This is a genomic window from Streptomyces sp. NPDC002577, from assembly GCF_053594815.1.
Genome location: NZ_JBSFWK010000031.1, coordinates 56549 through 108557, shown reverse-complemented (window position 1 = coordinate 108557; position 52009 = coordinate 56549). Strand labels below are relative to the sequence as shown.

General features: G+C 68.4%; 49 protein-coding genes and 1 pseudogene (1 of these 50 only partly in view). 21 read left to right on the top strand and 29 right to left on the bottom strand.

Going from position 1 to position 52009, the window contains the following annotated elements:
* Positions 1–212 precede the first annotated feature (212 nt).
* Positions 213–1799: an acyl-CoA mutase large subunit family protein gene (locus tag ACWD4J_RS30355; RefSeq protein WP_451398641.1), complete on the bottom strand. Its 1587-nt coding sequence runs from the start codon at positions 1797–1799 to the stop codon at positions 213–215.
* A gap of 105 nt (positions 1800–1904) precedes the next feature.
* Here ACWD4J_RS30355 and ACWD4J_RS30350 point away from each other — a divergent pair, with 105 nt between their 5' ends.
* Both ACWD4J_RS30350 and ACWD4J_RS30345 read left to right on the top strand, forming a co-directional pair.
* The gene (locus ACWD4J_RS30350; RefSeq protein WP_451398640.1) at positions 1905–2591 is read left to right on the top strand and encodes a TetR/AcrR family transcriptional regulator; all 687 of its coding nucleotides are present in this window, start codon (positions 1905–1907) and stop codon (positions 2589–2591) included.
* Positions 2592–2982: 391 nt separating this feature from the next.
* Positions 2983–4059: an alkene reductase gene (locus ACWD4J_RS30345; protein ID WP_451398639.1), complete on the top strand. Its 1077-nt coding sequence runs from the start codon at positions 2983–2985 to the stop codon at positions 4057–4059.
* A 217-nt stretch (positions 4060–4276) separates the two neighbouring features.
* On the opposite strand, the gene ACWD4J_RS30340 is transcribed toward ACWD4J_RS30345, so the two are convergent.
* The 8 genes from ACWD4J_RS30340 to ACWD4J_RS30305 all read right to left on the bottom strand — a co-directional run bounded on the left by ACWD4J_RS30340 (position 4277) and on the right by ACWD4J_RS30305 (position 12546).
* Positions 4277–4642, bottom strand: a complete 366-nt coding sequence (locus tag ACWD4J_RS30340) for a winged helix-turn-helix transcriptional regulator (protein WP_451398638.1) — start codon at positions 4640–4642, stop codon at positions 4277–4279.
* A gap of 485 nt (positions 4643–5127) precedes the next feature.
* Positions 5128–5454: an antibiotic biosynthesis monooxygenase family protein gene (locus ACWD4J_RS30335; protein ID WP_451398637.1), complete on the bottom strand. Its 327-nt coding sequence runs from the start codon at positions 5452–5454 to the stop codon at positions 5128–5130.
* Positions 5455–5477: 23 nt separating this feature from the next.
* On the bottom strand, positions 5478–7289 hold the full coding sequence (locus ACWD4J_RS30330; RefSeq protein ID WP_451398636.1) for a flavin-containing monooxygenase: 1812 nt from the start codon (positions 7287–7289) through the stop codon (positions 5478–5480).
* A gap of 56 nt (positions 7290–7345) precedes the next feature.
* On the bottom strand, positions 7346–7840 hold the full coding sequence (locus ACWD4J_RS30325) for an ester cyclase (protein WP_451398635.1): 495 nt from the start codon (positions 7838–7840) through the stop codon (positions 7346–7348).
* A gap of 158 nt (positions 7841–7998) precedes the next feature.
* On the bottom strand, positions 7999–8934 hold the full coding sequence (locus tag ACWD4J_RS30320) for an oxygenase MpaB family protein (protein WP_451398634.1): 936 nt from the start codon (positions 8932–8934) through the stop codon (positions 7999–8001).
* 23 nt (positions 8935–8957) lie between these two features.
* Complete coding sequence (locus tag ACWD4J_RS30315; RefSeq protein ID WP_451398633.1) at positions 8958–10043, bottom strand: FAD-dependent oxidoreductase; 1086 nt, start codon at positions 10041–10043, stop codon at positions 8958–8960.
* Between the two features lie 75 nt (positions 10044–10118).
* Positions 10119–10970, bottom strand: coding sequence for a pirin family protein (locus tag ACWD4J_RS30310; RefSeq protein WP_451398632.1), 852 nt, complete (start codon positions 10968–10970; stop codon positions 10119–10121).
* Between the two features lie 46 nt (positions 10971–11016).
* Entirely contained in the window at positions 11017–12546 is a 1530-nt protein-coding gene (locus ACWD4J_RS30305) for an MFS transporter (RefSeq protein ID WP_451398631.1), read from the bottom strand.
* A gap of 81 nt (positions 12547–12627) precedes the next feature.
* On the opposite strand from ACWD4J_RS30305, the pseudogene ACWD4J_RS30300 reads away from it, so the two are divergent.
* Positions 12628–13161, top strand: a pseudogene (locus tag ACWD4J_RS30300) (SDR family NAD(P)-dependent oxidoreductase); the annotation flags it as partial.
* Between the two features lie 64 nt (positions 13162–13225).
* Positions 13226–13654 carry a hypothetical protein gene (locus tag ACWD4J_RS30295; RefSeq protein ID WP_451398643.1) on the top strand — a complete coding sequence of 143 codons (429 nt, stop codon included), beginning with the start codon at positions 13226–13228 and terminating at the stop codon, positions 13652–13654.
* Between the two features lie 64 nt (positions 13655–13718).
* Here ACWD4J_RS30295 and ACWD4J_RS30290 read toward each other — a convergent pair whose 3' ends face one another.
* Complete coding sequence (locus tag ACWD4J_RS30290; RefSeq protein ID WP_451398630.1) at positions 13719–14357, bottom strand: nucleotidyltransferase domain-containing protein; 639 nt, start codon at positions 14355–14357, stop codon at positions 13719–13721.
* A gap of 77 nt (positions 14358–14434) precedes the next feature.
* Between ACWD4J_RS30290 and ACWD4J_RS30285 the strand changes: the two genes are divergently transcribed.
* The 5 genes from ACWD4J_RS30285 to ACWD4J_RS30265 all read left to right on the top strand — a co-directional run bounded on the left by ACWD4J_RS30285 (position 14435) and on the right by ACWD4J_RS30265 (position 18929).
* The gene (locus ACWD4J_RS30285) at positions 14435–14737 is read left to right on the top strand and encodes a hypothetical protein (RefSeq protein WP_451398629.1); all 303 of its coding nucleotides are present in this window, start codon (positions 14435–14437) and stop codon (positions 14735–14737) included.
* A gap of 246 nt (positions 14738–14983) precedes the next feature.
* On the top strand, positions 14984–15193 hold the full coding sequence (locus tag ACWD4J_RS30280; protein ID WP_451398628.1) for a hypothetical protein: 210 nt from the start codon (positions 14984–14986) through the stop codon (positions 15191–15193).
* Positions 15194–15304: 111 nt separating this feature from the next.
* Positions 15305–15589 carry a hypothetical protein gene (locus ACWD4J_RS30275; protein ID WP_451398627.1) on the top strand — a complete coding sequence of 95 codons (285 nt, stop codon included), beginning with the start codon at positions 15305–15307 and terminating at the stop codon, positions 15587–15589.
* A gap of 707 nt (positions 15590–16296) precedes the next feature.
* Complete coding sequence (locus ACWD4J_RS30270) at positions 16297–17133, top strand: hypothetical protein (protein WP_451398626.1); 837 nt, start codon at positions 16297–16299, stop codon at positions 17131–17133.
* A gap of 107 nt (positions 17134–17240) precedes the next feature.
* A complete protein-coding gene (locus tag ACWD4J_RS30265; protein WP_451398625.1) occupies positions 17241–18929 on the top strand; it encodes a hypothetical protein in 1689 nt (562 codons plus the stop codon).
* A gap of 775 nt (positions 18930–19704) precedes the next feature.
* On the opposite strand, the gene ACWD4J_RS30260 is transcribed toward ACWD4J_RS30265, so the two are convergent.
* The 8 genes from ACWD4J_RS30260 to ACWD4J_RS30225 form a co-directional block, all read right to left on the bottom strand.
* A complete protein-coding gene (locus ACWD4J_RS30260; protein ID WP_451398624.1) occupies positions 19705–20556 on the bottom strand; it encodes an aldo/keto reductase in 852 nt (283 codons plus the stop codon).
* A 24-nt stretch (positions 20557–20580) separates the two neighbouring features.
* Positions 20581–21558 (bottom strand): aldo/keto reductase, encoded by a 978-nt coding sequence (locus ACWD4J_RS30255; RefSeq protein WP_451398623.1) that lies wholly within the window; start codon positions 21556–21558, stop codon positions 20581–20583.
* 474 nt (positions 21559–22032) lie between these two features.
* Positions 22033–22368: a helix-turn-helix domain-containing protein gene (locus tag ACWD4J_RS30250; RefSeq protein WP_451398622.1), complete on the bottom strand. Its 336-nt coding sequence runs from the start codon at positions 22366–22368 to the stop codon at positions 22033–22035.
* A 714-nt stretch (positions 22369–23082) separates the two neighbouring features.
* Entirely contained in the window at positions 23083–23577 is a 495-nt protein-coding gene (locus ACWD4J_RS30245; protein ID WP_451398621.1) for a MarR family winged helix-turn-helix transcriptional regulator, read from the bottom strand.
* 274 nt (positions 23578–23851) lie between these two features.
* On the bottom strand, positions 23852–24361 hold the full coding sequence (locus ACWD4J_RS30240; protein ID WP_451398620.1) for a (2Fe-2S)-binding protein: 510 nt from the start codon (positions 24359–24361) through the stop codon (positions 23852–23854).
* Positions 24348–25235 carry an FAD binding domain-containing protein gene (locus ACWD4J_RS30235; RefSeq protein ID WP_451398619.1) on the bottom strand — a complete coding sequence of 296 codons (888 nt, stop codon included), beginning with the start codon at positions 25233–25235 and terminating at the stop codon, positions 24348–24350. The genes ACWD4J_RS30240 and ACWD4J_RS30235 overlap by 14 nt, the downstream gene beginning before the upstream one ends.
* A 108-nt stretch (positions 25236–25343) precedes the next feature.
* Positions 25344–26669: an MFS transporter gene (locus ACWD4J_RS30230; RefSeq protein ID WP_451398618.1), complete on the bottom strand. Its 1326-nt coding sequence runs from the start codon at positions 26667–26669 to the stop codon at positions 25344–25346.
* A 192-nt stretch (positions 26670–26861) separates the two neighbouring features.
* Positions 26862–28130 (bottom strand): FAD-dependent monooxygenase, encoded by a 1269-nt coding sequence (locus ACWD4J_RS30225; RefSeq protein ID WP_451398617.1) that lies wholly within the window; start codon positions 28128–28130, stop codon positions 26862–26864.
* 434 nt (positions 28131–28564) lie between these two features.
* Between ACWD4J_RS30225 and ACWD4J_RS30220 the strand changes: the two genes are divergently transcribed.
* From ACWD4J_RS30220 to ACWD4J_RS30195, 6 genes are all read left to right on the top strand, one after another.
* The gene (locus ACWD4J_RS30220) at positions 28565–29641 is read left to right on the top strand and encodes a leucyl aminopeptidase (protein WP_451398616.1); all 1077 of its coding nucleotides are present in this window, start codon (positions 28565–28567) and stop codon (positions 29639–29641) included.
* Between the two features lie 164 nt (positions 29642–29805).
* Positions 29806–30639: an alpha/beta fold hydrolase gene (locus ACWD4J_RS30215; RefSeq protein WP_451398615.1), complete on the top strand. Its 834-nt coding sequence runs from the start codon at positions 29806–29808 to the stop codon at positions 30637–30639.
* A 52-nt stretch (positions 30640–30691) separates the two neighbouring features.
* Positions 30692–31375 carry an isochorismatase family protein gene (locus ACWD4J_RS30210; RefSeq protein ID WP_451398614.1) on the top strand — a complete coding sequence of 228 codons (684 nt, stop codon included), beginning with the start codon at positions 30692–30694 and terminating at the stop codon, positions 31373–31375.
* Entirely contained in the window at positions 31372–32166 is a 795-nt protein-coding gene (locus tag ACWD4J_RS30205; protein WP_451398613.1) for an SDR family NAD(P)-dependent oxidoreductase, read from the top strand. Before ACWD4J_RS30210 ends, ACWD4J_RS30205 begins: the two co-directional genes overlap by 4 nt.
* 140 nt (positions 32167–32306) lie before the next feature.
* Complete coding sequence (locus tag ACWD4J_RS30200; protein WP_451398612.1) at positions 32307–33404, top strand: zinc-binding dehydrogenase; 1098 nt, start codon at positions 32307–32309, stop codon at positions 33402–33404.
* A gap of 69 nt (positions 33405–33473) precedes the next feature.
* Positions 33474–35774, top strand: a complete 2301-nt coding sequence (locus tag ACWD4J_RS30195; protein ID WP_451398611.1) for a xanthine dehydrogenase family protein molybdopterin-binding subunit — start codon at positions 33474–33476, stop codon at positions 35772–35774.
* 126 nt (positions 35775–35900) lie between these two features.
* Here ACWD4J_RS30195 and ACWD4J_RS30190 read toward each other — a convergent pair whose 3' ends face one another.
* The 3 genes from ACWD4J_RS30190 to ACWD4J_RS30180 form a co-directional block, all read right to left on the bottom strand.
* On the bottom strand, positions 35901–36044 hold the full coding sequence (locus tag ACWD4J_RS30190) for a hypothetical protein (RefSeq protein WP_451398610.1): 144 nt from the start codon (positions 36042–36044) through the stop codon (positions 35901–35903).
* Between the two features lie 32 nt (positions 36045–36076).
* Entirely contained in the window at positions 36077–37243 is a 1167-nt protein-coding gene (locus tag ACWD4J_RS30185) for an XdhC family protein (protein ID WP_451398609.1), read from the bottom strand.
* A 97-nt stretch (positions 37244–37340) separates the two neighbouring features.
* Positions 37341–38228, bottom strand: a complete 888-nt coding sequence (locus ACWD4J_RS30180; protein ID WP_451398608.1) for an isocitrate lyase/PEP mutase family protein — start codon at positions 38226–38228, stop codon at positions 37341–37343.
* Positions 38229–39235: 1007 nt separating this feature from the next.
* On the opposite strand from ACWD4J_RS30180, the gene ACWD4J_RS30175 reads away from it, so the two are divergent.
* The 5 genes from ACWD4J_RS30175 to ACWD4J_RS30155 all read left to right on the top strand — a co-directional run bounded on the left by ACWD4J_RS30175 (position 39236) and on the right by ACWD4J_RS30155 (position 43506).
* Positions 39236–40615, top strand: a complete 1380-nt coding sequence (locus tag ACWD4J_RS30175; protein WP_451398607.1) for an MFS transporter — start codon at positions 39236–39238, stop codon at positions 40613–40615.
* A 100-nt stretch (positions 40616–40715) separates the two neighbouring features.
* On the top strand, positions 40716–41492 hold the full coding sequence (locus tag ACWD4J_RS30170; protein ID WP_351308791.1) for a maleate cis-trans isomerase family protein: 777 nt from the start codon (positions 40716–40718) through the stop codon (positions 41490–41492).
* Between the two features lie 115 nt (positions 41493–41607).
* Positions 41608–42003 carry a superoxide dismutase, Ni gene (gene sodN, locus ACWD4J_RS30165; RefSeq protein ID WP_451398606.1) on the top strand — a complete coding sequence of 132 codons (396 nt, stop codon included), beginning with the start codon at positions 41608–41610 and terminating at the stop codon, positions 42001–42003.
* 139 nt (positions 42004–42142) lie between these two features.
* Positions 42143–42853 carry a CoA transferase subunit A gene (locus tag ACWD4J_RS30160; protein ID WP_451398605.1) on the top strand — a complete coding sequence of 237 codons (711 nt, stop codon included), beginning with the start codon at positions 42143–42145 and terminating at the stop codon, positions 42851–42853.
* Positions 42854–42861: 8 nt separating this feature from the next.
* Entirely contained in the window at positions 42862–43506 is a 645-nt protein-coding gene (locus ACWD4J_RS30155) for a CoA transferase subunit B (protein ID WP_451398604.1), read from the top strand.
* A 528-nt stretch (positions 43507–44034) separates the two neighbouring features.
* On the opposite strand, the gene ACWD4J_RS30150 is transcribed toward ACWD4J_RS30155, so the two are convergent.
* From ACWD4J_RS30150 to ACWD4J_RS30115, 8 genes are all read right to left on the bottom strand, one after another.
* On the bottom strand, positions 44035–44403 hold the full coding sequence (locus ACWD4J_RS30150) for an energy-coupling factor transporter transmembrane component T (protein ID WP_451398603.1): 369 nt from the start codon (positions 44401–44403) through the stop codon (positions 44035–44037).
* Positions 44404–44595: 192 nt separating this feature from the next.
* The gene (locus tag ACWD4J_RS30145; RefSeq protein ID WP_451398602.1) at positions 44596–44931 is read right to left on the bottom strand and encodes a nitrate- and nitrite sensing domain-containing protein; all 336 of its coding nucleotides are present in this window, start codon (positions 44929–44931) and stop codon (positions 44596–44598) included.
* A gap of 515 nt (positions 44932–45446) precedes the next feature.
* Complete coding sequence (locus ACWD4J_RS30140; RefSeq protein ID WP_451398601.1) at positions 45447–46418, bottom strand: PDR/VanB family oxidoreductase; 972 nt, start codon at positions 46416–46418, stop codon at positions 45447–45449.
* Between the two features lie 27 nt (positions 46419–46445).
* The gene (locus ACWD4J_RS30135; RefSeq protein ID WP_351141089.1) at positions 46446–46658 is read right to left on the bottom strand and encodes a hypothetical protein; all 213 of its coding nucleotides are present in this window, start codon (positions 46656–46658) and stop codon (positions 46446–46448) included.
* 17 nt (positions 46659–46675) lie between these two features.
* Entirely contained in the window at positions 46676–47737 is a 1062-nt protein-coding gene (locus ACWD4J_RS30130) for a Rieske 2Fe-2S domain-containing protein (RefSeq protein ID WP_451398600.1), read from the bottom strand.
* A 2-nt stretch (positions 47738–47739) separates the two neighbouring features.
* Positions 47740–49026 (bottom strand): cytochrome P450, encoded by a 1287-nt coding sequence (locus tag ACWD4J_RS30125; RefSeq protein WP_451398599.1) that lies wholly within the window; start codon positions 49024–49026, stop codon positions 47740–47742.
* A 120-nt stretch (positions 49027–49146) separates the two neighbouring features.
* The gene (locus ACWD4J_RS30120; protein WP_451398598.1) at positions 49147–50316 is read right to left on the bottom strand and encodes a serine hydrolase domain-containing protein; all 1170 of its coding nucleotides are present in this window, start codon (positions 50314–50316) and stop codon (positions 49147–49149) included.
* A 48-nt stretch (positions 50317–50364) separates the two neighbouring features.
* The gene (locus tag ACWD4J_RS30115) at positions 50365–51174 is read right to left on the bottom strand and encodes an SDR family NAD(P)-dependent oxidoreductase (RefSeq protein WP_351141080.1); all 810 of its coding nucleotides are present in this window, start codon (positions 51172–51174) and stop codon (positions 50365–50367) included.
* A 236-nt stretch (positions 51175–51410) separates the two neighbouring features.
* Here ACWD4J_RS30115 and ACWD4J_RS30110 point away from each other — a divergent pair, with 236 nt between their 5' ends.
* Positions 51411–52009, top strand: the 5' portion of a protein-coding gene (locus ACWD4J_RS30110) for a TetR/AcrR family transcriptional regulator (protein WP_451398597.1). 22 nt of this gene lie beyond the right edge of the window; only the first 599 of its 621 coding nucleotides appear in the window; it begins with the start codon at positions 51411–51413; its stop codon lies off the right edge, out of view.

Genomic DNA, 52009 nt, shown 5'->3' with positions numbered 1-52009 from the left:
TGCTGCTTCTCTACCGCGCGCTCGGAGCCGGCATGCGTCGCCTCCTGGATACGGCGCTGCAGGTCCGCGAGCTTCCCCGCGGTCGTGTGGATGTCGATGTCGCTCACTGGATGTTCGCCTGCCCGAGCCCAACGCTCGTCTCGTGAGAAAGGTCCATGGAGATCCTCCGGGTCATTGGGTACCGCTCTTCGGTGCGGGGCCGCCCTTGCACGTCAGAACGTGTCGAGAGGGACGTACACGCCCCAGACGTCGCGCAGGGCGTGGGAGACTTCGCCGGCCGTGGCGCCGAGCCGCAGGGCCTCGCGCATGGGAGGCAGCACGTTGTCGGTGCCCTGGGCAGCCGCGCGCAGGGCGTCGAGGTTCCGCTCGACGGCGTCGTTGTCGCGCTCCCTGCGCAGGGCAGCGAGGCGTTCGCACGGGTCGGTCTCGATCCGGGGGTCGACGCGCAGCGGCTCGTACGGCTCTTCCTCGTCGAGGAGGAACTTGTTGACGCCCACTACGGTGCGCTCTCTGTTGTCGATCTCCCGAGCGATCCGGTACGCGGACTTCTCGATCTCCGACTTCTGGAAGCCCTGCTCGATCGCGGCGACGGCGCCGCCCCGGTCCTCTACGGCCTGGATCAGTTCAAGGGCCGCCGCCTCGATGTCGTCGGTCATCGACTCCATGACGTAAGAGCCCGCGAAGGGGTCGACGGTGCTGGTCACATCGGTCTCGTATGCGATGACCTGCTGTGTCCGCAGGGCGAGCCGCGCTGCCTTCTGGGTGGGCAGGGCGATGGCCTCGTCATAGGAGTTGGTGTGCAGGGACTGCGTGCCACCGAGGACCGCGCCCAGGCCCTGCAACGCGACCCGGACCAGGTTGACCTCGGGCTGCTGCGCGGTCAGCTGCACGCCGGCGGTCTGGGTGTGGAAGCGCAGCATCTGCGACTTGGGGTTCTTGGCCTTGAACTCGTCGCGCATGATGCGGGCCCAGATGCGTCGGGCTGCGCGGAACTTCGCGATCTCCTCCAGCAGCGTGGTCCGGGCGACGAAGAAGAAGGACAGGCGCGGCGCGAAGTCGTCGACGTCCAGGCCCGCGGCGATCGCGGCGCGCACGTATTCCTTGGCGTTGGCGAGGGTGAACGCGATCTCCTGCGCGGGCGTCGCACCGGCCTCGGCCATGTGGTAGCCGGAGATGGAGATCGTGTTCCAGCGCGGCAGTTCCTTGTGGCAGTAGGCGAAGATGTCGCTGATCAGCCGCAGGGACTGCTTCGGCGGGAAGATGTAGGTGCCGCGGGCGATGTACTCCTTGAGCACGTCGTTCTGGATCGTGCCGGTCAGCTGGTGGCCCGCGATGCCCTGCTCGGCCGCGACCAGCTGGTACAGCAGGAGCAGCGTCGACGCGGGTGCGTTGATCGTCATCGACGTCGACACCTTGTCCAGGGGCAGGCCCTGGAACAGCGTGCGCATGTCCTCGATCGAGTCGATCGCCACGCCGACCTTGCCGACCTCACCGTGAGCGATGGCCTCGTCGGAGTCGTAGCCCATCTGCGTCGGCAGGTCGAACGCCACGCTCAGACCGCCGGTGCCGGCGCCGACGAGTTCGTGGTAGCGCTCGTTGGACTCCTTCGCCGTGCCGAACCCGGCGTACTGCCGCATCGTCCATGGCCGGCCCGTGTACATCGACGGATAGACGCCGCGGGTGAAGGGGTATTTGCCGGGGGCGCCCAGCTTTGCACCTGTGTCGAAACCGTCCAGCGCGGAGCTGTCGTAGAACGGCTGGATCGGCAGGCCGGACTCGCTGTGGGAGATGGCATCCACGCCGGAAGCTCCTCTGTTGGTACTCGATCTCGTATTGACGGTACTCAGTACCATTCGGATGGGCAAGTGGCCTCCACGCTTCGAGACCGGGAAGGATGGTTGTTCATGAGCAAGCCACCCGTGCGGATCCGACTCATGGACGCCGCTTTCGCGCTGTTCGACGAGCGCGGATATGAGCAGACCACCGTCGACGACATCGCCGAGCGGGCGGGAGTGGGGCGCACGACGTTCTTCCGGCACTACCGGTCCAAGGAAGCGGTGATCTTCCCGGATCACGACCGGCTGCTCGACCTGATCAGGGACCGGCTGGCCACCTCCAGCCACAGCACCGCCCTGGTCGCCGTGTCCGACGCGGTCCGCCTGGTGCTGCTGCACTACATCGACGAAGGAGACCTCGCTCGGCGGCGATACGCGCTCACCAGCAAGGTGGCCGCCCTGCGCGACCGGGAGATCGCCAGCGTGGCCCGCTACCAGCGACTGTTCCGCGAGTTCATCTCGGAATGGATGGGGGATCCGACGGAGTCGGCGTCGCTCAGGGCCGAACTCATGGCAGCGGCCGTGGCCGCGGCCCACAACCATGTGCTGCGCCGCTGGCTCCGGGGTGAAGCCTCCGACCCGGTCGCGGAGGTCGACGAAGCGATGCGCGAGGTGCTCGCCCTCTTTCCGGGCCCTCAGTCGTCCCGGGAAGCCGGCGACGGCGGCGCCACCGTCGTCATGTTTCGAACGGGTCAGGACTTCGAGGCCCTGCTTCCTTCGCTACGGCGCCTGGTCGAAGGCGGCGCCGAGCGGTGAGGCGCGTGAGGCGATCCCGGGTTCTGTCGTAGCGGCGGCAATTCAACGTGGGCCGGGGTCGCGGGGTGTCGGCCGCCTCGCCCCGCGACCCCGGTGGAGCGCCACACCCACACCTGCTTTTCCTGCCTGGGCAGGTGTATCGCCAGGCGGCCCTCGTCGGCGGATATCGACGAGCCTTCGCGTTCCTGTGGCTTCCCAGATACCTGAGCGAAAGCGCCCCGTTAAGCGTCGCAGCTTGTCCCACCCATCGTGAATTGAGTGACGCAGGTCACATTCGAGATGGAATGAATGCGCGGCATTACTTGTTTGGACAGGTAACGATGCGTCGAGTGTCGTTTGAAGGTGCGCCCCTCGAGGGTGTGCCGTATCCCCTACAACAAGGAGATTGATCATGTCGAAGGCTTTCCAGCCGTACGAGCTGGGCGGGAAGCGTCTGGCGAACCGGATTGTGATGGCTCCGATGACGCGGAGCCGTGCGTACGGTGCTGGGCAGACTCCGACGGACCTGATGGCGACGTACTACGCGCAGCGGGCGAGCGCGGGTCTGATCGTGACGGAGGGTACGCAGCCGTCGCCGATCGGCCAGGGCTACCCCGACACCCCGGGTGTCCACTCCGCCGAGCAGGTGGCCGCGTGGCGCAAGGTGACGGACGCGGTCCACGCCGAGGGCGGTGTCATCTTCCTGCAGATCATGCACACCGGCCGGGTCGGACACTCGAGCTGGACGGGCCGGCAGCCGGTGGGTCCCTCCGCGGTTCAGGCCGCGGGGCAGATCTACACCCATGACGGCCTGAAGGACTTCGAGGTCCCGCACGAGCTTACGGAGGCGGAGATCGAGGAGACCATCGCCGACTACGTCTCCGCGTCGCGCAACGCGATCGAGGCCGGCTTCGACGGTGTCGAACTGCACGGTGCCAACGGCTACCTGATCCACCAGTTCCTGGCGCCGAACTCCAACACGCGTACCGACGGCTGGGGCGGCTCGCCCACGGCGCGCATCCGTTTCGCGGTCGAGACGGCGAAGGCCGTCGCGGACGCGATCGGTGCGGACAAGGTCGGTTTCCGTATGTCGCCGGGCAACCCGTTCAACGACATCGCCGAGAGCGACCGGGCCGATGTGGAGGCCACCTACACCGCGCTGGTGGACGCGCTGGCCCCGCTGAACCTCGCCTACCTGCACCAGATGGAGGCCCCCGAGTACCGCGACTTCACGGTGCAGGCGCGCAAGGCCTGGCCGACCACGTTCATCCTCAACCCGTTCACCGGCCAGGAGCCCACCGGCCCCGAGGAGCTGAAGCTGATCGAGGACGGCACCGCCGACCTGGTCGCCTACGGCGCCCTCTTCATGGCCAACCCCGACCTGCCTGCCCGTCTGCAGCAGAGCGGTCCGTTCAACACCCCGGACCGTTCCAAGTCCTTCGGTGGTGACGAGAAGGGCTTCACCGACTACCCCGCCCTCGAGGGCTGAAGCCGCTCCGTGAAGCGCGGCTGACATGTACCGGCGCCCGCCCGGCCCTTTGGTCGGACGGGCGTCGCGGCGTATCCAGTCGAGGGCGATCAAGGGCCGCTCAGTGCTCGGGCGGGTCACGAGCAGGAAAAACACGCACGATGCGGGGCGGTCGATGGCGAACCGGTCACCTGCAACTTGCCTTCCTGTCCGGGCTCTTGGCGCAGGCCCCGTCCGGTCACTCGATGGTGGCGGGGAAGTGGGTTGCTGCCCAGTCGGCGATCGCATGCAGCACGGGGACGAGTGCCTGCCCGTGTTCGCTGAGTTCGTAGCGGGAGCGGACGGGTGGCCCGGGCTCCACGGTACGGGCGACGAGTCCGGCAGCGCTCAGGTCCCGAAGGCGGCTGGAGAGCATCCGCTCGCTGACGTCGGGCACGGCCCGGGACAGGTCGGCGAAGCCCAGCGGTTCCTCGGACAGCGCGGCGAGGACCAGGCCGTTCCACCGCTTTCCCAGGACGTCGAAACCGCGACGGAGGTCGGTGGCGTCGTTGTGGCGGCCCGGCTCGCGAGGGCTGTCGGGCTGGGAGTGCTGGCACTGGGGCATGTGTGGTGCGGAGTCCTTAGGCGTATGCGGGGCTGCGTAGGGGCTTGCTCGCACCCGAACCGAGCAGCATGGCTTTCTCGCCCTCTGCGGGCTGGCTGTCCGCGGAGCGCGGGTGCCGTCGGCGCCCAGGGCGCCCGCCTCCAGCGCCTTTGATTGTTTGAACAGGTAATTTTAGCCGAGCATTTCGCTGCTTGTGTGACTGGGTCGCTCTGAATAGGTGGGATTGCCTCGTACTTTGCTGTACGGCTTGCGTCGGGAGTGAGTGGATGTCCCCATGGGGTCGCCGTCGAGCGGGATGCAACCCAGAAAGCTGCTCGGACAGCGAAACTGTGTTCTGCCTCGCTGTTGCGGCGCTGCTGCGTGCCGAGGCCGTCACCGGCCGCACCTGGGTCTCGGATCGGCCTTCGGATTACACGTACGGCGCCGCCCCGGCCGCAGGGGCCGAGCGACGCCGGGTGCAAGCGGCTGTGCCGCCGTGGGTGCCGTCAGCGGTGGTGGACCGACTCGACGGTGTAGACGCGGGGCTCGTGTCCGTCGGCGAGCTTCAGCGCTTCATCCATCTGTTGCCGGGCCGCAGGGTCGCCCAGGACGGCGCGCAGGTCCGATTCGCTCTCCCACTGGGCGTAGACGGTCACACGTGTGCCGTCGGTGCTGGCATGGACGTTGGCGGAGATGAAGCCCTCGCGGTGCCGCAGTACCTCGTCGCTGTTCTTCGCGAGCAGGTCCACCAGCGCGCGCTGCCGGCCGGGCTGGACCGTGAACACGCTGATGACCGTGGCCACCGAAGCGTGTGCGGTGATGGTGGTGTTCACCGCGGGACCTTCCTGGGCCGCCGTCATGACTTCGCTGGTTCGGCCGGGCGCTCGACGACGAGGTCGCGCTCGAAGCCGTCCTGCAGCCACTCCCGGCAGGCCTGGGCGTACGCGAGGGGACCGCCCGGGTAGCCGGAGTGGATCAGGTCCGTCTGCGGGTTGGGGGCGCAGTTGAAGTCGGGGCGGGGCATGCCGGCGGCCGCCTGCTTCAGCTGCTGGGCCCAGCGCTCCTCCGCCTCCGGGCGGACCTCGAAGGTGGCGAAGCCGCCGTCGAGGACGCGCCGGACGATGGTGGCGACGTGCTCGCCCTGGTCGTACAGCTGGTGGGTGAAGTTGATCGCGTGCGTGGCCTGGGGGATGCCGCCGACCACGAAGAGGTTGGGGAAGCCCGCGGCCAGGAGGCCGTGCAGGGAGCGCATGCCGTCGGCCCAGTGCTCGGAGAGCAGCTCCCCGCCACGTCCGGCCACGGGGAAGTGTCCTGCGTTCATCGCGAAGCCGGTGCCGAAGATCACGCAGTCGGCCTCGAATTCGACGCCGTCGACGAGGATGCCCTTCTCCGTGAGGCCTTCGAGGCCGCGGCCCTCGGTGTCCAGCAGCGTGACATCGGGGCGGTTGTAGGCCTGCAGGTAGGTGTCGCTGAACTGGGGTCGGTTGCAGCCCAGGTTGTAGTACGGCTTGAGCTTCTCGGCCGTGTCCGGGTCGTCGACGATGGAGGCCATGTCGGCCCGGATCTTCTCCATGGCCGCGTAGTTGCCGAACAGGATCCGCTCGGCGAGGTCCGCGGGCTCGGTGCCCTCCAGCAGGGCGGCGACCTCCGGGGAGGCGCCGGTCATCATCTTGGACAGCCCGGTCAGCGAGTCGTTGAGGATGTCCTGGGCGGGCGGCGTACTCCCGGGAGCAGGCTGGGCGATCGCCGTGAGGTTCTCGACGCGCTCCTTCTGCCAGCCCGGCTTCTGGTCGCGGAACCATACGGGGTCGGTGGCATGGTTGTTGCGGGGTATGACGACCACCGGTGTGCGCTGGACGACGAACACCTGCTCCGCGTACTTGCCCAGCTCGGGGATGAACTGGATCGAGGAGGCCGCGGTGCCGATGACCGCGACCCGTTTGCCGGCAAGCTTGACGAGGCCGCCGCGCTCGCTGCCGCCGGTGTAGCCGTAGTCCCAGCGGCTGGAGTGGAAGACGTGGCCCTGGTACTCGTCGAGGCCGGGCACGTCGGGGATGCTCGGGTTGTCGAGGGTGCCGCTGCCCAGGCAGACGAACTTGGCGCGCATCTCGTCGCCGCGGTCGGTGGTGACGATCCAGCGCTCGGTCTCCTCGTCCCAGCGCATACCGGTCACCTGCGTCTGCATGCAGGCGTCCTTGTCGAGGCCGAACTTCTCCGCGAGCAGCTGGGCATTGGCGCGGATCTCGTCGCCCTGGACGTACTTCTCGGTGGGCATGACGCCGGTCTCTTCGAGCATCGGCATGTAGGAGTAGGCGTCGACGTCGCAGCGGATTCCGGGGTAGCGGTTCCAGTACCAGACGCCCCCGAAGCCGGCGCCCTTCTCGATGAGGCGGACGCGCGGCACGCCCGCCTTGCTGAGGTACGCGCCCGTGATGATGCCGGTGTGGCCGCCGCCGACCACGACGACGTCGACCTCGTCGCGCAGGGGCTCGCGCTCGACACCCGTCTCGACGAAGGGGTCCTCGACGGACAGCACCGTGCTCTGCGCGACGGGGCGGCTTCCCGCCGACTTCTTCGAACGGCGCTTCTCGCTCTCCTCCTGGTACTTGCGCCGGATGGCCTCCGGGTCGAATCCGGTTCCGCCGAGAGCGGCGGGGGTGTCACTCACTTCTTTCTCCTTACTGTGGACTGTGGGGATCTGTGCAGGAGGGCTCTGGCGCCGGGCTAGTCCTCGGGGCTCGCCAGCACTCCGAGCTGCTGCAGGAAGCCGAGTTCGTCCCCGACGGCCCAGACCTCACTGACCTTGCCGTCGGTGACCTTCTGGAACAGGACCTCGTCGAACTCGACCTTGCGGTGTGTGGGGGCGACCCCGAGGAACTCGCCCTCGTGGGTGCCCGAGAAGGTGACGTGCGTGATCACCAGGTCGCCCTCGACCACCTGGGGTCCGACGACGTTGTTGCGCATGTCGGGGAACGCGTGCAGAAGGACGGCGTAGGCGGCTTTGAAACCCTCGATGGGGTCCGCTGGGGGTGCGCTCTGCTCGTTGAGACCGTTGCGCGATGCGTGGGAGAGGCTTCCGAGGTACTGCGCCGACCGCTGCATGCCCATGCGCCGGAGCTGGAGGTCCGGGTGGAGCACCTCGTGGGCGAGGTCGGGGCGGTGGGCGTTGATGACGTCCTCGATCAGCCGGTTGACGACGGCTTTCGGGTCGCTCGACACGTTGGGTCCTCTCGCAGAACTCGTAGCAGGTGACGGCTGGAATCCCGGCCGGGAACGGCCCGGGAACGGCCCGGGAACGGCCCGGGAACGGCCCGGGAATGGGGCGTGCCGACGCGGCGGAAAGAGGCAACGGACATGCCACGGTGGGCCGAAGGGCGTCAGCTGGACGGTGGGTTACCCTCTGTGGCAGGCTCGCCGTGTGCTCCTGGTGCCGCCGCAGCCAGACGCGCCCGCGCGGCCGCGTGGATCTCGGAAGGGCCGCGAGCCCACTCGAGTGCACGGCCGGCCAGGGTGGCCACCGGCCGGTCCCAGCCGGAGCGCACCAGGACAGGCCGGTGAATGCCGAGCTCTGCCCGCGCCCAGCCCGGGAGCAGCCCCACCGCCGCGTTCATCAGCAGGCCCGCGACCAGCCGTTCCCGCCCGGTGCGGCCGAAGCCGCGAAGGAACCGCACGACGTCCAACGCGGCCGGGGTGACGTGGAGTTCGGGGCGCAAGCGGGCCAGATAGCGTGCGACCTCGCGTGTGCTGCGCGGCACCTCCACCGCGCCCAGCGCCTCGGCGACGGGGGCGACCTGCGCGTAGTAGGTGTCGCATTCGGCCGGGGTGAGCCGGGAACGGCGCGGCGCATAGACCTGATAGCCCGCCAGGAAGCTGTACACCTCGGCGGTGTGCACCCACGTCAGCAGCTCGGGGTCGTCCGCACGGTACGGCCTGCCGTCCGGGGCCGTCCCGCGCACCTGGGCGTGGATGCGCCGCACGAGGTCGATCACGTCCCGCGCCGCCTGCTCGGAGCCGAAGGTCGTCGTGGTGATGAACCGCGCGGTACGGATGAGCCGGCCGGTCGGGTCGGTGCGGAAGTCCGAGTGCTGGTCGACCCCGGCCATCGCCAGCGGATGCAGGGACTGCAGCATGAGCGCCGCGAATCCGCCGGTGAGCATCCCCGTCGGGTGGCCGTGCACCCGCCAGACGGGGTCGTCCGGGGCGATCCCGAGCAGTCCGGGATCGCCGGCCGGCCCCGCGTACCGCTCGAGTTTGAGCTCTCCGCCGTGCACGGTCGCCTTGAGCTCGTCCGCAATTCGGGTTCGCAGTCCCACCAGTACCTCCATGTGTTTCGAGTTCAGGCTCCGCCGACTCCGAACAGCTGCCCGAGGCGGCCCGTCATCAGGTCCGCGCCCTTGAACTGGGAGGTGACGTCGGGCCCGGCGATTCCCCTGCCCGGCAGCTGGGCCGCTCCCCCGGTCGGACCGAGAGGGAGGATGATGGCGGCCGGCCCCGGCTGGTAGGCGGCGAGTTCCTGCTTGCCCTCGATCAGTGCCTTGATGTTGCCCGCGACCACCTCGACGTGGCGGTTCGCCGCACTGGCCTGCTTGGGCTCGGCGACGTCGGTGATGTCACCGAGGGCGAAGACCGTGTCCTGGCCCTTGACCTGGAGGGTCTCGGTCACCGCTACCTGTCCGTTCGCCCCGCGTACGTCCGCCAGAGCCCCGGCGAGGTAACCGGTCTGCGGGACGACACCGAAGCAGCGGAACCAGATGTCGGCGGTGATGTCGACGTCGGAGGTGGTGCTGACGTGGAAGGTGCCGCGCTCGCCCGGCTCGGTGGGCGGGTTCTCCTTCAGTGGGGAGCCGAGGACGAGCTGGATGTCCAGTTCGCCGAGCTGACGGCCGACCTCCTCGCGCAGCTCAGGGTCGTACTCGCTGAGGATGTCGGCCACCGGGTCGACGATCACGACCTTCTTCTCCGGCCAGACAGCCTTGATCTCCCCGGCGAACTCCAGCCCGACAGGCCCGGCACCGAGCAGCAGGACGTGCTCGGCCGCGTGCAGGTTGGCCTGCGCCTGGCGGTACTTGTGCTGGGCGGCCGCGGTGTCGTCCACGTCGCTCTTGGCGGGGAAGGGGTAGCCGGAGCCGGTGGCCAGCACGATGTAGTCGGCCGCGAGCTCCTCACCGGAGGCCAGCATCACGCGGCCCGGTTCCACCCGCACCGCCCGGTCACGTACCACGCGCCCGTTGGGGAGCAACTTGTCGTAGGGGAAGAAGATCCGGGGCAGGAAGTCGGGGTCCACCGCCGCGCGCAGGGCGCCCACCGCGTGGAAGAAGGCCTCCTTGGGCTCGACCAGGACGACGTCGGCGACGCCGTCCAGCGCCTTCGCCGCGGCGCTGCCGCCGTAGCCACCGCCGACAACCACTACCTTCTTGGACATCACGTACTCCTCAATGGGTGTGCATGTGGTGCATGTACTGGGAGCAGGCTCGTGCGGGGGCCTGCCAGAGATGGATCAGGGTGCGGTCAGCAGGCCGTGCATGGCGCCCGACTGGTAGCGCTCGACGGCGTCCACGACACGCGGCTGGCTGGACATGCAGAACCCGCCGTACATGTAGGCGGGAGTGCGCAGCGGCCGGCCCGCTCCGAAGAGGAACTGCGCCCCCTGTTCGCCGGCCTCCACCTCCACCGCGCCTTCGCCCTGCTCGAACACGGCCAGGCCCACCGGGCCGATGTCGCCGCGGCTCGTCGGCGTGGCGATGCGCCCGTTGCCCCTGACCGTCATCAGGAAGCCGCGGAAGTCGGGGTCCACGGGGATCTCGACGCGCGCGCCGGGCCCCAACAGCAGGTCGTACACATGGGATTCGGCCGCCTCACGGACGGGCGAACGCATCCCGAACGCCTCGCCGGCCACCACGCGCATCGTCACGCCCTCGGAGAGTTCGCCGGAAGGCAGGTCGCCCGGGGTGAAGTGCATGCCGTACGGGTCGTTCTCCTCGGCGGATTCCGGCAGGCGTACGAAGATCTGCACGCCGTGCCCGAGACGGCCGGTCTCCTCGACCACCTCGTCGTGCACGATCCCGGAAGCCGCGACGGTCCAGTGCAGGCCGCCGGGTTCGATCAGGCTCTTGTCGCCGAGGCTGTCCCGGTTGTGCAGCCGGGTGACGGAGTCGTCGAACATGTAGGTGGCCGCGGAGAAGCCGGCGTGCGGGTGCGGCGCGAAGGTCGGTCCGGTGATCTCGAACAGATCCATGTTGAGGAAGGGATCCAGGTCGACGGCGAAGCGCGAGCCGCGCGCCGAGAACTGCGTCCCGATCTTGTGGGTGTCGATGTCCGTGACGGTCGACAGGACACGGGGTCCGTGCATGTCGTCCTCCTTGAGGTCGTTCGCTTCGGGGCGCGGGGGTGGGCGGTCAGCCCATGTGGGCGGCAGGAGCGGACTCGCCCTGCTTCTGCTTGCCGGCGTTGATGGCGAACAGCGTGATCAGCAGACCGCCGATGAAGAACACCGCCGCGACGGCGAAAGCCGTGGTGTAGCCATGGGTCAGGGCGTCACCGGCCCTGGCCACCAGGCCGAAGTCCTTCATCGCGAAGGCGCGGTAGAGGGTCGCCGCCGCGTCGGGCAGTCGGCTGTTCGCCGCCGACGTCGAGATCGTGGAGAGCACCGCCAGCCCCAGCGCACCGCCCACCTGCTGAGAGGTGTTCAGCAGCGCGGATGCGATGCCGGCGTCCTGGTCCCGCACCCCGCTCACCGCGCCGAGGGTCATCGGGACGAAGGTCATGCCGAGACCGACCGCTGTGACGAACATGGCAGGCATCAGGTGGGTGATGTAAGAGGCCCCCGGCTCGAGGGTGGCGAACCAGAACATGCCCGCCGCTCCTACCGCCAGACCGGGACCGGCGATCTGCCGGGGTGCCAGACGGGCGACAAGTCGCGAGCTGACGCCGGCCGCCACGGCCATGCCGACGCTGAACGGCAGGTAGGCGAGTCCGGTCTTGACCGGGCTGTAGCCGAGGATCTGCTGCATGTAGAGCGTCAGGAAGTAGAAGGTGGCGAACATGCCCGCACCGACGAACAGCATGCTCGCGTACGCACCGGCGCGGCTGCGGTCCTTGAACAGGCGCAGCGGCATCATCGGATGGGTCGTCCGCACCTGCAGGGCGACGAAGAGCACCAGCAGGAGGAGGGCCGCGGCGAAGAAGATAAGCGTCAGGCCGTCGGTCCAGCCGTCCTCACCGCCGCGGGTTACGGCGTACACCAGGGCGATCAGACCGCCGGTCCCTGTGATCGCTCCGGGCACGTCGAGGCGGCCCGTGTTGCGCTCGCCCTCCGCGAGCAGCTTCGTCCCGACGAGTACGGCGGCGCCGATGGGGATGTTGACGAAGAACACCCAGCGCCAGTCGAGGTAGTCGGTCAGGACACCGCCGAGCAGCAGACCCACCGTGGATCCGAGTCCCGCCATGGCCGCATAGACACCCATAGCCCGGTTGCGGGGCTTGCCCTCGGGGAAGTTGGTCGCGATCAGCGACAGCGCGGAGGGAGCGGCTGTCGCGGCGCCGATCCCCTGCAGGATGCGGGCGCCGATGAGCAGCCCCTCGTTCTGCGCCAGCCCGCCCAGCAGCGAGGCCACCGTGAACGTCGCTATGCCGATCTGGAACATGCGACGGCGGCCGTACAGGTCGCCGGCCCGGCCACCCAGGAGCAGAAGGCCACCGAAAGCCAGCGCGTAGGCGTTGACGACCCAGGCCAGGTTGGAGGCGGAGACGTCGAGCTCGGTCTGGATGCTCGGCAGCGCGATGTTGGTGATGGTGGCGTCCAGGACCACCATCAGCTGCGCGGCGGCGATGACGACGAGAGCCAGGCCGAGGTGGCGGCCGGGGGGCGCCTCGGCAGGTGCTGCGGACTGCTGATCCGCGGCGAACGTCGAGTTGTCGGTGGACATGCGGGGGACTCCAGGGTCAGAGCTGTGTGGCAGGCGGCAACGAGAAAAATATACAAGCGTTGAGAAAAATTCCCAAGCAAAGTGGCGTCGGCCCGGCGCCGGCTGGCGCGCGGCAGCCTGAAGAACCCCTTGACCTGCGAAAACGTCTCGATCGACAGGCGCACCTTTCGATGCGGCCGTACCGCTGCTGTTCGCCCTCTCCCTCGCCATAGCATTGCCTTGGCGCGACGCGCGTCGGGCGCTGTCTCGGCAGAGCCCGACCCGTCTCAGCCCGGCTGGTGCGCGCCGATCATCAGGCCGGCCGTCGTCACTGGCGCTTCGAAGGGGATAGGCGCGGCCATCGCCGCAGCGCTGACCGGGGAAGGGGCGAGCGTGGTGGTGAACTACGCGAGCCCGCGGGACGCGGCGGAGAAGGTGGCCGCCGGGATCATCGCAGCCGGCGGCAAGGCGGTCGCCGTGCGAGGCGACGTCAGCAAGGCCGACGACGCCCGCGAGAGCGCGGAAGCCGCCGTGCGCGAGTTTGGCGAACTCGACGTGCTCGTGAACAACTCCGGCGTCTACGAGTACGCCGGCCTAGCTGACTTCACCGAGGCCGGTCTCCACCACTTCTTCAACATCGACGCGCGTTGTCCAGGGCATCGCCGACGGTGCCGACGCAACCGAGCCGGCATCCCAGCTGGTGCTGGAGGCCGTCCATCACGTGTTCACCGCGTGCCGCCTCGCCCTGTCCATGAAGGCCGACGCGATCGTCGTCGAGTCCAACTACGGCGGGGACATGGCCCGTCAGGTGCTGTCGCAAGCCTGGGAGCAGCTGCGCCGCGATGGCACCACCGCCGGGCAGCTCATGCCCCGAGTCCTCGAAGTCGCCGCCAAGGTCGGCAAACGCCTACGGGCCGAACCGATCGCCCAGCTGTACGAGCAGGGCCTCATCCACCACGTCGGCACCCACGTGCGCCTCGAAGAGCAGATGGTCACCTGGGTCGTCGGCATGGACAGCCCCGACCGGATGGACGCAGCCGTCCACGGACTGACCGAACTCGCTGACCCCGACCAGCTCGCCACCGTGGCCGGACACATTCACGACGACCGCCTCGGCGGACGCCGATAACCCCCGGAAAACGGGGCTCTGCCCGCGATTCCGTGAAGGACCACGGTGGGTACCGCCTCAGCTCTCACCGGAGATGCTCGCCCCAGGGATGATCTCCGTACGCCTGGGCGATGGCAGCTGCCAGCCACTGTCGCTGCCCGACGTCGAGCGTTGGGAGTGCGGCTCCGAAGTCCTCTTCGTCCTTCGGTCTGGGCTGGTGGGCCTTGTAGAAGAGTTGGACCTCTGGCGCCAGGTAGGGCACGCCTTCTGTCGAGTGCCTCCCCAAAAGGTTGATCGGGCGTCGGACCTGGGCGCATCGCCTGGAGATCCAGTCCTGGCCCTCTGCTTCATCGAGCATGATCTGGATCTGCCAGGGCTCCGAACGGCCGGGACGGCACCAGATGTCGTGGACGCCGGCGGACAAGATCTCTCCAGGCTGCCACGGCCTGAGAGTCCCAGGCGGGTCTGCCGCCCACCACTCCCATGTCGGCATCACCTCCTGGACGACCCGTTGGTCGCGCCGAAGCAACAGGACATCGATGTCGCTGTGTTCTCGGAACGAGTAGCCAACTGCGAGTTCGATGGCGTAACCCCCCGCAACCCACCAGGGGGCCTTGGCCGAGGAGAACAGCCTTGCCGCATCGGCCAGAGTTGCAGGCTCCCAGGGCCCCACGGCGTCTCGGTGCGTGTCACTCAGAGAAAGTACTGCTGCATGATCCTTCACGGAATCGCGGTCAGAGCCGAAAACGGCCCATAAAGCCCAACGTCCCCAGCCCGTTACGGCTGCTAGCCTCACCGCCCATGACGATCAGGGGGAAAGTCACCGCCGCACTCGTGTGCGCCCTCACCGCCAGCACGCTGCTGAGCGCGTGCAGCAACACCCCGAAGCCGCCGACATCGGAGGAGATCAAAGCGTCCGCGCAGGCCCGCGTGGACGCCTCCCTCAAGGCGGGCCGCGAGGCGCGGGAGATCGCCGTGGACAGCGCCTACACGCCCAGCGATGAGCTGTGCCAGGCCGTGTGGGACCGCAAGACCAAAACGGAGCAGCAGGCCCTGTCGCAGTCGATCTGGATGCACGGCTGCGCTGACGCCCCTGCCAAGTAGCGGGAACCGGGCGGAATACCCATCGCAAAGTGACCGAATGCGTGTCGCCGAGCAGCAGGCGGCGCCCACGCGGGTCTACTGTCCGTTCTCAACGAACTGGGCCGTCTACGTTTCCCAGTGAACTCGATCTGTAACGGCGCGACCCTGAGCGTTACTCGAACGGGCTAACATCTCCGTCTTCACCGCTTACGGTGGCATGCCCGCCGCGGCCTCGTCATCGGCGCGCCGAAGACGTTGGATGAGGTCATGGACAGCACAGCCAACACCACTGGGTGCCTGCCGGACCACACGCACCACCACGCGACCTATGCGGAGTTCACTGACGCGTACTGGCTGGATTCACCCACATTCGTCGACGACGATCCGCCAGTTCGGCTGCATGAGGTGACGTCCGCTGACCGTCCGCACGGGCAGATGCAGGCAGAGCCTCCTGAGCGCCAGCTGGGCGCGGCTTGAGCCGCTGCGCTCTGGAGGGGGCAGCGCATCGGGCTGACGTGGTTCATGTCGTAGCGCCGCCCGTATTCTGGTCGGCGGGGGCGCGGGGCCTTGCACGCGTGGAGGGCACCCGTGAGGCTGCGCGAACTCGTCATCGACGCCTGGTCGTGGCTCAACTACAAACCGGCGATGGCCGATCCGCACCGCCCCGACCACCGCACCTTCGCCGAGGTCAACTCCTCCTGGGTACCCGAGGCTGACCGGCGGCGCCTGGACGCCTCCCTGCTGGAGGGCCGCAAGGAGCAGCTGGCGATCCTAGAGTCTGGACAGGCTTCTACTCGCGACCTGGACAAGAGCCTGTGGAAGAAGAAGACCCCCCGCCGAGCAGCACAGCCCTGCTGTACAAGGAGTAGCTGACCGGCCACGGTCAGCCAGTAGCCGCCCAGTTCTCGACCGGGCCCACCGAATTCGGGCGCCCCAGCGCGATACGTCCGAGGATCTTTCCTCTCATGAGTGTGGTTAGAGAGCACTCGCCCCTCGACGCGGTCTCGCGGCGGTCGTTGTGCCGTCACGGTTCGCGACAGGAAATGTCAATTGCCAGCCACGCAACGTGAGTTGACTCGCCGCGCGGGTGGGCCCTCTGGCATCATCTGACTTCGCGTCGGCAGGGGGCGAGTGAACGGTACCCGGGTCGGTGTGTCGTGTGTGCAGGTCAGTCGCCGGAGGGTCGTATGGATGCAGCATCGCTTGCGCTAGCGGTGGCTACAGCTGTTGGGCAAGGTGCATTGAACAGCGTCGGTACAAGAGCCGTAGACAACCTGCTGGAGATGATCCGGCACCGGTTCCGGCGCGACAACGACGCACTAGCTTCGCTCGACCAGGCCGAATCGGACCCTACGCTGCTCGCCGCGTCCCTGGCGCGGTACATCGAGAGCGACCCAGCCTTCGCTGAAGACCTACGTGACTGGCTCGACGAAGCTGAGACGAGCCCGAGGGATACACAGGGCACACAACTCAGGCACAGCAACCAGGTATCCGGAATCGTGAACGGGCCCGTCATCCAAGGGCAGAACGTCAAGGGGCGCTTCTCGTTCCGCGGGTCCCGCGACCGAGGGCGCTAGCCCGTGGGATCTCATGGCTCCTCCGACCGCACCAGCAACGAGATCTCCGATGGCTCGCAGGTGGGCGGCGACGCATATCAGGCTAAGAACATGCACTTCGGCGCCCATCGCGCCGGATTCATCGCCGTAGCGGTCGTAGCCGTTGTAGGACTGATGTCAGCCGTCGCCCTTGCCTTGATCAACAAGTCTGGCGACGACACACGGGGGCTTGTTGGTGCTCCCCAGCCTGGCGAAACGCCGACCTCAGCATCCGCTAGTCCGTCGCAGAGCGCACCTTCACCGACTGCGGATTCACCATCTACGACGCCCAGTGCCGCACTTTCGAAGAGCCCAGCCAGCAAGCCGACGAACACGGTCAAGGCTGAGTCGCCGATCCAACCGTTCACAGGCTCGAACATCTACTGCGGGGAATGGAGGTCTCAAAATTCGGACCGCCTCCAAGCGCGTAGTTGCGTACGCATCGACGGATACGGCGCCACGTTCGGCGTCGCCGTGAAGAACGTCGGGAAGAGCCAGGTCACGGTATCCGTCCTGGTGCAGTACAACTACGGCTCATACAGAGATTGCTCACAGGGGCGCTACTCCGTCGACGGGGTCATCATTAACCCTGATCACACCTGGTTCAGCGACCTCGGGCAGTGCTCCGCAGCCAACCTCACCGACCACAACTTCCAGACTGCCGCCTGGGCTATCGAGAATCCCGACGGGTCAGTGAACCCAAAAGTCGGTGACGTCCGGTATTCGCCCACCATGTTCTTCGATACCAAGGGACAGCCCATCTGCAAAATCGACGGCAACTGGGGATCCTGCGACTCAATGGCCTACGTTCCCGGAAGCTGACCCAGAGTGGGCCGCCGCCGAGTGCGGCGCAGCCCAAGGTACGCGGGCGGCTGTGCGCCGTATCCTGGTCGGCGCGGGCGCGGGGCCTTGCAGCGTGGAGGGCACCCGTGAGGCTGCGCGAACTCGTCATCGACGCCTGGTCGTGGCTCAACTACAAACCGGCGATGGCCGATCCGCACCGCCCCGGCCACCGTGCCTTCCCCGAGGTGAACTCCTTCTGGGTGCCCGAGCCGGACCGCCGGCGCCTTGCGGCCTACAAGTTGCTGGCCGCGTACGACTCCAACCAGGCCGGGCAGCTCGCCGCCGTCACCGGCGATCACGAGGGCGTGGAACGCCGCGAGTTGGGCGACCCCTCGAAGCTGATCGACACCACACTCGGGTATCTGCTGGGCGCGGAGCAGACCATCGTGGTGCCCGGCGCCGACGACGCCGAGCAGGAAGAGCCGCCCCCCGGCGCAGTGGCGGCGGCCGACCTGCAGGAGCGGCTGCGCGCCTGGGCGGACAAGGAACTGTGGCCGCTGCGCGTCCAGCAGGCCGAGCGGTGCGCGGTGCGCAGCGGGGACGGCGTGTTCACCCTGGCGTGGGAGCCGGCCAAGCAGCGGGTGCTGCTGCGCACCTACGACCCCGGGTTCTACTTCCCCGAGTGGGACGACGGCGAGCAGGACTCCGCTGAATACCCCTCGCGCGTGCACTTCGCGTGGGAGCTGCCCGCCGACCCGGTGCGCGGCCTGAAAACACGGCTGCGGCGCATCACCTATGAGCTGGGGCCGATCGGTGCGGCGACCGCGCCCGGCGTCACACCGGATGGCCGGGCTGTCCGTGAGCAGGTCGTCGGCGCCGAGGGCGACCCGGTGCTGACCGTCGGCGACACCCTCGATGCGGTGACCGGCAGCGTGCAGCGCACCTACCCGTGGGCGCCCGGCCGCCCGTCCGGCACGACCTGCTACCTGTCGGATGCCGAATGGCTGCTGGAAGACATCGGCGGCGCCCACGACGTGTACTCGCTGCCCGCCGACAAGGCCGCCTACCGGTTCCGCTCCGACGGCCAGGTCCTGGACCGTCTCGACCTGATGGTGGACTTCATCCCGGTCGTGCACATCTACAACTCGATCCCCGACGGCGGCGAGCACTGGGGCAAGTCGTCCCTGGCGACCGTGCTGCAGCTGCTCGACGAGCTGGCGGCCACTGACACCGACAGCGCCTCGGCCTCGGCGACGACCGGCACCCCGATCGTGGCTCTCGCCGGGGCGCGCCTGCCCATCGACCGCACCACCGGCCAGCCCCTGCCGGTACGCGTCGAGGCCGGGACGGTGTGGCAGCTGTCCGACACCGGCAGCATGGACGCCTTGGACACCTCCGCGCAGCTCGCCGAACTGCGCCAGCGCATCGACCACATGCTGGATCGGCTCGCCGCCAACACGCGCCTGACCACCGCGGGGCTCGGCAGCCTCGACCCGGCTGCAGTGCCGTCGGGGTATGCGCTGCAGCTGGCGCTCGGCCCGCTGGACTCCCTCGTGGGGTCGATGCGTCTGGCCCGCGCCCACAAGTACCAGCTGCTGCTGCGCATGGTGCAGCGCCTGCACCAGGCCGGGCAGGCGTGGCCCGCCGGCGAGTCGCTGCCCGCACGCATGGTGTGGGGCGCACACACCCCCACCGACCGCACCACCGTCCTCGAAGACGTCGTCAAGGGCTACGCGGCAGGCGTGTTCTCCCTGGAGACCGCCGTGCGGATGCTGCACGAAGCGGGCCATCCCATCGGAGCCGAGGTGCTGGGCGCGGGAAGCTACGTGCTGTGAGCGGAGGCGCGCCCCGGCCGTGAACTGCTGTGAGGGTGACCATCGCTTCCAGAAGCGGTAGTAGCCGAGCCCTCCGCCAGCTGTGTGAAGCGGACCGTGTCACGCGGCGCGGCCGGGCCGTCGTGCCTCGCGGATGCGTGAGCGGTCGAGGACGGAAAACCGGGTCGATGCGATCACTGAGCTCACACATCAGTTCAACGCGTGGGTTGCGCGAGGATTCCCGCAGCCGCGCGGGATGCGCGTGGTCGCCTGCAAGCGGCCCGGGCTGGATGCCCGCAGACGGGCCGGCCTCGGGTCCCGCCGCCGGGGTTCCCGCGCGGCAGTCCCTACGCTGGCCCCGTGACGGACAAACGCAGGGAAAGCAGCAGGGACAAAGGCAGGGCCGACGGCAGACCGCTCGACGTGTTCGACCTGTGTGTTGCAGTTCGCCGAGAACCTGACCGATCGCCATCCGGCCAGCGATCATGCCGGCCAGTACCTCGGTGTTGCCGACCTTGAGGTTCCGGCGCCCGCCGTAGTAGTAGTTCTCGCCCGGCCGGGAGAAATAGGCCAGCAGGACGCGGCGCGCGCCGGGGGCGGACGCGGTGGATCGCTCGGCGGCCGCGGATGTTGATGCGGTCTGGCTCGCCGGGGCGGAGGAGGAGCAGGCACCTAGCAGGCACTGGCTGCGGCACCGGCCGTCACGGCAGCTCCGCCCGCCAGCAGGCCGCGCAGCACGGTGCGCTGGCGAGGCCTGCTGGGAACGGTGACTCACTCATCGCCAAGGCACTCCGGTTCAGTTGTCCAGGCGCCGGGCGCTGAGCCACTTGACGATCTCCGGATCGTGGTGGTCGAAGAAGAGCGTGGCCCCGGTGTCCAGGGTGGCGATGGACGCCATCTCGTCGTCTGTGAGCGCGAAGTCGAAGACGTCGAGGTTCTCCGCCATGCGCGCGGGGCGCACTGACTTCGGGATCGAGGGGACGCCACGCTGGACGGCCCAGCGCAGCACCACCTGCCCGACTGACTTCTCGTACTTCTTGCCGATCTCGCTGAGCACCGGGTTGGTGAACAGGCCGTTCTTGCCCTGAGCGAAGCCGCCCCACGCCTGAAGCTGGACGCCCTGCTCGCGCATCAGCTCCTCGTAGTCGGTGCGCTGAAAGAAGGGGTGAGTCTCGATCTGGTTGACGGCGGGCGTGATCTCGTTGTTGATGATCAGGTCGAGTAGGCGGTCGGGGTAGAAGTTGGCGACGCCGATGGCCTTGGCCCGGCCGTCCCGGTTCAGTTCCTCCATGGCCCGCCATTGGCCATACACGTCGCCGTAGGGCTGGTGCATCAGGTACAGGTCGACATAGTCGAGCCCGAGCTTGTTCAGTGACGTCTCGAAGGCGCGCTTTGTGTTCTCCTCGGCGGGCGCGTCCTGGACGTACAACTTGGTGGTGACGAAGAGATCCTCGCGCGGGATGCCGCTGTTCTTGATGGCGCGGCCGACGGCTTCCTCATTGCCGTACGACGCCGCCGTGTCGAGGAGGCGGTAGCCGGCCGCGAGGGCGTCGGTGACGGCCTGCTCGGTTTCCTCGGCCGGGATCTGGTAGACGCCGAAGCCGATGATCGGCATCTCGACGCCGTTGTTCAGGGTGACGTTCTGCATGGGTTTTCCTTCGGTGCGGGAGGATCAGCGTTCGAGCATCTTCAGCTGGGCTTCGGTGTGGGTGGCGCCGGCGGCGGGCGGAAGGCTCGTCAAACGGTTGAGCTGGGCAGGGGTGAGCTGCACGGCGTCGGCGGCGGCGTTCTCTTCGACGCGGTGGACACGCTTGGTGCCGGGGATGGGGGCGATGTCGTCGCCCTGAGCGAGCAACCAGGCGATGGCGACCTGGGCCGGAGTGGTGCCCACTTCGGCTGCCACGGCCTGGACCTCGTCGGCCAGGCGCAGGTTGTGCTGGAAGTTCTCGCCGGTGAAGCGCGGGTTGTCCCGCCGGAAGTCGTCCTCGGCGAAGCCGTCGGTGGAACGAATCGCGCCGGTGAGGAAACCGCGGCCCAGCGGCGCGAACGGGACGAAGCCGATGCCGAGTTCGCGCAGCGTCGGCAGGACGTGGGCCTCCGGGTCGCGGGTGAAGAGGGAGTACTCGGACTGGACGGCGGTGACCGGAGTAACGGAGTTCGCGCGGCGGATGGTGTCGGGGCCGGCCTCGGACAGGCCGAATGCCCGGACCTTGCCCTCGGCGATCAGCTCGCCCACGGCGCCCGCCGTCTCCTTGATCGGCACGTTCGGGTCGACCCGGTGCTGGTAGTACAGGTCGATGTGGTCCGTGCCGAGGCGGGCGAGTGACCCTTCGACGGCGGTGCGGATGTTGGCCGGGCTGGAGTCCAGGTGCCCCGGCCCGTCGCCACCGTGCGCGACCAGGCCGAACTTCGTTGCCAGCACCACCTGGTCGCGGCGCCCCTTCAGAGCCTGGCCGAGCAGGTCCTCGTTGGTGTAGGGACCGTAGATCTCGGCGGTGTCGATCAAGGTGACGCCCAACTCCAGAGCGCGGTGCACGGTACGGATGGATTCCGCGTCGTCGGTCCCGGCGCCGGTGTATCCCTGGGACATGCCCATCGCGCCGAGACCGATCCGGGAAACGTTCAGGTCACGCAGGTGGATGTGGTGCATCAGCGCTCTCCGCTCCGTCGTTTTCGGGCTGGTTCCACTCTGGTCCTGTCTTCCCGTGGCCGCTCGTCGCGAGCTCGCTGGCACGGGCGCCCAGACCGGACCCGGCACGGCAGTGCGCGCCGCCCGTCACCCGGGCGGGCACTGCGGCCGTACGTCTCGCAGGAAGCGTACGTCCAGGTTCCGTCTGTATTCGTGCCTGCGCGCCCCCGGTGAGGGGCCGAGCCGTTCGGGGGGAACGACAGGGCCCCCCAAGGCAGGGCCGAGCGGTCGAAGCGGCGCAATCGCTGTGGCATCAGACGAAGCTGCCTTCGCCGCTGCGCTCCGCCATCGCCACGTGTTCTGCGGCGCGGGCAGAGCCGCCAACGTCCTGCTCAGGCCGCTCTTTCCGCCCGGGTAGAGCGCCTGGCAGATGGTCTCGTGGCACAGGTGCCACTCGGGCCGGTCCGGCCAGGTACGGCGCAGTTGCGTGGCTGTCTACTCCGGGCTGCACTCCATTTCCGGTTTGGCCTGGACCTCGGCGCGTAGCCCGGCATCACGCAGCAGCCGGCCAGTCCTCGGGCGTCGCGGGCGCTGGCGGGCCCGTGCATGCACGAGGTCGCCGTCGTAGATGCCGCCATCGTGCGCGAGGGTGTTGCGCCCCAGTTCGCGGCTGATCGTTGAGGGGGCCCTGCCCAGGCGGGCGGCGATGGCCTGGATGCTCAGGCCGCGTTCGCGCAGCGTCGCGATGCGCTGGCGCTCCAGCAGAGAGGGGTACCGTCCCGAGCGCGCGGCCTCTGGCAGCCGGTCCGGTGGCAGTCCGCCGTTCTCCACCCGCCACCGGTAGCCAGTCTTCCGGCCGATTCCAACGATCTGGCACGCATCGACACACCGGCCTGGATCAGGCGCCAGTACTCCGTCTCCAGCTCAAGCCGGCGCTTCCGTCCTCGTCTTGCCATCAACACGCCTCTCATGATCAAGGGTGTTGTGACAAGCACCAGAACTCACGTGTCCATAGCGGGTCCAGGTTCAGCCGACGCCGACACTTTTCCCTGGGTCATCGGTAGTCGAGATCCGCGGTTCCCTCCCGGGCGTGCACGGCAACCAGCAACCAGCCTTTGTAGTCGCCCAGTGGTGCGCGCAGCAGTTCGTCGGTTCCTCGGACGTCCTATTGATGACACAGCGGACCGTCCAGCGGACTCCGGCGAGGAATTCGGCCACCGCCCGGGGCCGGCACCCTTCCTACCGAAGGCGCTCCACAGCGACAGTCCACCCGCCACAGACATGGCAACCATCGACACGGTGACGTAGCGCAGAGCAGGCCAGCACCAACAGCAGGGCCGGAAGCCTGCCGGAAGAGAAGGGCGCGAAGCACCCGGCGGCGGCAAAGGCGAGCAGGAGAGGAACGGCGAACAACAGCGCCTCCCAATGCCGGTCCATGAGCCGGAGCAGCGTCACGCCGCCCCCTGTCCCGGCCATGCGGCGGGAGGAAATCAGGGGTGGTTCTAGCAGCAGGCCGGGACCCGCTGCGGACCTGCCAGGCCGTAGTCACTTCTCGGCGACTACCTCCCACCGCTCTACCAGCGACGTCAACAGATCGACGACGAGGCCTTGGCCGCGTGGGCCGTATCCCTCCATCAGCAGGACGTCGAGCTCGCGGGCACGACGGACCAGCGACTCCATGGTTTCCTGGCCGCTCTCGGTCAAGTACAGCAGCCGCTTGCGGCCGTCCTCGGCCGACTTCCGTCGCTGCAGCCACCCTCGCTTCTCGAGCCTGGTGACGATGCTGGCCATCGTCGACCGGTCGAGGGCGACCGACTCACCGATCGCGCCCTGCTCGACACCCGGATAGGCGTTGACGGCCATCAGGACCGCCACTTGCGGATTCGTCGCCACCGGATCGACGTGGCTGAACCACGCGGCCTGATAGGCCTGATACAGCCGGCGCAGCACATATCCGGGCGCGGTAGCCATGTCGAGTGGGGTAGGAAGGACGCCCCGGACCTTGCCGTCGGGCACCTCGGCGAATTCGTCCGTCTTCACACGATCAGCTTAGAGCGTCCGGCAGGCTGCCGAGGAGCACCCTGGATGCACCGGTATTGCATCAAGGCCGAACAGTTCCCTGCCCGAACTGGACGTGACCAGGTCCCCCCAACGCGGCTCGCGCTCAGGTGATCGATGCTCACGAAGTACCGGGCCAGGTTGTAGCTGGGTGAACGCCGCGGATCGGTGTGCGTGACACCGATCCGCTTGATCCCTGGACACAACGTACTCACAGCTCCTCCACCTGGCTCCGGCATCGGCGCCAGTCTCTCTGTCAGACCTCTGCCGATGGGCTGGCCTGGGCTTCACGTGAGCGCTCCAGGGCCAGCTTCACCGCGGCGACGATGTTCTGGTAGCCGGTGCACCGGCACAGGTTGCCCGCGAGGGCCGACCGGATCTGGTCGTCCGAGAGCTCGTTCCGCTCCTGCAGCAGCGGTTGAAGCGACAACAGGAAGCCGGGAGTGCAGAAGCCGCACTGGAGTGCGTGCTTCTCGTGGAAGGCCTGCTGCAGGGGATCGAGCTGGCCCTCAGGGAGACCGTCGGTCAGCCCCTCGACGGTCCGCACCCGATGGCCGTCCGCCTGGACTGCGAACAGCAGGCATGCCCGGGCGGGCTCGCCGTCGAACACCACTGTGCAGGCCCCGCACACGCCGTGCTCGCAGCCCACGTGCGTTCCCGTCAGGCCGGCCTCGTGCCGGATGAAGTCGGACAGCAGGAGCCGGGGCTCGACCGTCGCCCGGTAGTGCTGTCCGTTGATCTCGACGTCGATGTCACGCATGTTCATCGTGTGACCCTCCAGCCCGCTCGGCAGCCGTGACGATCGCGCGACGCAGCAGTACCTCGATGAGGCTCGCGCGGTACTCGGCGGAGCCGTGCAGGTCGTTCGGCGGTGTGATCCCGGTCGTCGCCGCCCGCGCAGCTGCTGCGGCGGTATCCGCGTTGATGGTGGCGCCGGACAGGAGTTGCTCGGCCCGCTCGGACCGGTGGGGCGTCGCCGTTGCCCCGAGGAGGGCCACTGCAGCGTGGTTGCAGGCCCCGGTGGTGTCGAGCGAGAGTACGACTGCTGCGCCGCCGATGCTGCGATGGCGGTGGCGCCGGGAGTACTCGACGAACGACGTGCCGGTTCGTTCCCGGACCGCCGGAACCTCGATCCCTACCAGGAGTTCGTCCGGCGCGAGCGCCGTCCCTCCGGCTGCCAGGAAGAAGTCCTGCCAGCCGAGCGTGCGCGACCCGCGGACCGAGCGGGCCTCGAAACGCGCGTCGAGGGCAAGCAAGGCTGCGGGAATCTCGGACGTCGGATCGGCGTTCACCACGCTGCCGCCGACAGTGCCCCGGCTGCGGATCTGCGGATGGGCCACCCACCGAACTGCTTCGCGGAGCAGAGGCCAACGCTCCCCGACGGGGGACGATCGCTCGATCTCCGACTGTCGTGCCATCGCGCCGACCTGCAGCATCGTGGTGGAGCAACGGACGTAGGAGAGCTCGGCGACACCGTTGATGTCGATGATCCGCGTCGGCGTGACCTTGCGGAAGTTGAGCAGAGGGACCAGGCTTTGCCCGCCGGCCAGGACGGCCGCGGAGCCTTGGTGCTCCGCCAGCAGGGCGAGCGCTTCGTCGAGCGTCTTGGGGTCGTGGTAGTCGAACGGGGGTGGTTTCACCGAATCTCAAATCCGATCACGTCACATGTCGGCGCGGGGCTCGACACGATGGCTCGTGGGGCTCGGCATCTGTGACCGATACCCTGCGCGGCGATGAGGGGCAGGCCGTCACGCACGGTTGAGGTCGACCGTGCGCGTATCACCGAGTGCGCCGGCGCAGATCGCGCTGATCACACAGAATACCGCGACCATGATCGAAACCGAGTGGACCCCGGCGCCGGACCCGGCGAAGACCGACGCCAGCAGGGGGCCGATCCCGCCACCGATGAGGCCAGCGAACTGATAGGCGGCCGAGGCGCCGGTGTAACGGGACTGTGTCGGGAACAGCTCGGCCAGCAGCGACCCGACCACTCCGACGGTGGCGGCGTTGAGGATCGTCATGCTGATCACGAACACCAGAGTGATCAGTACGGCCGAGCCGGTGCCGACGAGGTCGTAGATGAAGAACGAGAACACGCCGGCGAGCAGGGCGGCCGGGACGTAGACGACCCGCCGGCCCACCTTGTCCGACAGCGAGGCAAAGATCGGCACGGTCACCAGCATGCCGGCCAGGGAGATGATCAATCCGTTGAGGAGTACCTGGCGGGGCAGCCCGAAGGTGGTGGTGGCGTAGGAGATCAGGAACGTGGTGACGATGGCCTGCGCCATGAAGGGACCGGCGTAGACGCCGATTCCGACCAGTACCCGCATCGGTCGCTCACGCAAGAGGGCGACCAGCGGCGAATGGGCCGGCGCCTCTTGTTCCTGGGCGCGCTGGGCGAGGAAGACCGGGCTCTCTTCGACCCGGAGACGAATGTACAGACCGATCACGATCAGCACGGCCGACAGCAGGAAGGGGAGCCGCCACCCCCATGACAGGAACTGCTCCTGACCGAGCCCGCCCAGCGCGCTGAAGGCGGTGTACGCGAGGAGCACGCCGCATCCCGAGCCGACGCCGGTCGCGCTACCGAAGAGGCCACGGTTCGAGCCCTTCGCGTGCTCGACCGACATCAGGACGGCGCCGCCCCACTCCGCGCCGACGGCCAGCCCCTGAACCAACCGAAGGAGGATCAGCAGGATCGGCGCGAGGGACCCGATCTGGTTTGAGGACGGCAGCAGCCCGATGAGGAAGGTGCTCACGCCCATCAGGGCCATCGTCCAGATCAGCACGGCCTTCCGGCCGAGTCGGTCGCCGTAGTGGCCTCCGATGAGTCCGCCCAGTGGTCGCGCGGCGTAGCCGATCGCCAGCGTCGCGAACGAGGCTATGGTCCCGACGACTTCCGAGGTGCCCTCGAAGAACACACTCGGAAAGACCAGGCTTGCCGCGGTGCCGAAGGCTATGAAGTCGTAGAACTCGACGGTCGTCCCGATGAAGCTGGCAGCGTAGATCCGCCGCCCCTGACGACGGCTGTGGCTCCCCACACCGGCGGCCAGTGCACTCTGCTCGATGGTCATTGTGTCCTCTCAGGCGAGAAGGCTGTCGGGAACCGGGACCCGGCATCTCCGGTGACGCCTGGCTCGGGTGGCACCTCCGGCTCGCAGGCTCTTCGGCTCTGGGGCCGTCGGTCCGCGGGCCTCAGGGCCGGACGGTGGTGTCCGCCCCCGTACGCCGGCGCGTGTCGGCGTACGGGGGCGGCGGTCGAAGGACTATCGGTGAACCAGTGGGTAGGACTGCGGCATGGCGTCAGGGTTCTGCAGCGGCGTGCCTCTCCATAGCCACTCGTACGAGACGTCGGACTCGCCCTCGAAAGTGCGGAGGAGACGGTCCCGTTCCTCCTGCTCCGGTCCGTCCGCCAGGTGGTAGAAGCGCATGTTCTTCAGCGAGGCGTCCTGAACCATGCCGGCGTGGGTCGCGCGCCGGGACATGTACCGCAGCAGTGCGTCCGGGATGTCGCTGCGGGGGACCACGGCGAGCTCCTCCGCGAGGACCGCGGCGTCCTCGATCGCTTGTGACGCACCCTGTGCCTGGTAGGGCAGCATCGCGTGGCACGCGTCGCCGAGCAGCGCGATGTGTCCGTCCGCCCAGAACGGGTCGCGGCGCTGCCTGAACAGCGCCCACTTGCTTGAGATGCCCTCGGCCTTCGACAGGATGGTCGCGATGCGATCGTCCCAGTCGGCGAAGGCCTCGACCATCTCGTCGACGGTCGCCGGCGCGCTCCAGCCCTGGGACAGGTCCATGGTGTTCGGCACGGCCGCGCCGACGTTGAGGTACTCGCCGCCACGGATCAGGTAGTGCACCAAGTGGCGGTCCGGGCCGTACCACATGGTTGAGTGGAACCGGTCGAGCAGGAACCGTGTCGCCGGGTCCGCCGCGATCTTGTCACCGGGAATCAGCGCGCGATAGCACATGTCACCTGAGAACACCAGGCCGTCGGGCAGGCCGATCGCGCGCCGCACGTTGGAGCGGACACCGTCGGCTCCGATCACGACGTCGCCTGCGAAGCGTCGGCCGTCCGACGTCACCGCCACGGGGCGCGTCTCGTCGGTGACGTCGACCGAGACGACCTCGGAGGCAGTGTGCACCTCGACGACGGGCCCCGGCCGATTCTCGTCGAGGCACGCCTCAAGCAGGACGCGATGCAGATCGGCGCGATGGAAGTGCCAGTAGGGTGCTCCGTACTCGCGCCACACCGCCTCGCCAAGCGGGCGGGTCGCGATGATGGAGCCGTCCTTCCAGCGACGGCGCACCTGGTCGGTCGGTTCGGTTCGAATGGCTTCGAGCTGGGGTCGCAGACCGAGGGCGAGCAGGACGCGGCTGCCGTTGGGCGCAGTCTGGATCCCGGCACCGACCTCCCCCAGCTCGGTCGCCTGCTCGAGAACGGTGCACTGAACACCCCTCTGACGGAGCGACAGGGCAGCGGTCAGGCCACCGAGACCGCCGCCCGCGATGGTGACGGCGTGGGTGTGGCGGGACATATTCCTCCTTGCTGCGAGCGATGACGGGGCGGGCGGCTGTCCTTGTCGGACCGAGGGCTGTCGGGGCCGGCGCAAACGTCGACTCTCCGGCGCGGCGGTACCACTCGCCTTCCGAGGTAATACGAGCACAAACTATCTGCTCGGGCAAGGCTCACTCAGCCTTTTAACCCGGAGGTAATACGGTGCGAGGGAGTGGTTGGCGGGAGTCTGGTCTCTCGTGGCCAAGCGTGCCGCAGTGTTCCATCAAGACTGGTGTCTCGTCTGCCGGAAAGCCTCTCATCAGCGATTTCTATGGTCATAGTCTGGGCTCGACACGAATCTTCACGATCGATCACGGGTCGGGAGGGTGCTGGATTGAACCAATCGTGGCGTCCTGGCCGGTCTTGACAGGCAGACCCCTCGGTGCGAATCATCAGTGTTCCAACGATTTTCGTGTGCACCTGGACGATCTCCTGGAGGCGGCAGTGAACCCCACTCTGTTCAACGAGCTCTGCCTGGAACAACTCACCCTCAGCCGGGTCACCGAAGGCGAGACCGTCGCGGTACTGAGCCGCGGTGACGAGCGCCTCGAGTACGCGGCGTCGTTCATGTGGGCGGCGCAGAGGCTTGGCGCCAGCGCCTTCCACCTCCGCCTGCCCGAACCTGCCAGTGCTGCGGGCGACTGGGCGGTCGGGGATGTCGGGCTGGGTGACAATCCGCTGGCTGTCGAAGCCCTGAAGAGCGTCGACATGGTCGTCGACACCGCGCTGATGCTGTTCAGCAAGGAACAGCTCGAGATCCAGGCGGCCGGTACGCGGATCCTCACGGCCGTAGAGCCGATCCCGCTACTGGCCCGCCTGATGCCCACCCGCGAGCTGCGCGAGCGCGTCGAGATCGGTGAGCAGTACCTGTCGAAGGCCCGGTCGCTGCGCATCACGAGCCCCCACGGCACCGACGTGACCTACAAGCTCGGCGCCTACCCGACGATGACCGAGTACGGCTACACCGACGAGCCCGGGCGTTGGGACCACTGGGGGGCCGCGTTCGTCTTCACCGGTGCCTCGGACGATGGTGTCGACGGCACCATCGTCCTCGGGCCCGGGGACGTCCTGCTGCCCTTCAACACCTACGTCCAGAACCCGGTGCAGTTCACCATCGAGAAGGGCTTCGTCCGCGACATCCGCGGACTGGCCGGCCAGTCGAGCCTGGACGCCGACCTGCTGAAGTCCTACATCGAGTCGTTCGAGGACCCGCGTGGTTACGGGATGAGCCACGTCGGGTGGGGCCTGGACGAGCGGGCGCGCTGGCATGGGCTTACCCAGTTCGGCGGTGGGCTCGGCCTCGAACTGCGCTCCTTCTACGGCAACGTGATGATCTCGACCGGCCCCAACAACGAGCTCGGCGGCCCGAACGACACGGCCTGTCACCTGGACATCCCCATGCACGGCTGCTCGCTTTACCTGGACGACGAGTTGATCGTGGACGAGGGCGAGCTCACCGTCGAGGACATGCGTCCGGCGGCTCGGCGCTGATCCCCTGACCACGTGCACTGGAGGCTCGATCTGATGAACACGAACAGCCTGTCTGCGAGCAGGGGCATTACCGAACCCGCACCAGGCGTTCCTGCCGCGGCGTTCCCCGCAACGGTGGTGGTGCCATGAACGCCCCGGTAGTGGCCCCCGGGACGGTTCGAACGGTGCACCAAACGGCGCTGGCCGATCTCGCCGATGTCGCCGCCACGAGCCGGTGGGTGCACTCGGGGCAGCTGAGGATTCATGTCCTCGACTACGGCGGCCACGGTGTACCGGCCGTGATCCTGCCGGGGATCACCAGCCCCGCGATCACCATGGACTTCGTGGCGCGAGCTCTGAGCGACGTCGTCCGGCCGGTCGTGGTCGACATGCGGGGACGGGGGCTCTCGGACTCGGGCGAGTCGTACACCCTGGACCGGTACGTCGACGATGTTGTCGCGGTCGTGGACGGTCTCGGACTGGACCAGCCCGTCCTGCTCGGGCATTCGATGGGAGCGAGGGTTGCCGCCGCCGCGTCGGCTCGGGGGATGGACCTTCGGGCAACCGTGCTCGTCGACCCGCCCATGAGCGGACCGGGTCGAGGACCGTACCCGGTCACTCTCGCTGCGTTTCGTGACCAGCTGGCCGCGGCGGCCGGTGGCATTACCGCCGACGATGTCGCCGCTCTCTGGCCGAACTGGCCGCGACGCGAGCAGGAGTTGCGCGCACGGTGGCTGTCCACGTGCGATGTCGTGGCCGTCGAGGCGACTCATCACGGGTTCGAGAACGAGGACTTCTTCGACTGGTGGCCGCGGGTCACCGCACCGACTGCCCTCGTGTTCGGTGAGGACAGCCCCATGGTGCCTGCTGCCGGTGTCGCGGAAGCTGCGACAGCGAACCCGGCCGCACGCCTGATCGGCGTTCCGGGCGCCGGCCACATGGTCTTCTGGGATGCCCCGGATGCCGCTGTGTCCGTCGTGCGCGAGGTGCTCACCGAGTGGACCCGCGCCAGTGGGTGAACCATCGCCGAACAGGGTGACGCTCCACGGCGGCGGCAACGAGGAGGATTCGATGAGAAGTCACGAGATGCCGGAGCCCGCCGGACCACACGGGAGTGCGTTCTCCGGCCGGGTGGGGTGGGGCAGCCGCCCCGCTCTGCTGGTGATCGACCTGGTCCGGGCCTACACCGAGCCGGACGGCCCTTTCGCGCTGCCGGAGGCCGCTGCTGTGGTGAAGACGACCGCGGCGCTGGTCGCAGCCGCCCGCTCGGGCGGTCACCCGGTGATGTGGACCACCGTGCGTTACACGTCGGACATGGCTGATGGTGGCCTGTTCGTGCGCAAGGTGCCCGCCCTACGGGCCTTCGCCGCGGACGCGGACGGCCGCTGGGGGGAGCCGGCGCTTCTGCCCGACCCCGCGGACGTGATCGTCTCGAAGCACTACGCCAGCGCGTTCTTCGGTACCTCGCTCGCCTCGACGTTGCACGCCTCCGGCGTGGACACCCTCGTCATCGCCGGGGTCTCGACGTCCGGATGTGTGCGGGCCACGGCGATGGACGCGCTGAACCACGGATTCCGGCCGCAGGTGGTCCGCCAGGCATGTGCCGACCGCACCTCCGAGTTGCACGACAACAATCTGGCCGATCTCGACGCGAAGTACGCGGACGTCGTCGGCACGACCGAGGCGCTGCTGCACCTCGGCCGTCCGACTACGACGACGTCACAGACACCTGTGGAAGCGGTGGTGAAGCAGTGAGCGCAGCAATATCGGCGCCCTTCGACGGTGTCGCCATCCTGACCGGGGCTGCCGGCGGGATCGGAAGCGCGACCGCCCTCGAACTCGCCCGTGGCGGCGCGTCGGTGGCGCTGGTGGATCGTGACGCGGAGGCCGCCGAACGGACCGCCGAAAAGATCCGCGCGGCGCTGCCGGAGGCGACGCTGCTGGCCATCGGTGCGGACGTCACCCGCGGGACCGACGTCGACGCGTACGTGGCACGTGTCGCGTCCGAGCTCGGCCAGCCCGGGCTGCTGGTGAACAATGCCGGGATCGAGGGCCGCGTGCGTGCGGTCCACGAGTACACGGAGGAGGAGTTCGACGCGGTCTGGGCGACGAACGCGCGAGGCGCCTGGCTGAACATCAAATACGTGGTGCCGTTGATGCTGGCTGCAGGTAAGGGAGCGATCGTCAACATCGCCTCGGTGGCCGGCATCAGGGCGTCGCGCAACCTCGCGCCCTACACCGCGAGCAAGCATGCGGTGATCGGGCTGACCCGTACCGCCGCGAGCGACCTCGCGGCCGGAGGAATCCGGGTCAACGCCGTGTGCCCCGGGCCCGTCGACACCCGGATGATGGCGTCCCTGGACACCCAGCGTGTCGCCTGCAGTGCCGCACCGGAGGCGGAGCAGGACCGCATGGCCAGCAGGGTCCTGCTCAACCGTTACGCCCAGCCCGAGGAGATCGCTGCGATGGTGGCGTTCCTCGCCTCGGATGCCGCGTCCTTCGTGACCGGCGCAGCCATGGTGGTCGACGGCGGCCTGACGATCTGACGGCCGCTGTCCCCGGCCTCTGGCGGGGCCGCGTCGCGGTCGCCGACGCCGCCGGGTCAGGGCAACCCGGCCGTACCCGAAACAGCTGTCCGAACTCGAGTCGGCGCAAGTGATGCGCCGTTGGAGGAGAGATCACAACGATGCGTACCGCGAAGAGAGCCGTGCTGGTCGCACCGGGCGCGCCAGTGGAGATCTGGGAAGGCCCGGTGCCCGCCCCGGATGGCGGGGACGTGGTGGTGTCGGTGGAGATGGCCGGCGTGTGCGGCACCGACCACCACTACACACTCGGCGAAGTCGAGTTCCCAGGTCCGATGGTGCTCGGTCACGAGGGCATCGGCCGCGTGGAGGAACTCGGCCCGGACGTCAACACCGACTACGGAGGGGACCCGATAGCCCCCGGCGACCTCGTCTACTGGGTGCCGTTGAAGCCCTGTCACCGCTGTCACGCATGTACGGTCCTCGAGGACGTCTCCCTTTGCCCCCACCTCTCACCGGGACGCTTCAAGGACCCCCGAACGCCGCCGTCCGCGACGTACACGGAGTACGCCAACCTGCCGTCGGGCCTGGCGTTCTTTCGGGTACCGGAGGACACCCCGCCGGAGGCGGTCATCGCGTTCGGCTGCGCCATGCCGACGATGCTGCACGCGATGGAGCGGCTCGGCGGCATCCGCTTCGGGCAGAGCGTCGTCGTCCAGGGATGCGGACCGGTCGGCCTCGCCGCGGTCGTGCTCGCCCGTCTCGCCGGGGCAGGGGACATCGTGGTCGTCGGTGGTCCCACCGCGCGCCTGGAGATGGCGAAGCGGCTCGGGGCGACCTCGACCGTCGACCTTGCTGCTGCACCGGACGCCGAGTCCCGGATCGCTGCGGTCATGGATGCGACTGGCGGGAGGGGCGCCGACATCGTGATCGAGGCGGCGGGCAGGGTGGAGGCATTCCCCGAGGGCCTGCGGATGGTCGGCCGTGGCGGTCGTTACCTGATCGTGGGCCTCTGGTCGGCGCCCGACGCGTCCTCGTTGACGCCTCGTATGGTCAACAACGCGAACCTGCGCATCATCGGGTCGGCGCTGTCCAGGCCCCGCCACCTCCACCAGGCGGTCGCGGTGGCCCGCAACTACCATCATCAACTCCCACTGGCCGATGTCGTGTCGCACCGGTTCCCGCTGGATCAGGCGCAACAGGCCCTCGATGCGGTCGGACGTCAGGAGACGATCAAAGCCGTGATCGTTCCGGGTCACTAGTCGTCGGCTCCTTATGCGTCACGTTCGAAGGTGAGATCAATGGATTATTCGCTGGAAGAGAATGGAGTCATGCGCGATTCCCTGGCTGGCCGGGCAGTTCCGCGGGTCGAGGACGAGGCACTGCTCACCGGCCAGGCGACGTTCCTCGACGACATCGAGCTGCCCGGTGCGCTCCACGCGGTGTTCGTGCGCAGTGCGGTCGCGCACGGGACCATCCGCGAGATCCTGATCGAGGATGCGGCTCGAGTCCCGGGCGTCGTCGGTGTGTTCACCGCGGCCGACTTGGCGCTGTCCGACATCGTCACGCCGCTGCAGGACGGCATCTTCAGCCCGCCTCGTCCCGTGCTGGCCGGCGACCGAGTCCGCTTCGTCGGTGAGCCCGTTGCGGTCGTCGTCGCGGAGTCGAGGTACTCGGGTGAGGACGGTGCCGCACTGGTCGAGGTCCGGATCGACCCGCTGCCGGTGGTGACCGACATCGCTGGCGCGCTCGACGCGTCCAAGCCAGCCCTGCACGAGCAGCCGGACGGCTCCGGCAACGTCGTGTTCGCGCAGGAGGCACGCTTCGGGGACCCGGACGGTGCCTTCGCCACCGCCACCCATGTTATCGAGCGGACCTTTCACCACCCCCGGCTGACCGCGTCGCCCATGGAGGCCTGCGGCGCCGCTGCGCTCCCGGAGAACGGAGGCGTGACGATCTGGTGCTCGACCCAGTTTCCGCACACCCTCCGGCGTATCGCACGCGAGCTGTACGGGATCGACGACGTACGCGTGCGATGCCCCGACATCGGCGGCGGGTTCGGCCACAAGGGGATCAACTATCCCGAGGAGGTCGCCGTCGGTCGATTGGCGTTGTTGCTGGGCCGGACGGTGAAGTGGGTCGAGGACCGCGAGGAGAGCCTGCTGTCCTCGGCGCATGCGCGCGAGATGGAGGTCCGGGTGCGCGCCGCCGTCGACGCGGACGGCATCCTCGAGGCGCTCGACGTCGACGCGCTCTGCGACATTGGCGCGTACGGGACCTATCCACTCGGTCATGTCTTGGAAGTGCTCGGCGTTTTCGGCATGGCACCCGGGCCCTACCGCGTGCGCAACTATCACGCCCGCGCGCGCTCGGTCGCGACAAACAAGTGCCCTTCGGCGGCCTACCGCGGTGTCGGGTTGCCTGTCGCCACCCTCGTGCACGAGCGGATCATGGACATCGTGGCCGCGACGACGGGCATCGACCGGGCCGAGGTCCGCCGCCGCAACACGGTCGCCGCGTCCGAGATGCCCTACACCTCGATCACGAACCAGCGCTACGACAGCGGTGACTTCCACGCTGCGCTCGACGCTGCGCTGGAGCTGATCGGCTACGACACGTTCGAGGACGACAAGCGGGCGGCCGGGGCCGACGGCAGGCTCCTCGGGCTGGGCATAGCCTCCTACGTCGAATGGACCGGGACGAACTCGAAGATGTTCCAAGCGCGCGGGATGACCGCCGTGAATGGCTTCGACGGATGCCATATGGAGTTGGACGCCGAGGGGCTGCTCCAGATCTGGACGACGTTGCCCTCGATCGGCCAGGGCACGAGGACGACGTTCGCCCAACTCGCCTCCGATTCCGTCGGGGCCGACTTCGCGGATGTCCGGGTGGTGCAGAGCGACACCGGTGTCAGCGACATCGAGGGCACCGGTACCGGTGCGTCAAGGAGCGCGAACATCGGTGCCGGAGCGTTGCACCTCGCCGGCACGGAGCTGCGCAGGCGGCTCCTGGAGGATGCCAGCGCCCGACTCGAAGTGGGGCCGGACGAGCTCGAGATCGCGGAGAGCCGCATCACGGTCCGAGATCTGCCGACTCGCTCGCTATGCTTCGCCGACCTGGCCAAGACTGCCGCCCCGGGCCGCTACCACGTGAGCCGGCAGTTCGACCCTGAACACGTGCTGTTCTCCTACGCCACGCACGCGTGCCGGGTGAGCGTCGACCCGGAGACCGGCGACGTCGAGATCCTCGACTGGGTGGTCGCCGAGGACTGCGGACGCGTCGTCAATCCGGTCATCGTCGAAGGGCAGACGCAGGGTGCCATCGCGCAGGGCATCGGAGGGGCGCTCTACGAATCGCTGCACTACGACGAGACAGGCACGCCCCTGTCGGCATCGCTGATGGACTACATCCTCCCGACCGCCTACGAAGTTCCCCGAGCGCGGATCCAGCACCTGGAGCTACCCGTCCCGGACGCGATAGTCGGGAGTAAGGGGATGGCAGAGGGAGGGACGGTCGCAGCGCCGGCAGCGCTCGCGAACGCGGTGTCGGATGCCCTCGGCAGGGAGTTCAACGCCCTGCCGCTCACCCCTGAACGCCTCTGGCAGGCAGCCCGATCCGGGCGAACGGGCTGAACGGACCCGGAGCGCCGCCCCCGACCGCCGCACCGGGCGAGACACTCGTCATCGGCACGAGCTCACCCCGCTCGGTCTCGGGGACTGTGTTGGCCCCTGGGGACTCGCAGTGTCTCAGGGGAGGCGTCAGGTCGGATCGGGCGCTGCGCTCTCGAGGCGGTTGGTGGTGGCCTCCCACGATGCGAGCAGGCTGAGCGCGTTCGCAGGGCAGGTGCCGGGCTTGTCGCTGCACGCCAGCAGCGACAAGCCCGCCCGGGCGGTGAGGTCCATGGCCTCGTAGGTGAGCTCGAGGTCGTTTCGAGTCAGGCGACGGAATCGATCCCCCGCGCCTCCGAGTTTGGCCCGTCGTGGGGAAGTGGGTCGTGGTGAATCGGTATGGGTGCGCCGGTCAGCGCAACACCGCTGCCGCCGCGCCGGTTGGCCACGATCTGTGCAGCGATGGACAGGGCCGTCTCCTCGGGCGTGCGCGCGCCGAGATCCAGGCCGATGGGCGAGTGGAGGCGGGCGAGCTCCAGCTCCGTGACGCCGGCCTCACGCAGGCGCTTGTTGCGGTCGAGGTGGGTGCGGCGGGAACCCATCGCTCCGACGTATGCGACGGGGAGGCGCAGGGCGAGCTTCAGCAGTGGGATGTCGAACTTCGGGTCATGGGTCAGGACGCAGAGGACGGTGCGCGCGTCGACCTCCGTGCGCTCCAGATAGTCGTGCGGCCACGCCACGACGACCTCGTCGGCCTCGGGGAAGCGGGCGCGGGTGGTGAAGACGGGGCGGGCGTCGCACACGGTCACGCGGTAGTTCAGGAACCTTCCGATGCGGACGAGCGCCGACGCGAAGCCGATCGCGCCGAACACGATCATCCGGGGTGGCGGCACCGATGACTCGACGAGCAGGGTGAGCGGTGCCCCGCAACGCGAGCCCTGCTCTCCGATCTCCAGTGTGCCCGTGCGGCCCGCGTCGAGGAAGGCGCGGGTCTCCTCGGCCGCGGTGCGGTCCAGCCCGGGGTGCCCGCCGAGCTCGCCCTCGTACGAGCCGTCCACTCGTACGACCAGGGCCCGCCCCAGGAGTTCGGCCGGCCCCGAGACGATCCGCACGAGCGCCGACGCCTCACCTCCGGCGGCGGCCGACAGCGCGGCTGCGAACACCTCCCGGGCGGGAGAGTCCGCGCGTACCGGAGTGACCAGGATGTCGATGACACCGCCGCAGGTCAGGCCGATGACGAAGGCGTCCTCGTCGCTGTACTCGAAGCGTTCGCAAACTGACTCCCCGTCCTCCAGGGCTTGTTGGCACAGCTCGTAGACGGCGCCCTCCACGCATCCGCCGGAGACCGAGCCGACCGCGGTGCCCTGGGAGTCCACGGCGAGCGCGGCCCCCGGCTGCCGCGGCGCGCTGCCGCCGACGGCCACCACCGTGGCGACAGCGAAGTCGCGGCCCTCATCGGCCCATCGGGTGAGCTCCGCGGCGATGTCCAGCATCTGTGTTCTCCTTGCGACGGTCCAACGGGCGTTCGCCGGCACTCGGGGGCCGCTGACCGCGCGCGGTGGCCGTCGGCGGCGCGGGTCCCGCTTCCTGTCAGGTGTAACGCTGTTCCAGCTCGCGCACCTCGGGCAGCCCGACGAGGTCGGTGAACTCGTCGAACCCGGGGAGGCCCGGGAGGGCTGCCTGCGGGGTGCCGTCCTTGCGCAGCGTATCCAGCAGCCCCCGCATCCCCGCGGTCGCGGCGAGCAGGGTACCGATCGGGAACAGCACCAGTCCGAACCCGAGCTCGGCGATGCGGTCCAGGCTCAGTGGCGGCGTCTTGCCCCCCTCCGCCCAGTTGAAGACGAGCGGTGCCACGCCCGCCAGCCGGCCCGCCACCTCCTCGATCTCCGCCTCCGAGGCGGGCGCCTCGACGAACAGCAGGTCGGCGCCGGCCTCGGCGAAAGCGCGGGCCCGCTCGACGGCCGCGTCCACGCCCTCCACAGCCACCGCGTCCGTCCGCGCGATGACCACGAAGTCGGGGTCGCTGCGGGCCTCGGTGGCGGCGCGGATCTTCCCGAGCATCTCCGCGAGAGGCACGATCGCCTTGCCGGCCATGTGCCCGCACCGCTTCGGCGTGACCTGGTCCTCGAGCTGGATCGCCGCCACCCCGGCCTGCTCGTAGACCTGCACGGTGCGGCGCACGTTGAGGGCGTTGCCGTACCCGGTGTCCCCGTCGGCGATGACCGGCAGGTGTGTGGCGGCGACCAGCCGGCGGGCGTTGTCGGCCATCTCGGTGCCGGTCAGCAGACCGACGTCGGGGCGGCCCAGCAGCCCGGCCGTGGTCCCGAAGCCAGTCATGTAGACGGCGTCGAACCCGGCCTTCTCGACGAGCAGGGCTGAGAGCGCGTCATAGGCGCCCGGCGCCACGAGCGGGCCCGGTCGCGAGAGGAGTTCGCGCAGCCGGCGTCCCGCAGTTGCTGTGGTACCCGAGGTCGTCATGGAGCGGACTCTCCGTTCGTGGATTTGTCGTCGGCACGCTGTCGCGCGCTCGCCCGGTGCGGGCACGGCGCTCTCCCGCGCGGCCGCGGTGGTGACCGGACCGTGGCCGGGATCGCCTGCCCCGGGCCCGCACGCACATTAATCTGAACGCGGAGCATACTGCCTCTGGCCGGGATGCGCACCAGCGGGCGGCGAGGGGCCGCGCCGATGAGGGCTGGTCCGGTTCCCGGACGGAGACCGAGGCGGCGGTCACCGTGAGTGCGTGACGCCATGCCAGCAAAAGGTGCTTGAACAGGCACTATTGGGGGGGCGGAGAGGTCTCTGGCGTACCGTCAGGGGGCGGCGAACGGAGAGGTAGTGTCGGCTGGCTCCAGGGGGCACGCAGACGTCGAAGGGCCCGAACCCTCTTGCGCGGCAGAGATAGTCTGTGCTCGTATTATCTCACCCGCAGGGCGAATCATCCGCCGAGCGGCGCTAGTTGATCGAGCACAGCTCATTCGGCCATCCACGGTCGGATGGCAGACTCCCGTCCTCACTCCCCGTTGGGAGGAAGATTGCCCCGCCATGCCCATCGTGTGATCGTCGCCGGCGCCGGTCTCGGCGGCCTGACCGCCACCGCGTCGATGCGCCGGCGGTCGCTCGGCAATGCCGGCCACGTCACGCTGCCCAGTCAGGCATAGGGGCCTCACGGGCAATCGAGGACGACGCCGTGCTCACTGTCGTCCGCGGCGCGCTCGCGATCCGTGTCGCCCGGTGCGCCACCCCCCGTCGGCACGATGCAGGACGCCTCGTCCCGCAGCGAGCCCCACACCACCTCGAGGACGGCCCAGCCCAGTACGGGCGCGGCCGCACACCGCGCTCGTTCGATGGCGAATCCGGCGCGCCCTCATACCGAGTACGAGCACAACCGTCTGTGTCGGTGCACCGCATCCCTGCAAGGCATCGCAGCCGGGCCCCGACCTCGCCTTCCAGGGTGAAGTCGCGGCCCCATGAGGAGGGTGAAGGCATTGGAAACCAGCAAGAAGGCCGGCGGGCCGGCCCCCGGAGACACCATCGAGGTGGAGCCCGCGGGCACTCCCGGAGTCATCGAGGAGACCACCGCGAACCGCAGCCAGCAGCGGCGCGTGTACCTGGCCAGCCTGATCGGCAGCGTGGTCGAGTTCTACGATTTCGCCATCTACGGCACCGCCGCGAGCCTCGTCTTCGGGACTGTCTTCTTCGCCTCCTCCTCGCCGGCGGTGGGTCTGATCGCGTCCCTGGCGACCTTCGCGACCGGGTATGTGGCGCGCCCCCTGGGCGGCATCATCTTCGGTCACTTCGGTGACCGGGTCGGCCGCAAATCGGTGCTCCTGGTGACGCTCTTCCTGATGGGGGCGTCCACCGTCCTCGTCGGCATACTGCCGACCGCGGCGCAAGTCGGGACGCTCGCACCGGTCCTGCTGGTCACCCTCCGCCTCATCCAGGGACTCGCGGTCGGCGGAGAGTGGGGCGGCGCCGTGCTGATGTCCGTCGAGACCGGGAGCCAGAAATCCCGCGGGTTCTTCGGCAGCGCGACCGGCGTGGGCGCCTCCGTCGGCGTGCTCCTGGCCAGTGCCTTCTTCGCCGCTCTGGGCGGGCTGGACCAGGACCAGTTCCTGGCGTGGGGCTGGCGCCTGCCCTTCCTCGCCTCGGTCCTGCTGATCGCCGTCGGCGCGTACATCCGGCTCAACGTCGAGGAGAGCCCGGTCTTCGCCGCAGCCCGGGAACGCAAGGCCGACGACGCGCGGCCGGCGTCCGCTCCGCTGCTCGCCCTGCTGCGTGAGCAGCCGGGTCGGCTGCTGCTCGCCATCGGCGTCTACTGCGGGCCCGTCATGGCCCAGTCGATCGTGAAGGTCTTCCTCATCTCGTGGGGCGTGAGCCACGCCGGCGTCTCGCGGCAGCTCATGCTGAACTCCCTGACCTTCGCGGTGGCCGGCATGGCCGTGGCGGTCCCGCTGTTCGCCGCGCTGTCCGACCGGATCGGCCGGCGCGCCGTCTACGCCCCCGCGTCGATCCTGTTCGGGCTCTTCGCGTTCCTGATGTTCCCGATGGTCGGCACTGGTTCGACGGTGATGGTCGTGCTGGCCTTCGTCATCAGCATGTCGATTCTGGAAGCGGCCGCACTCGGCCCGGTGGGGGCGCTGCTCAGCGAACTGTTCCCGACGCGCTCCCGCTACACCGGAACCTCACTGGCCTACCAGTTCGCCGCCCTCATCGGCGGTGGGATCGGTCCGCTGATCGCCGCGGTCTTCGTAGCGCCCGGAGGGCCCGGAGCGATCGGCGTCTCGACGATGATCGCCGTCTTCTGCGGGCTCAGCGCCCTCTGTACGGCCCTGCTGGGCGACACCCGCAAGGTCAGCCTCAACTGAGGGTGAGCAGTCCGGCGCACGGCGCCGGTCGGGGCGTCCGGAGAGCCCACTCTCCGGACGCCCTGTCGAAAGAAAAAGAAAGAGAAGAGGAGAAGAACGCATGACTCGTTGGGCTTCCGATGTCGGCTGGCGTGGCAAGGTCGGCCTGATCGCGACACCGGCGATCGACAACAGCCACCTCGAGCTGATGCGGGTCGCCCCCGAGGGGGTGGCGGCCTATCAGACCGTGCCGTACGTTCCCGACTTCCGGGTCGACCCGAGCTTCATCCTGCAGGCCGTGGAGCAGCTGGAGCACTGCGCGCGGGCGCTGAGCGCGGGCGGCATGGACGTCATCGGCCAGGCCGGGACGCCCTTCTCGTTCGCCCACGAGGACGGCCTGCAGTTCGCGCTGAAGATGCAGGCCCGGCTCGAGGACGCCGCGCAGAAGCCGGTGACCATGATGGGCCTGTCGATCATCGAGGCGCTGCGCAGCTGCGGATTCGAATCGGTGGCCGTGGCCTCCACCTACTACTCGGCCGACCTGTGCGAGCGCTACACCAAGTTCCTCGACGACGCCGGCTTCCGCGTCCTGACCATGAAGAACTGGGTCCACCAGGGCTTCCTGACGGACGAGAGCTTCCTGCGGCAGCCGCGGTACTGGTACCCGAACAGCCTCGCGTACCAGAGCGCCCGCGCCGTCGCGGCGGAGGCACCCGAGGCCGACTGCGTCCTGCTGACCGGCGGCGCCGTGCACACCATGGACATCATCGCCGCCCTCGAGGACGACCTGCAGAAGCCCGTGATCACCAGCGACTCGGCGTTCTTCTGGAGCCTGCTTGGCAAGCTGGGCATCAAGGAGCGGCTCGACGGCTGGGGCGCCCTGCTCTCGACCCTGTAACCGTGCGGCCGGCAGCCGGCGCGGCCTGCTCACCCGGGTGGGCCGCGCCGGTGAAGACCTCCGGCCCGCGGACCAACCTCCCCCAAGACCACGATCACGAGGAAGGACAGCATCCATGCTCTCCCGCCTGTTTGCCCCCAAGCTGAAGGCCAGTGCGCACTGCGACCTGCCCTGCGGTGTGTACGACCCGGCCCAGGCCCGCATCGAGGCGGAGTCGGTCAAGGCCGTCCAGGAAAAGATGGCCGCGAGCGACGACCCGCACTTCCAGGCCCGCGCCACCGTCATCAAGGAGCAGCGCGCCGAGCTGGCCAAGCACCACGTCTCGGTGCTGTGGAGCGACTACTTCAAGCCCCCGCACTTCGAGAAGTACCCCGAGTTGCACCAGCTGGTGAACGACGCCCTGAAGGCCCTCTCGGCAGCCAAGGCGTCGACGGACCCGGCCACCGGCCAGAAGGCACTGGACTACATCGCCCAGATCGACAAGATCTTCTGGGAGACCAAGAAGGCCTGAGCCTCCGCTTGGCCGTCGCACGAGAGGTCGTACGCGGCAGGTTCGCACCCGGCATCCGCATTGAGCCGGGTGCGGGCCTGGCGATCAGGCCTTCACAGCCGATGCTCGTTTGGCGAACACATAAATGAGAGGTGATGAGTTGTCGAAGCTGCGCGTGAGTGCGAAGGAGGCATTGGTCGACGTGCTCAGGTCCGGCATGACGATCGCTGTTGGCGGATTCGGCTTGTGTGGCATCCCCAAAGACCTCATCGAGGTCGTTCGCGACTGCGGGGTCACCGGTCTGACCGTGGTGTCCAACAACATGGGGGTCGACGGCAAGGGTCTCGGGCTTCTCCTGGAAAACCGCCAGGTGGACAAGGTGATCGCCTCTTATGTCGGCGAGAACAAGTTGTTCGCCCAGCAATACCTGGACAAGACACTGGAGGTGGAGTTTGCGCCACAGGGGACGCTGGCCGAGCGGCTGCGGGCCGGTGGTGCGGGGATCGCGGCCTTCTACACCCGGGCCGGCGTCGGCACCCCGGTGGCCGAGGGCAAGCCGCTGGCGGAGTTCGACGGACGAACCTACGTTCAGGAACGGGGCATCCTCGCCGACGTCGCACTCGTGCACGCTCACATCGCGGACCGGGCAGGCAACCTCACCTATCGGGCGAGCGCCCGGAACTTCAACCCGCTCGTCGCGACATGCGGGCGGGTCACGGTGGTCGAGGCTGAGTACCTGACCGAGGAGTACATCGACCCGGAACGGGTCGTTACGCCAGGCATCTACGTCGACCGCCTGGTCCTCGCCGAGCAACGCATCAAGGACATCGAGAAGCTCACGGTGCGCCCCCGCGACACCGTCTCAGCGTAGGAGGACCCGTGGCCTGGACGCGCGACGAAATGGCGGCAATTGCTGCCGCCGAACTCCACGACGGCGACTACGTCAATCTGGGGATCGGTATCCCCACGTTGGTTGCCAACTACGTTCCCGACGGCGTGCAGGTGACACTGCAGAGCGAAAACGGCATCCTCGGCCTCGGTCCCTTCCCGTACGAGGGTGAAGAAGACGCCGATCTCATCAATGCCGGCAAGCAGACCGTCACGGTCAACCCTGGGGCGAGCTACTTCGACTCGGCGGCCTCCTTCGCGATGATCCGTGGCGAACATATCGACATCGCCATCCTTGGGGCGCTCCAGGTCAGCGCGAGCGGGGACCTGGCGAACTGGACTATTCCCGGTGCCCTGGTGAAGGGAATGGGCGGCGCGATGGACCTCGTGGCCGGCGCCCGGCGGATCGTCGTGCTCACCGACCACGTGGCCAAGGACGGTAGCCCGAAGATCGTCGAACGGTGCACGCTCCCGCTGACCGGCACGGCGTGCGTGGACCGGATCATCACCGACCTGGCAGTGCTCGACGTGACCCCGACTGGTCTTCACTTGGTGTCGCTTGCTCCCGGCGTCACCGAACAGCAAGTTCGCGACAAGACCGGCGCGCCGATGGGGGAAGCGATGGTTGCGGGGTAAGTCTCACTCCTCCTCTGTGCGTTGTTGAACGGGCTGAGCGAGCCATTCGTAGAGTTGGCTCACCCATGGATGCCGATGTGGCTGGTCCCCGCCGAATTCGCGCAGGCGCGCGTGGAGCGGCGGGCATGTCAGAACCCCGGTCCGTCCGGGCGGGCGCACAGGCGGTGTACACGTATTCGCGTACCATCGCCAGCGTGCTCTGGGCGACGCGGAACAAGGTGACGGCGCCCTGCGCCTCGAGGAGTGGTTGGTGCGCTCCAACCGAGCGGAACTCCACCCGCGCCGCGGTCCCGTCGGCCTGCGGACGGGCGCACAACAGATGCAGCGAGCCCTCCAAACCGGCCTTGCGACGGCGGACGGGGCGAGATCCTGGATGATCCTGCGGGTCTCGACGAGGCCCGCGTCCAAGCCGTCGGCGACCGCACGGACGCGGGTCCGCGCCACATTAGGACGCTCCTTGCGACGATCATGCGAATTCACCCTTCATCACCGGATCACGCGGCAGGGCGACGGGCCAGCCGCAGTAAGCTAGTCGGCGCCGCGTGCGGTCATCGCGTCACCGAGGGATTCGGCCGAGCGCAGCAGGCGGACGATGACGGGCACAACGACGCGCCACGATCCTCGGCGCAGGCCGCGGGCCCGGTGGGCGTCGATGGAGGCTTGCCAGGCCTGCGCGACCATCGGGATGCAGCGCATCGTCAATGAGAGCACGAGCGCGATGCGGTGCGAGCTGATCCCCACCCGGTCCAGTGGCCGCGCGAGACGCTCGAACAGCGCGAGCATGTCGCTCACCCGTGTGGTGACCGTCACCAGTCCCGCGAGTAGTGCAGAGATGAGCAGCTGACCGCCGATCACCGTTCCGCGTTGCCACCCCGCGGTCACGAGCTGGAAGCCCACCACGAATACCAGGCCCGTCGACGAGAACGCGGCCGCGCTGTGGGAGCACCAGCCCGTTGAACATTCTGGCGAGCGTGGACTTTCCGGAGCCGTTGGCGCCGATGATGCCGATCTGCGATTCGCCCAGCGTCAGATCTGACGACGCAGCACCGCGTTCTCGTGCCGCAGCGCCAGGACGACGGCGACGGTCGGTCAGGTCGAAAAGATCAAGCTCGAGGGTGTGACGAAGGCGATCAGTGACCGTCCTGACGAGGGGATCACGCGGGAGTGCCGTGTCCGGTGGAGGTCGTCGACGTCCCCGAGCTCGCGACCACCCTGTCGAAGGCCGGCCAGTTCGTCCTGGATGCGAATCTCCTCGGCGAGCGTGACCTGCCGGTAGTGCGCGACGATATCGGCGGGGGCGGAGTCGGGTAGGCCCTGCAGGCCCTCGACGGACGCATCAGTGATCTGCCGCTGATTCGCCAGCCTCGTCCGATAGGCGGTGGGGTCGGCGAGGGCGGCCGCGCTCAGCTGCCGCTCCGCCTGCAAGTTGTAGAAGATGGTGACTACCGGGAGCGCGACGTGTGTCCCTGCGGTCTTGCGGTTGTTGACGTCACGTCAATTACGTAAAGCTGGGCCGAGTTCATCGACCACGGGTGACCCAGGGCGATGCTGGGTACAAGAGCCAGGACAAGCAGAATTGCCCGAAGAGACAGTTGCAGCTTCTGACTTGCTTCCTGGCTGTCCTGCCGTTTTGCCGCTCGTGCGTGCACTGCCACTTGATTCCCCGGGCATGTTGGCGGTGGCGGACTGCTCCGAACGGGGCCCCGCGCACGCTCGGAACCACCCTGCCCACGGCTCCTCAACTGGAGCTTGCAGTCGGGGCCGCAGGACGCTGATCCACCCAGGGACATCAGCCCGTGGAGTAGGAGGCTCTGCCCCCACTGCTGTCGAAGTCGCTGATGGGGGTGCCCTTGGCCCATTGGTGGAACACCGCCGTGGCGAGCAGCCCTGGCCCATGGCCCACGGAGCAGAGCTCCTGTGCTCTCGCCACGGCGGTGGGTTCAGAGGTCGAGGACAAGGCGGAGGGAGCGGGACCGGGAGACACAGATGAACATGACGTCTCCGGAAGCGCGTTCCTTCTCGCTGAGCAGTGAGTCCCGGTGGTCGGGATCGCCCGCGAGGACCGCGGTCTCGCAGCTGCCGCAGGTGCCTTCCTGACAGGACGAGAGCACGGGTACCCCGGCCTCCTCGACGACCTCCAGGATGGAGCGGTCAGGCGGTACGGTCAGCGTCTTCCCGGAGAGCGACAGTTCTACCTCGAATGAGGTCGACGGGGCGTCGTCGCTACGCGCTTTGGGTACGAAGCGCTCGATGTGCAGTGCCCCGTCCGGCCAGAATGCGCACCGCTGCTCCACAGCGTTGAGCAGGGGCTCGGGGCCGCAGCAGTACACCGCCGTGTCCTGCCGCGGCGTCCCGAGCACCGCCCCCAGGTCGATGAGGCCACTCTCGTCCTGGGGGCAGATCTCCACCCGGTCGGGGTGATGCGTGGCCAGCTGCTGCGCGAAGGCCATGGAACCGCGGGTGCGGCCGCCGTACACGAGGCGCCAGTCCGCCTGCCGCCGCCTGGCGGCGGCGATCATCGGGAGGATCGGGGTGATGCCGATGCCGCCGGCGATGAAGAGATAGCGCGGCGCATCGACCAGTGCGAAGTGGTTGCGTGGGCCTCGGACCCGAACCGTGTCGCCCTCGGCCAGCTTGTCGTGCACGTGGAGGGAGCCGCCGCGCCCGGCGGCCTCGCGCAGCACCGCCACCTGCAGGACGGACGTGTCGTCGGGGTCGCCGCACAGGGAGTACTGCCGTACGAGGTCGGGGCCGAGCACGAGGTCGATATGGGCGCCGGGCTCCCAGCCGGGCAGCTGGAGGCCCGAGGGGTGCGCGAAGGTCAGCCGGAGGACGCTGTCGGCGAGGATCTCCTTGCGCATCAGGGTCAGGTCGAGCTCGACCTCGGCACGCGGGGGTGTCGTGGTGGTCATGATCGTTCTCTTTCTGGACCGGGGCCGTCAGGCGAAAGCCCTGTCGAGATGTCGGGCACCGGGCGCAGGCGTGTCGGCCGGAGCTGGTCCGGGCAGATGTCCGTCGGGGTGACCGAGCAGCCAGTTCCACAGGAGCACCGGGTCTTCGAACTCCTGCTCGGCGCCGCAATGGCAGACGGCGAGCAGCCGATCAGTGCCGAGCACCCAGTGGATGCGATACACGGTGTCGCCGGTGAGCACCGGGGGATGGAGCGGTTTCATCGGACGGCTGCCACTGGTTGTCCGGCGCCCTGCTCCGCCAGGCGGGCGAGGATCCGGCGGGCGGCGAGACCGCCGGTGTCGATGTTGATGCTGAGTTCCTGGTACCCGTCGGGCTCGGTGTCCAGGGTCTTCTGCAGCAGGTTGAGTGCGTTGACGTCTTGCATCACCACGGTGTGGTTGAAGTCCCGCATGAAGGTGGTTACTTCGTCGTCCTCCAAGGCGAAGTCCCGCGAGACGGCCCAGAAGTCGTAGACCTTGCCCTCCGAGGAGGGGGTGATCGCGTATGTGATCTCGGTGTGGAAAGCGTGGCTGTCCTCACCGCCCGGGCCCGGGCCAGGGGCGCCGACCGGAGCGATCCGGCTGTGCAGCAGATACAGGCACGGGGCGTGGTATTCGATGTCCTGCCAGCGGCTGATCCGGCCCTCTATGCCGGTGGAGCGGGCGTAGAACGGCGGGCACTCGGCGTCGTCCATGTGCCGGTTGACGCGGACCACGCCCGCTTCCTCGTCCACCTCGGTGGTGATCGGCGTTTCCGCGACCTCAGGCGTGCCGATGTACCCGCCGTGCAGATACGTCTCGTGCGAAAGGTCCATCAGGTTGTCCACCAGCAGGCCGTAGTCCCCGTCGATCGGCTCCATGCCGCTGACGGTGGTCCACGTCGGATCGACCATGTGGCGTGCCCGTGGAATCGCGGTCGGGTCGGCGAGATCGGGTTCGCCGATCCAGATCCAGACGAAGGAGTCCTGCTCGACCACCTTGTACGAGCTCACCCGCGCGGTGCGCGGAATGCGCTTCTGACCGGGGACGTAGACGCAGGTGCCTGTGGTGTCGTAGGTGAAGCCGTGATATCCGCACACGACCCGGTCGCCGTCGAGGTGGCTCTCCGACAGCGGGAAGCGGCGGTGCACACAGCGGTCCGCGAGGGCGACGACCTCGCCCGACTCCTCCGTGCGGTACAAGACGATGGGTTCGCCCAGGATGGTACGGCCGAGGAGCGCGCGCCCGACTTCACGGCCGTAGGCGGCGACGTACCACTGGTTACGTACGTAAGCGGTCATCTTCAGAGCTCCCTGGTCTCAACGGTTCGTGCAGCGGTGGGCCGGTCCCAGGCGACCTGAAGGCTGCGGCGGATGGGCAGCATCGCCAGGGGGAGGAAGTCCTGGGGCTGTTCCGGCACGGCGTGCAGCCCAGCCAGGCGTTCGTACGCCACGCGCAGCCCGATGGCGCCCTGAGTGCGGCCGAGCGGTGCGCCCAGGCAGGTGTGCCGGCCCTTGGTGAAGGAGTAGTGCTCGTCGAGGCCGTCGCGGTGAATGTCGAACCGCATGGGATCAGTGACACCCGCCGGGTCGGTGTTGGCGCTCGCCAGCGCCAGCCAGACCATCTCGCCCTCGCGGACCGTGACGCCGGCGATCTCCACATCGGTGGTGGCGACCCGGGAGGCGAACGGGGCCGAAGGGCGACGGCGAACGGTCTCCTCGAAGACTCGCGGCCACAGCGCGGGATCGGCCTGGGCTTCGGCGAGTTGTTCCGGTTCCGACGTCAGGAACAGGATCGCGTTGGCCATGGCCTGCGCGGTCGTGTCCGTCCCGGCCGCGGCGAACTCGGTGAGATGCATAGCGATGCGCTCCACCGCCAGAGCGGGTTTTCCCTCCCTGTCCCTGGCGGCGGCCATCAGAGTGATGACGTCGCTGCCGGTGCCGTCGCGGCGTTCCTGCGCGAGCTGCCGCAGGCGCAGTTGCGCCGTGGTGTACCGGTCCCAGACCTCGCTGTGCTGTGGCTCCTCCATCGGCTCATGGCCGCTGGCGAGCACCCTGAAGTGGTCGTCGCGCAGCTGGCGCATCAGGGGCTCGTCCTCGGCCGGGAGGTCGAGCAGAGCCATCAGCGTCTGTGTGGTCAGCTCCAGGCAGTAGGTCTCCATCAGTTCCGAGGCGCCGAGATGGGCGAAGCGGTCGATGATGCGATGGGCCCGGGCTTCGATCTCGGGCGCGAGCGCCTCGATGACCGGCTTCAGAAAGCCACGCTGGGCCACCTTGCGAGCCGCCGTGTGCTTCGGCGGATCCATGCTGATCATGATCTCCGCGATGAGCTCGGGCGGAACCACGTCGGCGTATTTCTCAGGTACGGGAAGGCGGCCGCCGTTGGCCTGGCAGGACCACGTCTCCCAGTCCATGAGGACGGCGTCGATGTCGGCTCGGCGGGTGACGATCCAGGTCCCCAACGGTTCGTACCAGAATACTGGCGTCTCCTCGCGAGTCCGTCGGAAGACCGAGGCGGGGTCGCGAAGATACGTGTCGCTGTACGGGTCGAACTCCGGAGGAGGAGCGGGACGGTTCACGGTTTGAGTCATCTCTTGAATCCCGGTTGTTGAGGCGACGGGTCCGTCCATGCGGCGTCGAGCAGGACGAGTCCGGTCGTGGGGAGTGAGGGGAGTGGGCGGCCCCGGGACGACAGGGGCGGCCGAATGCGCTCAGAGCGCGGCGGCGGCAGCCAGCGTCGACAGGCGCTGGAAGCGGAGCACGTTTTCGCTCTCCTCCATGACTCCAGACGTGAGACAGGCGAAGGTCATGTCACGCTGCGGATCGACCCAGAACAGGGTGGTGCCGGCCCCGTAGTTGCCGTGGGTGCGAGGGCTCGTGGTCGGTCCGAAGAACGATGCGTGGGTGCCCGAGCCGGACAGTGCGAACCCGAGGCCGAAATTGCCGGGGGGCACATCCCAGCCACGTGCCTCGGCGAGGCCCCGATAGAGGTCGTTGGGCAGGTCCCCGGTCTGGTTGGTGGTGGCCAGGTCGAGGATGGCCGGGGAGAGGATGCGGCTGTTGTCGATCTCGCCACGGCAGCGCAGCATCTCCGCGAAGGTGTGGATGTCCTCGACCGTGGAGACGGCGCCCACCCAGGGCATCTCGGCATCCTCGGTGATGATCTCTTCCATCACTTCGATGTCTGCCGTGGACAGCCAGCCGCCGTCGGGGAAGCTGGCCCGGATCGGCACGTAGTGCTTGCCCCACTCCTTGGGGGCGCCCAGCGCGGTGCGGGCCATGCCGAGCGGCTCGAAGATCTCACGCCGCATCAGATTCCGTACGGAGTCGGAGCCCGTGGCCCGGCGCACCATCTCGGCCATCAGCGCGTGGTTGAGCGCGGGGGAGTAGTTCAGGGTGGTGCCCGGCTCGCCGACGACGTCGAGCTGACAGATCGCGTCGATGACCTTGTCCAGGTTGCCGAGTTCCGAGTACGGCAGCGGGGTGGGGGTGGTCACCAACCCCGCGCGGTGGGTGAGGAGATGGGCGAGGTTGATGCGTCCCTTGCGTGCAGTACGGAAGCGGTCGCGGCCGAAGAACTCCGGTATGACGTCCACGACGCGGGTGGTCAGGGCGAGTTGGCCGCGGTCGATGGCCTGTAGGGCGAGGACGTTGGTGAACGCCTTCGTCATCGAGAAGATGCGGTAGATGTCCGTGGTGGTGGTGTGGCGGCCAGCCTTGCGGTCCGCGTAGCCGATGGAGGCGTGCAACCCGATTTCGCCATGGCGGGAGACGATGATGTTCGCGCCGTCGTACAGCCCCGCTTCGACGTCGGCCTCAATGGCTTTCTGCAGCCGACGCAGTGCTGCAGCGTCCAGGGCGGTGTGGTCTTCGTTGATCACAGTGGTGCCTCTTTGTGGGATGGTCTTCTGGGGGGCGTGGGCGCCTGTTCACATGTGCAGGCCGCCGGAGGGCGACAGGGTCTGGCCGGTGTAGTAGGCGCCGTCGTCGCAGGCCAGAAACAGGAGAGTGCGGGCGAGTTCGTCCGGCGTGGCGGCACGGGCGATCGGCTGCATAGCCACGAGCTGGGCCACGATCTCCGGCGGCTGGGCGTTGAGCAACGGAGTGTCGACGGAGCCAGGGGCGATGGCGTTGACCCTGATGTTGTGCGGCGCCAGTTCGCCTGCGGCGGCCCGGGTCATGCCGAGCACGCCCGCCTTGGATGCCGGGTAGTACAGCGGCATCGGAGCGCCAATGAGCGCGGCCACGCTGGAGATGTTGACGATCGAGCCGCCGCCGGACCTACGCATCAACGGCACGGCCGCACGCAGACAGTAGAACGGACCGGTCAAGTTGACGGCGATGACCCGGGCGAAGTCCTCGTCGGTCGTGTCGCTGAGGAAGTCGGGGTGGAAGGCCTCGCCCCGCTTCCCGGCCTCGAAGGCCTTGACGTTGGCCTCCACCAACTGGTCGTTGGCCGCCTTCGTTGGGGCGTTGATGCCGGCGGCGTTGATCAGGACGTCGAGTCGTCCGTGCTCGCGCTCCACCTCGTCGAAGGCGGCGTTGACCGCTGCGCTGTCGCTGACATCAAGAGCGATGCCCTTCGACCGGGCGACGCCCGACAGGGACTCCTTGATCTTGTCGGCGGAGAGATCCGCCCCGATGACCGTCGCGCCCTCTGCGGCGAACAGCCTTGCTGTGGCGGCTCCGATCCCTGACGCCGCCCCGGTGATGAAGGCGACTTTCCCGTCCAGCTTCATGCGTATCCTCCTGCGTTCGGCTCTGCCGACCAGCGGCGGAGCCGGTGTGGTGGGCGCAACCATGCCACTTCGTTAGATACGTGTCTAGTAACAAGACAGCAATCCAGTGGTAAATTCGGTAGCATGATCCGAGCGCTGGGAAGCACCCCGATGAGCCGCTACCGCGGGGGTGTGACGCCCAGCTTCAGGGGGTCGTGGGCTGTTGGTGGGCGAGGGGAATGACGGAGCCTGTGGGGGTGCGTAACTCCGAGTCGTCGCCTGCTGGCGAGTCGCTCAGGGAGGCGCAGAAGCGGCTGACGCGAGAGCGCCTCATCGAGGCTGCATTCACCGCGTTCCGTGAGCGCGGATACGCGACGGCCACGGCCGCGCACATCGCGGCGGCGGCAGGGGCGAGCCGGGCCACCTTCTACTTGTACTTTCCCAGCAAGGCTGAAGTGGTCATCGAACTGCTGGAGCGCATTGAACCCGCGGTCCTGGAGGTCTATCAGCGTCTGGATTCCCTGCCCGATCCCTCGCTCGACGCCGTGAGCGGATGGGTCGAAGATGTCGTGGCGTGGTGGGAGCGCGACAGGTTGCGCTTCGAAGCGATGGAACAGGCTCTGGCCGTGGAGCCCAAAGTCTCTGAGCGCTGGTACGAAAGCCTGCGGCGGGCTGCTGACGCGATGCCCCATCATCTGGAGACGTTCCTGGAAGGCGAAGAACGCGACAAGGAGCGGCTGCGGCTGGTAACGCTCATGGCGCAGCTGGACAGGACCATGTACTTCACGGTGGTCCGCGGTGTTCTGCATGATCGTGAGCAGCTGGTGCGTGTCCTCGCCGAGCAGTGGTGGGCCGT

Bases quoted from the DNA above. Each gene is read 5' to 3' on its own strand.
- ACWD4J_RS30200 (WP_451398612.1), top strand. From the start codon at position 32,307: ATGCGTACCGCGAAGAGAGCCGTGCTGGTCGCACCGGGCGCGCCAGTG.
- ACWD4J_RS30255 (WP_451398623.1), bottom strand. From the start codon at position 21,558: ATGCACCACATCCACCTGCGTGACCTGAACGTTTCCCGGATCGGTCTC.
- ACWD4J_RS30230 (WP_451398618.1), bottom strand. From the start codon at position 26,669: ATGACCATCGAGCAGAGTGCACTGGCCGCCGGTGTGGGGAGCCACAGC.
- ACWD4J_RS30315 (WP_451398633.1), bottom strand. From the start codon at position 10,043: ATGTCCAAGAAGGTAGTGGTTGTCGGCGGTGGCTACGGCGGCAGCGCC.
- ACWD4J_RS30285 (WP_451398629.1), top strand. From the start codon at position 14,435: ATGACGATCAGGGGGAAAGTCACCGCCGCACTCGTGTGCGCCCTCACC.
- ACWD4J_RS30240 (WP_451398620.1), bottom strand. From the start codon at position 24,361: ATGAACATGCGTGACATCGACGTCGAGATCAACGGACAGCACTACCGG.
- ACWD4J_RS30225 (WP_451398617.1), bottom strand. From the start codon at position 28,130: ATGTCCCGCCACACCCACGCCGTCACCATCGCGGGCGGCGGTCTCGGT.
- ACWD4J_RS30305 (WP_451398631.1), bottom strand. From the start codon at position 12,546: ATGTCCACCGACAACTCGACGTTCGCCGCGGATCAGCAGTCCGCAGCA.
- ACWD4J_RS30130 (WP_451398600.1), bottom strand. From the start codon at position 47,737: ATGACCGCTTACGTACGTAACCAGTGGTACGTCGCCGCCTACGGCCGT.
- sodN (WP_451398606.1), top strand. From the start codon at position 41,608: ATGCTCTCCCGCCTGTTTGCCCCCAAGCTGAAGGCCAGTGCGCACTGC.
- ACWD4J_RS30310 (WP_451398632.1), bottom strand. From the start codon at position 10,970: ATGCACGGACCCCGTGTCCTGTCGACCGTCACGGACATCGACACCCAC.
- ACWD4J_RS30115 (WP_351141080.1), bottom strand. From the start codon at position 51,174: ATGAAGCTGGACGGGAAAGTCGCCTTCATCACCGGGGCGGCGTCAGGG.
- ACWD4J_RS30190 (WP_451398610.1), bottom strand. From the start codon at position 36,044: ATGGACCTCACCGCCCGGGCGGGCTTGTCGCTGCTGGCGTGCAGCGAC.
- ACWD4J_RS30350 (WP_451398640.1), top strand. From the start codon at position 1,905: ATGAGCAAGCCACCCGTGCGGATCCGACTCATGGACGCCGCTTTCGCG.
- ACWD4J_RS30345 (WP_451398639.1), top strand. From the start codon at position 2,983: ATGTCGAAGGCTTTCCAGCCGTACGAGCTGGGCGGGAAGCGTCTGGCG.
- ACWD4J_RS30170 (WP_351308791.1), top strand. From the start codon at position 40,716: ATGACTCGTTGGGCTTCCGATGTCGGCTGGCGTGGCAAGGTCGGCCTG.
- ACWD4J_RS30195 (WP_451398611.1), top strand. From the start codon at position 33,474: ATGCGCGATTCCCTGGCTGGCCGGGCAGTTCCGCGGGTCGAGGACGAG.
- ACWD4J_RS30280 (WP_451398628.1), top strand. From the start codon at position 14,984: ATGGACAGCACAGCCAACACCACTGGGTGCCTGCCGGACCACACGCAC.
- ACWD4J_RS30340 (WP_451398638.1), bottom strand. From the start codon at position 4,642: ATGCCCCAGTGCCAGCACTCCCAGCCCGACAGCCCTCGCGAGCCGGGC.
- ACWD4J_RS30140 (WP_451398601.1), bottom strand. From the start codon at position 46,418: ATGACCACCACGACACCCCCGCGTGCCGAGGTCGAGCTCGACCTGACC.
- ACWD4J_RS30185 (WP_451398609.1), bottom strand. From the start codon at position 37,243: ATGCTGGACATCGCCGCGGAGCTCACCCGATGGGCCGATGAGGGCCGC.
- ACWD4J_RS30180 (WP_451398608.1), bottom strand. From the start codon at position 38,228: ATGACGACCTCGGGTACCACAGCAACTGCGGGACGCCGGCTGCGCGAA.
- ACWD4J_RS30125 (WP_451398599.1), bottom strand. From the start codon at position 49,026: ATGACTCAAACCGTGAACCGTCCCGCTCCTCCTCCGGAGTTCGACCCG.
- ACWD4J_RS30260 (WP_451398624.1), bottom strand. From the start codon at position 20,556: ATGCAGAACGTCACCCTGAACAACGGCGTCGAGATGCCGATCATCGGC.
- ACWD4J_RS30210 (WP_451398614.1), top strand. From the start codon at position 30,692: ATGAGAAGTCACGAGATGCCGGAGCCCGCCGGACCACACGGGAGTGCG.